We start from the raw sequence: 57,671 nt of genomic DNA, 5'->3' as shown, positions 1-57,671 counted from the left end.
TCCGCTGTACAGTACTTATTCTACTGAAATCAAGAAGATCAGTAACCTCGTCCAGGAAGAGTTTAAGCAGGATTGGCTCAAGCTTTCGAACCTGTTCTATGTGCAGAAGTTCTTGAAGGATGCCGACCAGCGTGAACAGGAATTCAAGATTGAAAGCGGGGAATGGCTGCGCGCGAAGTTTACGACCATTGAACGCAACGATGAAGGCGAAGTGGTTTCGTTTGTACTTTCGTTCATCTTCCTGAGCGACGATCAGGTTGAAAAGCTTGAACTGGATGCGAAAATTGCCGAACAGAACGACCTGCTTGAAAAGCAGCAGGTGATGCTTCAGAAAGCCCTTTCAATGGCGCAGTCTTCGGACCGTGCAAAGACGACGTTCCTTTCGAATATGAGCCACGATATCCGTACGCCGATGAATGCCATTGTCGGCTTTACTGGGCTTGCGATGGCGCATATCGATGAAAAGGAAGTTGTGCTGGATTACCTGCGCAAGCTTGGCCAGAGTTCAAACCATCTGCTTTCGCTCATCAATGATGTGCTGGATATGAGCCGCATCGAATCGGGCAAGATGGTGCTTTCGGAAAAGGACGAGGACCTTGTCGAGATCGTGAATGCGCTTAAGGATATTGTCCAGGCGGATGTCGATGCAAAGAAGCTCGTGTTTGATGTGAAAATGAATGTTTCCGATTCAGGGATCGTCTGCGATCGTCTGCGCCTGAATCAGGTACTCCTGAACGTGCTTTCCAATGCGGTCAAGTACACGCATGACGGCGGTTCTATTTTGCTACAGGTCGATCAGAAAAAGTCCAAAAAGCTGGGGGCTGCTCAGTTTGAATTTAGGATTCGCGACAATGGCATGGGTATGAACGCGGAATTCCTGAAAATGATTTATGAACCGTTTACGCGAGCGAATTCCTCGACGGTGTGCGGAATCCAGGGAACCGGTCTTGGCATGTCCATCACAAAGAACATTGTGGAAATGATGGGCGGAAATATTGAAATCTTTAGCGAAGAGAACAAGGGAACAGAAGTTGTTCTCAATCTGGATTTCAAGTTGCACAACCGGGATTGCGCAGGGCTTGAAATGCCGATAAAGGGTTTTAGTTTCAAGGGCAAAAAGGTCTTGCTTGTTGAAGACAACGAGATGAATCGCCAGATTGCAAGCGACATTTTGGTTGATAACGGGTTTGAAGTTTTCACGGCTGAAAACGGAAAACAGGCTGTCGATCTTATGAAGGAATCTAAGCCGGGTCAGTACGATCTTATATTGATGGATGTGCAGATGCCGATCATGGATGGCTTTGCGGCGACTCGTGCGATTCGTGTGCTTCCGGCGGGTTACCAGTCACGTATTCCTATTGTCGCCATGACGGCGAATGCCTTCGAAGAAGACCGCAAGGCGGCTCTTGATGCGGGAATGGACGAACACATTTCCAAACCGATTGACATTGACAAAATGAAGTATATTTTGTCAAAATTCCTTAAAAAGTGATGACTGAATGTTGAAGAATATTGATGGAATCCATAATGAAAAGGTGATGCGTCGAGATCACCTTGTTTTTGCCGTAGTTCTTGTCGCCGTTTCGACTTTGTTGTTTTTTATTGCCAGTCAAAAAATTCTGAAGATTGTGGAGGATGGCTGCTTTAATCGGTTGCGCGAATATGCCGAAGTCTCGTCGAATGAATTTATCATGAATAACCTGCATTATGGCGGAACATTGCAGTTCGTTGCCGATGCATTGGGTGACCGGGAAAACTATTCTATCGACAGCTTGCAGCCTAAGCTCAACGAAATGCAGCCGTTCTTGCGCGATCAGAAAATAAGTGTGCTTTTGCCGGGCGATGTTGTTGTTTTGCCGGATGGTGCTGTGACGGAATCTTTGAATATGGGGCTTTCGTATAAGGAAGAATCCTCGCAGGATGCTCATGTGGCGGTTCACCTTGAAAGTGACAAGCCCGAAGAAAAGCTCCTGTTCCATTTTGTACCGGTCAAGAGCCGTGGGCGTACTGTCGCTGTTGTGTTCTGGAAATTTAGCCTTGGGCTTATTCACCAGTATTTGCGCAATGACAATCGCTATAATCGCAAGATGTTTGTATATGTCGTCAACCGTGATGACGGTCGGTTTATTACAGATACCAAGCACGATTCATTGAAAAGCATATACGATTACATGAACGAAATGGATAATGAAAAGGGCTTGTTCTCGATGTATGTTGACAGCATGCTTGCCGGTGCTACGGGTGAAGCTTGTGTTGAAAATTACTGGGAGGAGTCCAACTGCTTTTATTATAGGCCGTTGGCTGTAAACCATTGGAGCATTGTGATATCGGCGCCTGAAAAAACGGCGATGGCCGCTATCCACAAGGTGCGCTCTATCTTGCTTTGCTTTGGAATTTTGGTGCTTGTTCTCTTTGTTGCGTATTTTGCGCTGCTCCGCCGAGTGGCGATACGCTGTATTTCTAGTGAATTTGACCGTTCGAAACAGGACGATGTCGGAAGGGTCCGTTACATGCAGATGAAGCTTTTGGGATTGCTTTCTAAAAACTTTATCCATATCTATTACGTGAATCCGGAATCGGGATCGTATGTGGTTTATCCGAGCGCCATGAATGACTTGTACAAAGAAATTCTAAGCCGTTTTGATTGCAATGTTTCGCTCTACGATATCATGAACAACGATGAACTCACGAAAATCCATAAGGACGATCTGGAACTTTGCCATAGCGTGTTCAATAGGGATGCCTTCCTGGAAATGATGGGGCCGAACGAATCCCGAAAAGTTGTGGATATGCGCTGGTTCATTAACGGGAACTGGGTCTGGTTGCGCCATACGCTGATTGGCTTTGCCGATGGCAAGGGCGAGGGTTATGTGCTCATCGGTGTTGAGGACGTGAATGACGAAAAGGTCGCTGTCGAGGCTGAACGCGAAAGGCTTTCTGTGATCAAGGGCCTTTCGGAAGACTTTTCGCTGGTGAGCTTTATCAACCCGTCAACCCGCGAAGACCATCTCTATTACGTCAAGAAGAATAACTGGGCCGATAACCCGAACTGGAAAAAGGTTGGGAATTTTGAAGACCGCTTAAAGCTGATCGCGAATACGCTTGTGCATCCGGATGACCGCAAGATGTTTATGGAAATGACATCTGGCGATGTTGTCCGCGAAAAGCTTTTGAAAAAGAATGCGTATTACGTCAACTATAGGATGATTATCAATGGCGTTATTGAATATTGGCAGCTCAAGTTTGTGATGGCGGGTAAGGCGCCTGATGCCCAGAATCAGATTGTGGCGGGCTTCATCAGCGTCGATGAATCAACCCGTTTGCAGCTGGAGCAGAAGGAACAGCTCGAAACGCAGGCCGAAGCCTTGAAGCAGGCGCTCTCGGCAGCGCAGGCGGCAAATAGCGCCAAGAAGGAATTCCTCAATAGCATAAGCCATGAAATCCGTACGCCGCTCAATGCAGTCATCGGCCTTACGTCAATTGCGTCAACGCATTTGGAAGATGCCGAGCGCGTCAAGGATTGCCTTGTGAAAATCGACCAGAGTTCTGATCGCCTGCTCTCGATTATCAATGACATTCTCGACATGAGCCGTATTGAATCGGGCAAGTTCGACCTCAACGAAGGTCCGATGCACTTGTTCGAAGTCATCCATGAGGTGGAACGCGACATCCGCAATGATTTGCAGGCGAAGGACCTCAAGTTCGAACTGGATTGCGTCGGCATCAATGATGACGAAGTCGTTTGCGACAAGGAACGCTTGCGCCAGGTGCTCCTCAAGGTGCTTTCGAACGCGATCAAGTTCACGAAGGAAGGCGGCTCTGTCTCGATGAGCGTCAAGGAAACGCCGCTTACGAAGTCTAGCTATGCGGCCTACGAGTTCCGCATCAAGGATAACGGTATCGGCATGAGCGAAGAGTTCCTCAAGACGGTCTATGAACCGTTTACGAGAGAATCTGCCGTGTCGAGGGATGTCCGCGGCATGGGCCTTGGACTTGCCATCACGAAGAACTCCGTCGAGATGATGGGTGGCCAGATTGAAATTGCAAGCCGCCTGAATGTCGGTACCGAAGTCACGATGACGTTTGAGTTCAAGCTGGTGCAGCTGAAGAAAAATGGAGAAGGCGATACCCTTGTCAACTCCGGATTTGCAGGAAAGAGGATTCTTTTGGTCGAAGACAACATCCTCAACCGCGAAATTACGATGGAAATCCTCCAGGACAATGGTTTTATCGTGACGGCGGTGGAAGATGGCGATATTGCCGTGAAGATGCTCTCGAAGGCCAAAACGAGACCGTTCGATGTCGTCTTGATGGATGTGCGCATGCCTGTGATGGATGGTTACGAGGCGACAAAGCGCATCCGCGCATTCGAAAACAAGGATGTTGCCGAAATCCCGATTATCGCCATGACCGCTAACGCATTTGACGAAGACCGCAAGGCTTCTTTCGAGGCTGGCATGAACGAGCATATCGCAAAGCCGGTCAGTATTGAAAAGCTTAAGGACGTGCTTGCGATGTTCTTGTAATTTTATTCCTATTTATCTGTTACAACGGCGGTACGGCTCCAAAAAAATGTAAAAACTTATCTATATTGAAAAGCATATGTCAGCACGAGTAACAAGCAGCGATAAAATTGAAGATATGTTCCCGGAAACCCCGGTACGTAAGATTATCACCCCGATCGAACGCCTGATGAAGGTGGAGACGACGGGCGGCATAGTGCTCATCATTATGACGCTTGCGGCTCTCATCTGGGCGAACCTGAGTCCGTCATCGTACGAGCACTTTTGGCACCTGCCGTTCGTGGTGACGATTGGCAGCTGGGTAGGCGCGGGCGACTTGCACTGGTTCATCAACGACGCGCTGATGACGATATTCTTCTTCAATATCGGGCTTGAGGTCAAGGGCGAAATGACCTATGGCGAACTTCGCGACCCGAAGGCGGCGAGCCTTCCGATTATTGCCGCTGCTGGCGGTATGCTTTTCCCGGCGCTGATTTATCTGGCACTTTGCCCTCCGGGTACGTCGCATGGCTGGGGAATCCCGACGGCGACGGATATCGCGTTCGTGGTGGGCTGCATGGCGATTCTCGGCAAGAAGGTGCCGCATGCGCTCCGCGTGATGATTTTGACTTTGGCCATTGCTGACGATATCGGTGCGATTCTCGTGATTGCGATTGGGTACCCGAGCGGCGACGGCATCAACTTTGCTGCTCTTGGAATCGCCTTTGCTCTCCTTGCCTTGATTAACGTGTTCTTCCGCATTGGTGTGCGTAACTTGCTCTTGTTCCACATTATCGGTATTGCCGTGTGGGCGTTCTTTGTCAAGTCCGGTGTGCACCCGACGATTGCTGGTGTGCTTCTCGGTCTCTCAGTGCCTGCGAAGGCCGTGGTGGCGAAGGGCATGGTGGCGAACTTCACGAACAGTGTCGGAAACGTGCTCTCTGGCGAAACGAAAGACCGCAATGAACAATATGAAGTGTTTACGATGCTCAAGCGCGGTGCAAGCGAAAGCGTTTCGCTTCAGGAACGCATGTACAAGATGCTTGTGCCGTGGGTGAACTTTGGCATTATGCCGCTCTTTGCGCTCTCGAATGCCGGTGTCGAAATCAAGCTCGGCGGTCTTGACGTGCCTGTGCTTGGTGCCGTGGCGCTTGCCCTCATTTTCGGTAAGCCGATTGGTATTTTCCTCTTCAGCCTACTCTCTGTGAAAATTGGCGTTTCCAAGAAGCCGAGTTACTCCTGGAAAGTCCTTTGGGGCGGCGGCATGCTAGCCGGTATCGGTTTTACGATGGCTCTCTTTGTCGCTGGCCTTGCGTTTGAAGACGGCGCGAACAAGGATTCCGCAAAGCTTGGCATCCTCCTCGGAAGCTTTAGCGCCGCTATCCTTGGTACCATCTACATGAGCATTGTGTCTAAGAAAGAATAGTTGACTGTTTTAGACTAGAGACCGCTTCGCTGGTAGACGAAAGACGAGAGAGTCAAATAGTCGCGGCTTTGCCGCTCGGATTGATAACGGAAGGCCTGATAAAAGTGCTTATTCAAATTTTAAAATTAACTAATAACTTTCGTCTCTCGTCTGTAAGACCGTAGGTCCGTTCTCTCGTCTAAAAATGCCGCACTTCGTCTACATGCTCCGTTGCAAGGGTAACCGCATTTACACGGGCTATGCCGTGGATGTCAACGCCCGTTATGAGGAACATTGTAGTGGGCACGGGGCTAGATTTACCAAGGCGTTCCCGCCGGAATGCATTTTACACACATTCGAACTCGAGACTCGTGAAGAAGCGCTCCGCCTGGAAGCCCGTATCAAGAAGCTCAAACGCGTACAAAAGGAACTCCTCGCCGCAGGCGGTTCTGCAATAGAAGGTGAACTGCGCGCAAGCCTTGGCGAGCGCCTTAAGCCAAAAAAGAAACGCCGAAAAAAACGAGTGTAGTTGTTCGTCCGTGTATTGTCTATTGTTTTCAAAATAGTGTATTTTATTAAAGTACTTTTTTGAAAGTAGACTATGTTATCTATCGAAGACGCCAAAAATCAGGAAGACCTCTTCCAAATAAAGTCCGCCATCATGAGCAAGAAGCTCGAAGAAATTGGCGGCCGAAAAGGCGTGATGGAAATTTTGAGCCTCTCCCTGGATGCGTACAAGAATAAGGATTACGAAAAGTCGCTAAAGATTCTCGAACCGCTCATGCAGGCGCTTAAAGAGCATCCGTTTGTGACTAGCGACGCCGTCAGCTATGTTGCCGTTTCTGATGAGATGGAATGGGTGCTTTATCAGCATTTTTACCAGAATCCGTCGCAGCAGATCAAGAATGTCAGCCTCGTCTGCCCGATGGACTGGATTTACCGCCAGTATGCGCTCGCTGCATTGGACTTGGGCGATTATTCTACAGCATTGAAAGGTGTGACTGAAGCGATCCAGTGGAATCCGTCCTCTGCGAAGTGCCGGATTTTGTATGCGATGCTCTGTAGTGCAGAAGGCCACTGGGAAAACTTGCGGAAAGAAATCGTCTCTGCCATGAAGTACACGTATCGCTCTAGCGATATGATTCATTGCTTCCGCTTTTTGAAGGATTATTTTATAAACAAAAAGATGTACAAGGAGGCTGTGTATTGCAGCTTCTTGCGGTCGCGCTTTTCATCGTCGAGCGATGTTCTGCTTGAAATTGTCGGCGATATGGCGATGCTTCTCAAGAAAATCGATTTTGACTACAAAAGTATAAACGATGATGATATGATTGAATCCTGTAAGAAATATGGAATTACGATAGGCTTCAATCCAGAAGTGATTGCTGTGGCGCAGAGCAGTTATGAAGATGCCTTCCTTGCAAAAGACTCGGGAAGGGCCGCCTATTTTGCGCAGATCATGGAAGACCTCAAGACAGAACAAGAAAAAAGAGATGCCGCGTATCTACGGCAACTCTTTGAAAATCACAGGAATCCGGTGAGCTGAGGCGTTAAGCGATTAAAGGAAACTGTGGAAACAGGCGGATTCGCGAATGCTGTCTAGCCAACGGTAAATATCGACTGTTGAATAAAGCGGGTTTCCGTCTCTGTCCTTTTCCTTTTCGAGGGCGAGCGCCATTAGCGTGAATTCCTTTTCAAGGGATGTCGCAAAGACGCCTTGGTCGTCAGTGTTGATGGACACGTCGATCATGGAATCCGGTTTCGCTTTTAGATAAGAATTGTTCAATACGGTTATGGGATGCTCTGCGTAGCGATCGACATCCGTAATTTGCATATTCGACGTTGGGTTTGTTTCAATGGATATATGCTTCTTCTGAATGCGCTCGCGGAGCTTTTTCTGGAGCTGTTCCACGACCTTGTCGTAACCTTCATGCAGATGGAATTCCTTGCATTCTGCGCCTTTTTTCTTGGCGCTGCCGGAATAGTGATAGGCTCGGAAAAGATTTCTGATTTTGGAAATCTTACGAATGATTTTTAATTCGTCGTGATCGCCGAGCATGTAAGGCTTGAAGGTTTCTTCTTTGCCGAGGATGGTTGCCGGATCGTCTCCTCTGAGTTGCCAGGAATCGTAGTAGTCTGAGATGGAAGTGCTTTCCAGTTCATTCTTGCTGTTAAATACATCGCTGTATATTTCGTAGAACAATTCTCGGAAAACTTTTCTCAGGTTTGCCTTTAAACCGTATTCGTCGGGAATGGAGTAGAACTCCATCATCTTGTGCATCCATACGGCATTGTCCAGCATATCTTGTTTTGGAAGGATGATCCTGAAATCGCGTTCCTCATAGTAAGTACTTGCGTTTACGCCGAGCGCGATTCCGTGCCCTATGCGGTCTCCTTCGCCAAAATTCATGAAGTTGATGCATTCGTCTATTGCGCGCAAACCGTCTACAATGTCGTAGAAATCTTCGCCGGCGTGGTAAGTACGCCCTAATTGCGCATCAATCCGACCGTACATATAGTCGAGGACTGTATTGCGCTGGACGTATTTTAAACGTCTGAAAGACGGTGCAAAAACTTCTGGGCGGCAGTAGAATTCTGAACTCGCGGCGTCGATTCCGACAACTGGATATTCCGCATGTTTGGGCTTGATCTTTTGCGGATAATCGATTCCACCCACAAAGTATGGCGAGTTTGCCCTTATCAAGGATTCTATTGCGGTCGCCTGTTTGTTTACGGTGTCTCTGACAGAATGGTTTCTACAGTAAAAATCGGAAAATTTGATTTTATCCTTTTTTTCATCTTTTTTGATGAAATGGAAAATATAGCCCAGCTTGACGTTGCTTGCGATTTGATTTTCTTTTCCTCTTCGGAAAGATTTATCAAGGATGCGTTTATTTCCTGTAATGATGTTGTGTGTGATTTTGTTTGCCGTCTTTGGGGGCGATAATCTCATTTCCATCTTTTTTATGGGCTGGTTGCATACGATATTTTGAACCGCCATAAAAAGGATTAATGTGCTATAAAAATTGTTGTTTTCAAATAAGTTTTTTCGATCTTGAACTTCTGAAAAATAACCAAATCCTTTAATCTGGTCGCACTGGACAATAATCTTTCGAAATTGATTCTTGGCAATGATGTATGCGTAGAGCAATCGAGAGTAATCGTCGCGTTTTTTCTCGGATGTGTATATTTCTCGCAGCGCCTTGTATAACAGGATTCGTTCGCCAATTAATGGAACATTGTGGTATCGGTCGCTATCTCTCTGTGTGATGTTTTTGGGGATAGCGTAGTCAATGACATTTTTTTCAAAATGCAAGGCGTTTTGCTTTTGCAGCCTGATGTCTTGGTAACAATTTTGCAGAAGAGATTCTAATTGTAGCGGATCCTTACTTTTTAGGATTTGATATAAATTTATTTGAGGATTTTTGCCTTGTAATTTCGCAAAAAGGCAATACCTTAGGGCGATTGCTTTTTTTGCGATAAGCAATTCAGACGGAAATTTTTTGGATAGCTTTTTTTTCCATTCTTTATCCATTTGTGTGGCATTCATTAGCGCCAGCCAATTGACGTCGATATTGAGCGATGCTCCAAATAGATGGGAATGAAGTTCGTATAAGCCTTTGTCCAATATGCTGTTTACGGCAGTTGAATCTGAACGGATGAAAGGTTTCCAGGCGAATGAATTGAGGTTTGAATATTTTTTGTTGTTGCTTGCTAAAAAAGCGAGTGTAAGGAGATCTTCGCCGATGATTCTGGAAATCTCATTCCAACGTAAAAAATGTTCCTGCTTGCATATGGGTTCGTCGTTTTTATAGTCGAGCATCTCTTCAACTGCGGAACTCAAAATATTGAAGACGGATTTTTTCCCGCTTTCGTTTTTGAGTCCGTAGGTTAAAGCAGAACGGTTGATTGCCTTGGCAACATCGAATCCGTAAACGAAATCGTCTTTTTGAATAATTTTAACAAAATCGTCATCGGACATCCCCTTTTCAGGGGATTTACTTGCTGTATCAGTTCTGAATTCTGCATTGACGATGCTGTCGAAATCGGCATCGACGAAATATGTTTTTAGAATGCGAGACAGGTTATTCATTAGTTAGCTTTTGATATTCGTCGAAAATCTTTTCCATTAATTCTCTTGCGAATTTTTCAGTGCTTATAGTCATACCGTTTGGTATGTTTGCTTTTACGATTTTTATAAAATTTTCATCATTAGCTTGTTCTGGGTATGCGTCGAATATGATTTTTCGAGATGTTTCACCTGATGTTTTTTTGAGCGTTTTGATTAATTCTTTATAGTCGGTTGTGTTGATTGATGGTTCATGTTTTTTAGATTCGTTTTCACAACTATTATAAATGCTGTCAAATATGTTGATTTTTCCATCATTACTGGGACTTTTCATTTTGTCAATTTGTGTTTTTAGGAAGTCGTGTAAAACGCTTGCAAATTCAACTTGTATGGTGTATCTGTCGTTAACGTTTTTGATATCGTATGTTTTTATGTTAAACGCTGCGGTTTTATTTAAAAAGTTTTGTAGATGTTCTGCACCTTCTTTGTGATATGCTTCGCCTAAAAGGTTTGCTTCTTGAACGAGTGCCTCAAGTACATCGATATTTCTAATTGATCCAGAAGACAACAAGCTCCATGTTGTATCCCACTCTGCATCAGGAGGGGTTGATTCGCGTTTTCTTTCTTTATAACATATTTCTTTGAGCTTGTTGTATAACGAATCTACGCCTTCTTTTGAGGCTAATTCATACAGATTTTTATTGAATCTGTTATATTGTCTTTCGATATTAATGACACTGCTGAATATTGAAAAGGCGTCGAATATTAAGTTTGGTGAATTTAGATCTGTTTTATATGTAACTTCGTTTTGTTTTCTCCATTTCTTTTCTGAAACGCCTCTCCTTTTTATGGAGTCGTAGTCCTTTCGAGAAATGAACATTACGAAAAATTCAACCCACTTTAATTTGTTGTAGTCTGTTTCAGGAGCATTTAGAACTTCATTGAACAGATTTTCTATGGAGTCTTTTTTTATGGATCGCAAGTCACGTCGATTACCGTTCTTTTGAGAAGAGAGAACTCTTGTCGCATTTGTGTTGACGAATGCGCCTCCGACAAGTATTTCATATGCGGTCAAGCCATCTAATGCGTCTTTTTTTGTTATGCTCTCGTCAATATTGTCGTCACTTTTTTTTACATTTCCGCTTTTATCATCTTTATTATCTTGGTACTCTTTTCTTTTCTTTTCTACCATTAAGTCGTAATATTCATATAGACGCATTGAGTAAAATGTTTCTATGGCGAATATGAACATTTTGTCATTGTTGTTATCTAGGCATTCTTTCAGGTAGGTTATTGTTAAAAGAACATCTCCTAAAGTGATGTTGTATGCTAAATTTGCAATATCTATTATTTTTTGTATTTCTTCAATTCTTTCGTCAGAGTCGTCTAGCTCGTTTTTTACAGAAAGTCTACTTAGTTTTGGTTGATTTAAATATTGACTATAAGAGCTTGATAGTTTTTGAATGACTGTCTTGTTAATTTCGGCGGGATTGGATATTTTGAAAAGGTCTAAAATAAAATTTTTGTAATCTACATTCAAATTGTTGGGTACCCATATTTTTAGGAAATACTCCTTAAATGCTTGTTTATTGTTATCCAAATATTCTCTTTTCTTGTGATCATGCATGGCGCATAACGTGCCTAACAAATGTCTTAGTTCTCGCAAGTTTCTAGGAACAATGGGGCAAACTCTTCCTTTTGTATGGTAAAAAAGGTATCTTGTTTTTTGGAATATTAATGAAACGACGTAATATTTCAATGTTTGATTTTTATGATCTTTGTCATAGATGTCCCATTTATAACCGTTATGTTCAATAGGGCCGTTATCCGATCGTTTAAAAATTTGAACTTCTGCATCGTACCAGACATCGATATTGGGCAAAAATACTCTATTCTTTTCTGGGAAAAGCTTGTTGATGTATTTTGATGTCATCTCAAAAAAGTTTGGCTTGTCATGTGCTAACAGTTTATATTGCGTCTCGAACTGTAATTGTACGGCCTTTTCAAGCTGTTCTAGCTTTAACGCGATTAATATGATGACTTTTTCTTGACGCAGATACTTGCGGATCTGCTCTGCCATTTCGTAGGCGTATTTGGTGTTCAGGTCAAGGTCATCCACAGAAATTACAAGAATGTCCTTTTCTGTGAATTCTAGATACTTGCTTACCAATTCTTTAATGGAGTCTCTCAGATCGACGGATGCCGTTAATTTCAGTAAGCCATCGACGCAGTCGTCTTCGTTGACTTGGCAACCGTTTTTATGGACAAGGCTTTCTTTTACGGTTTGGAACGCTTTGAAAAGGCGGTCCTTCTTTTCTTCAAAATCCTCATTTCTGTCTTTATCTGTGTTTTCGCATTTTTTCTTAAAATTCGAAAACATTCTTCCAAGAACGATTTCAAGGACGTTTGTTTTTTCTTCAAAGAAAGAAGGGTCTATTGTTTCGAGGATCTCAAAACCGCGATTGCAATTGGCGTAGATATCTTTTGAAACCTTGTCGTTTGCGTCAGAGATGTTTTTTAGCAAGTTGGCGACGGAGAGCATGCAGGAGCTTTTGCCGGTGCCGCGTTCTCCGATAAAGGCTATGATGTTGTTGTCGATGACATCCGCTGTCTGCCTGAAAAATACAGTAGCATCTTCAGAGTTGGTTGATTTCTTTCCTCCACTGATGTAATTCTTAACGATGCTTAAGGCTGCGTTGTACGAATCCTTGAACATGGATTCGTCTTTTGAGCTGAAATCATCGATGACCAGGCGGGATTCGTCGCCCAGGTAAAATTTAATCGTAGAGGAATTTTGTGCCATTTTATAGCCTTTTTGAAATAAATTTATATAGCGTAAGTATATACAACTTTGTTAAAATAGTTGTACAAAGTTGTAAAAAAATAAGTTTTTTGTTGGGAACGTGGAGTTATTTCGCGAACAGGTCCACCACGAGCGCGATGGCCATGCCAATGCTGCAAACGCTGATGAACCGCTGGATGAACTTGTTGCCTTTTTTGCGCTGCGTGAAACTGCCGAGATAGCCGCCGAGCCAGGCGCCTGCGGCCATGATAATCGCAATGGGCCAGTCGATTTTCCCGGAGAGTCCGAGTGCAACCGTGCTTACGATCAGGAACACGTTCGTGAGTGCGTTCTTGACGGCGTTTACATGAATCGGGTCGAGGCCGGTGTAACGCGTGAGGCTAAAAATTTGTACAAAGCCGACGCCCACCTGCACAATGCATCCGTAGACGGCGATGGCGAAAAATCCGATGGCGCCTTTGACGGTGAGTTTTTCGGGCGGGTTCTCGGGAGGCTTTCCGAGAATGTCCTTGCGCAAGTTGCTCATGACCACCACAAGGCAAATCACGACGGCGAGAATTGCCTGGAAGAGCTTGTCTCCAATGCGGACCAGGAAGCATGCGCCAAGCAGTGCGCCGAAGAATGTCGGCAACAAAAGCTGCATGAAAATTTTCTTGTTCAGATAGCCGTGACGCGCGAGGTTAAAGGCGCTGCTGAAATTTCCGATGATGAGTCCAATGCGGTTTGTTCCGTTTGCGACAGTGGCGGGAAGCCCGAGGAAAATCATGATGGGGAGGCTAAGCGTGGAGCCGCCGCCTGCGATGCTGTTGATGAGGCTTACGACTGCACCCAAAATAAAGAACGCCGGGTACTGGGCGTAATTCCACCAGTCTGTCACTTGGCGAGTTCCTTTTCAATAAACTTTCTATTGCTTTCGACTTTGTCGCGCTGCGTTGTTTCCGGGAATTCCGCGAGGCACTTGTCGAGCGGTGCGATGGCGTCGTTCAGCAATTTCTTTTTCTTTTCTTCGTCCGTTTGCTTCAGGGACTTTGCAAAAATCTGTGATGTTGTTTTGCGCTGCTTATTGCAGTAGGCATCGGCAAGGGCGATGTACTTCTCGTTTGCTTCTTTGCGGAGTTTGCTCGTCTTGAGCTTGTTCAGCAAGTCTTTTGCCTTGTCGAACTTTTCGTTGGCGATAAGCGTGTCAGCCTTGGCGAGCGCTGCGGCGGGGTCCTGCTTTTCCCACATCTTGGCGGTCTCGGAATCGGTTGATTTTTCGAGTTCGTCGATGTGGTTCAGGAATGCTTGCACATGGAGCGTGTCTTCAAAATCGCGGTAACGGATGCGGAACGTTTCGGTCTGCTTGCGGGCTTCAGCGAATTGCGCCTTTTCGTCGGCGAGAACCTTGATTTCGTTAAATTCCTTAGAAGCTTTCTTGAGCGTGTTCGAATAAGCGATTTTCTTTTGTTCCTTGGCCCAGTTGGAAAGCGAGTCGCCAGGGGCGAGCTGCGAAATCAGGCTGTCTGCTGTTTCGGCGACCATGCTGTACGAGGCTTGTACGCGGTTCATGTTTTGAATCTGGAGAGCCATGGATTCATATTCTTTAGCCTTTTCTTCACGGCGCTTGCCGAAGTCGTTACGCAATGTATCCGAGTAGGCTTGCCATTCTTGCCACATCGGTGCCATTGTCGAAAAACTGTTCAAGATGACGGACGCGGAATCGGTTTGGCCTGCGCGGCTAAGCGTATCGGCATAGCTGAAGACATAGTTGGCGAGTGCCGGGAATGCCTTGTACGGATCCATCGTCGTTTCGAGCGTACAGTGCGAAAAATGGGTCTGGTCGCAAGGAGGCAACATCATCAAGACTGTATCGACACGGGTTTGTACGAGAATGGTCGGCGTCTGGTCCGGAGTCATGATCTGCTCGGGCGTCGTAAGCTTGAACTGGTCGAGAATCTGTGTAGCGCTATCGCCTGTAACTACCTGCATCTCGGTATGCGTTCCGATTTGCGTTTCTGCAGACTGGACGGTATCTTGTCCAATGACTTTTGTGAACGGTGTGGACTGTGCTTTGTCTGAGGGGTTTGTGTCTGGAGAGGGGCATTGGCTGGTCCCGATACATGCGGTGAGCGAGAACGCTGTGGCGAATGTGGCTGCCTGAACGAAAACCGTTGATTTAGACATGAAACACTCCGTTTTTTAATCGTGAACAAAAATAGCAATTTAGAGCTTCGAAATTGGCTGTTGCGACGAAATGCGAAGCGGTCAATAGTCATGACTAATGACCAACAGCTAATAACTAATAACTGCGACGAAGTCGCGCCTATTCAGCATCAGCTTCGATAGGCACGAATGCGTTTTTGCTGCTGAAGTTTTCGGGCAAATCCCAGTCGTCGTCCTTCGGCATAGCGGCCTGCGGTTTTGGCGGTTGGACAGGCGTGATCGTCTGCTGTACCGGCTTTGTGCTTGCTGCTTGCGTAGCGCTTGGCTTTTCTGTAGTGCCTGGCTGTGCGTCAAGCGGGATTTGCTTTGCTTCTTCCGTTGCCTTCTTTATGGAATCGGCCTTCATGACTTCTGAAACAGGTCTTGCATCGGCTGGAATGGCTTGCTGCGGCTGCGGCATCGGCAAGCTCACGACAATTCCAGATTTTGCAATTGTCTCTGCGGCAATCTTCTGTACTTGCGGCGGCGTGAATCCCGGTACGTCGATCCACGGGAGCGGGCGACCTTTTTCGCCGTTCACCAAAGCTTCGCCGGTCATCGGGTCCACCGTGAGTTCGCCGCGTTCGTTTGTCAGCATCAACGGCACTTCGCCCGTGGCGATCATTGAAATGTCAAGGAAGTCGATCTGCTTTGGAATGCCGAGAATGCCGATTTCTTCCTTCGCAAACGAAGCCCATTGCGGAAGGCCACCCGAGGCGCCTGCGATACGAGTGCGTCCCGATTTCAAAGGCTTATTGTCATCAAAGCCCACATAGCTACCAATAGCAATTACGGAATCCAGTGCAATGCCGTTCTTTTCCTTCACGTACGTCGGGAGCGCTCCCAAGAACGCCACGTTGCGGTAATCGTTTGTTGTACCCGTCTTGCCCATTACAGGATAGCGGAGTTTCGATGCGCCTTCAGGATTTTTGACGCTAAGTGCGGTAAGCTGGCTGTGGGCTGTACCGTTCGTGAACACGGAGCGCAGCATCACGCCCATCTGCGTTGTCACGGTATCGTCGAGCACGGTCATCGATTCCATCTTGTTTCTGAAAATCGTACGGCCATCGCGGTTCTTGATTTCCTTGATAAAGCAGGCTTCGGTCCAGTTGGCGTCCTTGCATTTGAAAATCTTGCCTGTAAGGAGCGTCTGGTAGGCAGTCGTGATTTCGGCAAGCGTAATGTCATTCACACCGAGCGGCATACTGAACACTTTCTGCAATTTCTGGTGGATGCCGATTTCGTTTGCAAAGCGGGCGTAGTCGGCCATGGCGAGTGCACGGCGGTAATCCGGCCAGTAGCGCAGATGGGCCATGTCAAAGTAATCCGCGTCGCTATCGACCGGCTCGATCATCGCATTGAGTCGCTTGAAATCGGCGAGTGTGAAGTTGTCCGCAAGCTGCACGGAATCGAGCGGCAAGAGTTTTGTCGATTCATCCGGGTCAAGTTCCTGGATTTCGCGGGCGCGCCAGATTTCAGAATAGCGCTTGAAGTTGTGGTTTACGTACTTCGTGATTTTCGGGTCGCGCTTCGCTTGCTTCAAGCCGACATCGTTGAATGTCCCATAGCGCAAGTTTTGCACGGCACGAGCCTGCTGTACCTTGCCGTCGTTCATGTAACGCTCTACAAGGGCGTCGCGGGCCTTCGTGAATTCAATTTCGCGCTTGACATCTTCCTTCATCATGAGACCGAACTTGTCGCGCAGGCGTTCGATCAGCTTGATGCGTTCTTCGCCTGGCATGCGGGCGAATCCGTTTTCGCGGGCGACGTCCTCGAATTCCTTGTCCGAGAGCTTGTCCATGAGGTGTTCCAAAAGCCAAATACTTGCGATGTTTTCGGAACGCGTGGCGGCCCATGCAATGCTTACAACGTCACCCTTGTTCTTGTGGTCCGGGCGCGGGAAGTAGAACTGGTTCCCGTACTGGAATGCGTTGAATTCGTTCTCGAGATTGTCGAGGTAGTTCCAGTGGTACTTGAGGGCAAGCGCGTAAAGAATCGGCTTCCAGCTGGAACCGAGCTGGCGGAGCGCCTTGAAGCTGCGGTCGAATCCCGTGTTGTGGAATCCGCCCTGGCTCGCGAGCACCTTGCCATTTCGGATGGCGACGAGAGCGCCTTGCAGCACCGGTTCCGTTTCAATCTTGCACGGTGCGTAACCGTTGATCGGCATTTCGTCGATGATGCTCACGAGGAGGATGGCGCCCGGCTTGAGCTGGGTCGCGAGAATCTTGTTCACGTCGCCACCGGCGAGCTTTGCAAATTCGTTGACGGACTGTTCTGTGACAATGCCCTTGAGCTGGCCGAAGTTCAATTTGAGCGATTGGAGCCTGCCGGTCGTATCGTAGAAAACGCTATCCACGGCGCCGTAGAGGTAATCGCCCTTGCGTGCAGTGCGGGCGCGGTTTGCGAATTGCGCCTTCGGGAGTACAAAGCCGCCGAGCTGTAGCTGTAAGTTGCTGATGTTTGTCTGCAATGCGCGCTTGGCCGCGTCCTGCGATTTTGCGTTCAATGTCGTCGTGATTTCGAGCTGGGCCTTGCGCCAGTCTTCGATGCCTTCGCTCTGGAAAAGTTCGTGGAAAAAGTCGCTGTCGAGGCGTTCTTCCAGGCGTTCGAGCGTCGTGCTCATCGTGAAGCGGAAGTTGCCGTGGTTGAACTCTAGTGGCTTTGCGATGGCGGCGTCCATGTCGGCCTGCTCGATGTAGCCCTCTTCGACCATGCGCCCGAGCACGTAGCGGAGTCGCGTCTCGCCGCGTTCGAGCGCCCTTTGCCTGCGTTCTTCGGTGCGCTGGATGAACGGGTCGTAGTTGAACGGTCCCTTCACCGAGCCTGCGATGAATGCGCATTCGGCAAGCGTCAAGTCCTTGAGTTCCTTGTTAAAGAAGTACTGGGCTGCGATGGCGACACCCTTGCCTGTGCCCGAGACGTGGAACTGGTTCAGGTAAAATTCCAGGATGTCTTCCTTGGAAAAGTGCTTTTCCATGCGGAGCGCGTTCAGGAATTCCTTGAGCTTTTCCTTGACGGAGCGTTCTTCGCGGCCGAAAATGTTCTTGACCGCCTGCTGCGTGAGCGATGAACCGCCCTGGACGAATCTCCTGGCCTTGACGTTGTTGAACATGGCTCGCATGAACCCTTTGAAGTTGTAGCCGTTGTGGGTCCAGTAGCGGGAGTCTTCGGCAGCGACGAGGGCGTTGATCAGGTTGACGGGAATATCGCCGTAGGGAACGTAAACTCGGTGGTTCGCGTCAAAGAATGCGCCGAGCAATGTCTCTCCGTCCTCGTAGAAAACGCGGGTTTCTCCAGAAAGGACCTGCAAGATATTGGTCCGGTTGAACAGATTGTCCGGATCGCGTTCGGGGAGGATCTTGAACACGACGATGTAGAAGGGTATGCAGCAAATTAGGGCTACGAGAAAGAAAGCTACAGTGATTTTGACAAACTTATTCATTTTACCGTAAGATGTTGACTGTTAACGATTTACAAGATATAAAAGTTTCGCGGGCGCGTCCTGTAGAACGGTGGCTTTCGTGTAAAAAATAGGCTTATTTGCATGGAAAAACAATGATTTTGCCTGTTACCCCTTGAAAAATTGATGAAAATTTGTTAAAATTTGGACCCCAAGATGGGAAGATGGCCGAGTTGGCCGAAGGCGCGTCCCTGCTAAGGACGTATAGGACTAAATCCTATCGCGAGTTCGAATCTCGCTCTTCCCGCTGAAAAGCCCCGAGTCGAAAGACCCGGGGTTTTTTGTGTCTTCTCCCCGCAGAGGCGGAGAGTTCCCTGCACAAAACTTACCTCCACTAACTAATAACCATTGACTAATGACCAATGACTATTGACTAGCTCTTAAACTTCCCTTTATCTATATACATGAACGTATCTGCGCGTTTGAGTACGTCTTTTACGCTTTCGTCGATCTGTGCGCTATATTCGGCCATCCCCGCAGCGAATGAGATGCGTTCCCTCGAAGACCGTTTGAGGCTGATGGAAGATTTGAGCTTTTCGAAAAGTTCGGTGCGCTTGTCGTACTGCATTTCGACAAGGATGATCACGAATTCATCGCCGCCAATTCGAAATACGGGACTGTGGCTGAACACATTGCAGAATGTCTTGCTGCAGTTTTTCAGGTATTCGTCGCCCATGTCGTGGCCGAAGGAGTCGTTGATGATCTTCAGGTCGTTCACGTCGCATTCAACGATGGCGAACTTGATTCTCTGTCCGGCCTTTATCTGGCGGTCAATGAGATCGCATTTTGCCTTGAACGCGGCGGCGCTCCCGACACCTGTCAGCGGATCCTTATTCGCGATCAGCTTTGTATGCTGGAGGTCCTTTCTTAACCGATCTGCCGTTTCTTCGAGACGGTGCTCTTCTTCGACATTGATGATGCCCACGATGAACGCTTGCGCATTGCTCTTGTCGCTTGCGATTTTCAGACGGTAATGCTCCGTATGCCCGTCGATGCTGGCGAGGAACGGGATGGTGTAGTAGGGGGCCGTCTGCAAAATGTCGATGCACTTTTCAATGGTTGATTTCTCGATAAATGCGCTAAACTCGTTGGGAACGAAAATTCGCCGCATGAAGTCGTCGAAACTCTTGGGGTCCGATGAATTGCGGCCTTCCCAGAGGAGCGGTGCGAACTTTTCGCTGACCTGGTAGTACTTGGTCTGGTTCTTGGTAATGTCCATGTACAGGACAAGGTCGTAGTCCGAAGAAAGCCCCGCAATGATGACTGCCTTCTGGGAAAGGTCCCTGTTCCTGCTGATTTTCGAGATGAAAAATGCGTAAATCGTGCAGCATCCGAGCATGAACCCGATGGAATCGCAGGGGGCGAACGGGTATGCCTTTTGGAGCAGCCCGCAAAGAAGCGGCGCAAGAATGAATAGGAAACTTGCTGCGTAATGGCGCCGCGTGTTTACGTTTTTCGCGCTTGCGATTCTGTATGCGGTGAATAGCCCAATGACGAAGAATGTAAAGTACTGGCTGTAGTAAAGGAGATTTCGACCTGACCGTGCGATGTATGTCCCGTCGTCCGAAATGTCAAAAATGAATTTTGATTTGTAATTTAAGGCGAGCAGCGCAAACTGGAATAACACGAGCGCAAAAGAAAGCATTTTGGTGGGGACTGCTTTATCGCGCTCGATCCTGATGAAGTTCAGGATGTAGCTCAGCCAGATGTAGGCGGAAAGAGCTGCTGTAGCGTGAAAAACTGTTGATGACGTGAAAAATAGGGAGTTGTTATGGACAATCCCGCTTCCGAAGATGCCCCAAACGCCGTCCTGGATGCAGAAAAATATGACCCAGATGGAAAGGTGCAGGAAATCCTTGTCCGTTTTTTCGCTTTTGTCCAATACAATCTTAAACTGATTCATGAAAATCAGCAGAACAAGGGCGCAGGTAAAAGAAAGAACTGAATAGAGTGGATTTGCCATATACACCATGATTTATCCTGACTTAATATAAGTTTTTTGTACCATTTTTGCAAGTTTTCGGGAAAAGCGTGCTTTTTATCACGAAATGTGCCTCACGCTCACGTCATCCTGAAACCGGTTTCTTCTTCGTCATCCTGAACGAAGTGAAGGATCCAGTGACATTTCTCGTAAAAACGGCATTTTTCTAAAAATATATTGACTTTTACGATCTTAGAATGGATATTATTAGGTGGATTTAATCATAAGGAGTTTGATCATGAAGACGAATAGCTTTTTAGTCGGCGCCATTCTCGGTGCCGCAGCGACTGTTGCCATTACAAAGAAGTTTTTTAAGTGCTGTTCTTGCAACGAAAACGAAGCCTGTGATAATCCGGTTATCAAGGATGCCGACGACGCCGTCGAAAAGCTCCGCAATTCCGTGGACAGCCTCCGCAAGGAGTTGAACAGCCGCATCGAATCCGAGCAGACCTACGCCGCCAAGTGCGAAGACCTCAAGGATCAGGTAGCCAAGCAGAACGCAGAAATCAACAACCTCAAGAACATCTGCGAAATGCAGGACAGCCGCAACAAGAAACTCGAAGACGAACTCGCCAGCAAGAAGTAGTTGGCGACGTCCTCCTCGCGCTTGTCACCCCGGATCCTATTCCGGGGTCGCCATACACAATTCTTAAATGTAATTAACGAAAAAAGTCGGCTCCCGCCGACTTTTTTGCAATTTGTCATGCAATTCACGTTTTCATTGTCACCCCGCACCCCGTTGCGGGGGCACCTTCTCGTATTGAGAACTATGCTTTCCCCAAATCCTTCGCGAATTCTACGGCGAGCTCTTCGAGTTTTGCGGCAGAAGTTTCGTCGAGTGCGGACTTTAGCGTGACCGTCGTTTCGCAGAATGTCACGTTCTTGAGTGTATCGAGAATCTCGTGCATTTTCTTGGCGGCCATTGGCGCCCACGAACCGTTCTCGACAAAGCCGACTTTGCGGTTGCTGTAGTTTTTCGCCTTGATGTGCGTGAGGAACTTTTCGGCGGCGGGGAAGAGCCCGGCGTCAAGCGTTGTTGCGCATACGGCGAGATGACTGTATCGGAATGCCTGTGCGACCGTTTCCGAAGAATATGTGCGGGCCAAATCCATAATCGTTACGTCAACGCCTTTTTTGCGGAGCGATTCGGCGAGCTTCTGTGCGGCTTCTGCCGTGTGGCCATACACACCCGCGTAGGCGACAAACACGCCCTGCGTTTCTGGTGCGTAGCTGCTCCAGGTGTTGTACTTGTCGATGTAGAAACTTAAATTGTCTGTAAGAACTGGGCCGTGCAACGGGCAAATCGTCTTAACCTCGATTCCGGCGAGTTTCTTCAACACACTCTGCACTTGCATGCCGTATTTCCCGACGATGTTGATGTAGTAGCGTCTTGCTTCGCTCACCCAGTCTTCGCCGAGCTTGCCAGAAAGTCCGAATGTGCCGAATGCGTCTGCCGAAAATAGAATCTTTTCGGATTCTTCGTAGCTGAGCAAGACTTCGGGCCAGTGGACCATCGGGGCTGCGATAAACTTTAGCGTGTGCTTGCCGAGCGAAAGCGTGTCGCCGTCCTTGAGCGTGAGCGTCTTTGTGCTTTCGGGGAGCTTGACGAACTGCGGAATGAATGCAAGTGCTTTTGCAGATGCGGCAATAGTTGCGTTCGGATACTTCTTGATGAATTCGAGAAAGCCGCCGGCGTGGTCGGGTTCCAAATGGTGGACAATCAAGTAGTCGGGCGTCTTGCCTTGCAGCGCATTTTCAACATTTGTCAACCATTCACTTACTTTGTGTGCGTCAACGGAATCCGTGATGGCAATCTTCTCGTCAAAAATCACATAGGAGTTGTAAGAGACTCCGTCAGGAACCTTGTACTGCCCCTCAAACAAATCAATCTCGCGGTCATCCACCCCAACGAACTTAATGCTATCACTGAAATTTGGAACGTTCATTTTTCTACCTCTTATTTTGCGTCACCTTATATATAACAAAAAATTACTTCTTGTTTTCGCGTTTCTTGAAGTCCGTACCAAGGATGTGCAAAATAGTTTTTTTCTATATTGCAGTTCGTTTAAAAAACGATTAAAACAAAAAAGGAATATCATGCCAGCTTTTGATCCAAATGCGAAAAAGATGCTGATTTCGGGCAACGAAGCCATTTCCCTTTCCATGCGTCATTGCAATGTGCAGCTTGCCGCAGGTTATCCGGGTACTCCGTCCACCGAAATCTTGGAAGATTACTCTGAACTGGGTGGCTATGCCCAGTGGGCTCCGAATGAAAAGGTCGCTGCCGAAGTCGCTCTCGGTGCCGCTTTTGGTCACGCCCGCAGTGTTGTCACCATGAAGATGGTTGGCTTGAATGTGGCAAGTGATGTTCTCTATACCGCAACTTACACGGGTGTCGATGGTGGCATGGTGTGGATTGTTGCCGATGACCCGGGTCAGGGCAGCTCCCAGAACGAACAGGATACGCGTAACCACGCCAAGGCATCCGTTTGCCCGATGTTCGAACCGTCCAACTCCCAGGAAGCCTACGACTTCTTCCGCATCGCCATGCAGACGAGCGAAAAGTTCAAGATTCCTGTCATCCTCCGCATGACCACCCGCGTGGACCATTCCAAGTCCATCGTCGTGCCGAAGGAAGAACTCCCGGCAATGGTGCCGAACTTTGAACGCAACATTGCCCAGCATGTGATGGTGCCTGGCTTCTCTAAGCCGGCTGGCCGTCGCCTCCGCGCCAAGATGGACGAAATGGAAGCTTGGAACGTTGCCGAAGGCCCGAACAAGGTTGAAATGCGCAGCGCTGACTTCGGTATCATCGTGAGCGGCATCAGCTACCACCACGTCCGCGAAGCCGCCCCGGAAGCAAGCATCCTCAAGCTCGGTATGACCTACCCGCTGCCGATGCAGCTCATCAAGGATTTCGCCAAGAAGTTTGAAGGCAAGCGTCTCATGGTCATCGAAGAAAACGACCCGTGGCTTGCTGAAAACATCAAGGCCGCTGGTATCCAGTGCGAAAGCAAGTTTGACCCGATTTTCCGCTTTGGTGAACTCGACGTGAACCGCGTCCGCCGCATTATCGCTGGCGACAAGAACCCGGATCCGGTTCCGGTCAAGGGTAAGCCGCCTATGCTCTGCCCGGGCTGCCCGCACCGCAGTTCCTTCGCCGTTCTCAAGGAACTCGACTGCATCGTCTCCGGTGACATTGGCTGCTACACGCTCGCCGCTCTCCCGCCGATTAGCGCCATGGACTACATGATTGACATGGGTGCTGCAATCGGTATGGGCATCGGCCTCCGCAATGTGCTCCCGCGCGAACAGGCGAAGCGCGTTGTCTCCGTGATTGGCGACTCTACGTTTGTTCACAGCGGCATCACCGGCCTCGTCGAAGCTGGTTACAACCGCCCGGAAACTGGCCACGTTGTCATCATTCTCGACAACAGCATTACCGCTATGACCGGTCAGCAGGAACACCCGGGTACGGGCCGTCACCTCGACCACACTCCGGCCTACAAGCTCGACTACGGTGCTATCGCAAAGAACGCCGGTTTTGACAATGTCTATGAAGTGAACCAGGTCAAGGAACCGGAAGAATTCAAGCGCCTCGTGAAGGAATCCCTCGAAAAGGACGAACTCACGCTCATCATCGCCAAAAGCCCGTGCATTCTCGCTCTCAAGAGCATCCTCGCTTGGGACAAGGCTAACAAGGAAAAGGCAGCAAAGGCCCTCGCCGAAGCAGAAGCTGCTGCCAAGAAGAATGGTAACATTTAATAGAGAGGTTGAATAATTATGAGCGTAATTAACGTTAAGTTTGCAGGCCTCGGTGGCACAGGTGTTATCAAGGCTAGTGACGTGATGGCCGAACTTGTTTTCGAACAAGGTTATGATGTGAAGAAGGCTGAAGTCCATGGCATGAGCCAGCGCGGTGGTTCCATCGCTTCTGACGTTCGCTTTGCAAAGGGCGAAGAAGTTCAGTCCCCGATGATTCCGTGCGGCGAAGCCGACTACCTCGTCGTCTTTGACGAAACGCAGGTTGTCGTGAACGAAGCCTACATGAAGCAGGGCGGCGTACTCCTCACGCCGGCTGACATCGATGTTTCCAAGCTCGAAAACGTGAAGGCTTTGAACGTCGCCATGCTCGGCAAGCTTTCCAAGCACTTCGACTTCACCGTGGACCAGTGGCTCGTCGCTTTGAACAAGCTCTTTGCCGAAAAGTTCCACGAAGGCAACAAGAAGGCTTTCATGCTCGGCCGCGAAGGCTAATTGCTTACCGTCATCCCGGACTCCATGTCATCCCGGCCTTGTGCCGGGACGGGATCGCCTTATACGGAATCCCCTTTACAATGTCACCCCGGCCACTGTGCCGGGGTCGCCTTTTTTATACCGTCATTCAGACGTCTCTCGCATTTGTCATCCTGACGCTTCGCACACTTGTCATCCTCGGAGCGGAGCGCAGGGGATCCATGAAATTTCAAAAGGACTGCCCGTGCGCAGTCCTTTTGCTGTTAGAGGGGGGATGGGACTAAAGCCCCAACTGCTAGGCTCAATCATGCCAGCCCGTAAACGGTCTGTCGCGACACTCGTCTTGTGTTGTTGTCCCCTGGTTCGCTAAACTTCAAATGAATGCTAGTTGAAATAGACTTTTCTCGGATAAATGATTTTTTTTCATAAAAAAAGTATTTTTTAAGAGACGATTAAACGGATTGTCTTCTTTATAGTGCTTCTTTTAGCTACAGGCTCATCTTGTGCTCAAAAGATGCGATCAAATTCACTGCAATCACAGATTATAGACAAAAATGGTGTAACTCTTGGTAAAGCGTTTGAAAAGGTTTATCAGGATAAAATCACTTACAAAAATGGCCGCTGTTATTTTTATGAGCGGCAAATCAAAAGAGATTATATTGAATACGAATTAGATAAATGTCGATTGAAATATTCGTTAAAAAAAATCTATAAATCTGACAGAATACAAGGCGTCGAATCCAAAGGAAAAATTTGGATAGAGGGGAATTCGTTTAGAACACGAATAAATAATGGTGTATGGAGCAAATGGAAGAATAATAATTTTTATGGTAAATTCTGGCCGCAAAAAACCGGATACGATTTTAAGAAAATAAATGGTGAATTTAAATTCACGCCATCAATTGGCGCTCTAAAGATTAATTATAGATACACCTCTCCAAAAAAAGACTATCCTCAACAACAAAAAAAGGATGGCGGAATATGGTTCTTTGTAATGGCAATCATGCTTTTCGCTTTAATTGCCTTTTTTGTTTTTCTCATTAAGTTTTTATGGGGATTCCGATGGGATGCGCTCACAATAGGGGCTCATGGTGAAATGTACACAGCAGATAGAATCAGAGCTATAACCAATGGGATTGTTTTTAAGGATGTTTACGTTTATGGAAGATATGATGTTCAGCAAATAGACATCCTTGCTGTAACTGAGAAAGGCATTCTCGTAGTGGAAAAGAAAACTTATTCCGGTCTAGTTGTTGGTGGAATGTATGATAATCTGTGGAGGGTTTATTACTATGGACGACAGATGTTCACGATGAAAAATCCGCATCATCAGAATTATGGGCATATTCAAGCGTTAAAAGAAAAATTTCCAGCATATAAGGACTTTATTATTGATTTAGTAATTTTTGGAAATGATGCAGTGCTGGGAGATAACATTCCTTCAGCAACTATTCGTGATATGGATTTTGATTATTACTACATGTACCTGCCAACGATACTAAATACTCAGCAAATAGAACGTATTGCCAATGATATTGAAGCTTTGAATGATGAAAGAGACGGATTGAAATTAATGCATCAGGCAAAAATCGATCGGTTGAATGGTTATTGGTAACCATAAAGCTTTTTATCAGATTTAATAGTGTCTAGTTGAAATGTTCAATGGATGAATATAACATCATTAGACTGTTGTAAGGCTCTGTTTTGTGTCTTACTACAGATGTATTCCTAAGTTTTTATTTTAACATGTCCAAAAATCTTTTTTTTGCAGAAAAACTGATTAATCAGTGATTAATCACTGATTTAGTCGTTTAATCACTTTTTGTTTGGATAAAACTGTCGATTTTAAATCAAAATTGCTGTTTTAGTTTTGGCATGGAATTTGCAAATGCATAATGTCCCATTAACTTTAAACTATTGACATTATGTCAAATCTGATATATATTTTATGAGTACGAAACACAAACCTTTAGTTTGGTTGCATGAACAGCCGAAAACTCCACCATTGTCACAAAAAGCGAGGATAGAAACAGGATTCTTGCTACGATTGTTGCAATTGGGGGTGAATTTGTCTTTGCCGCAAAGTCGTCCGATGCCGTTTATTGGAGATCACTGTCACGAGTTGCGAATTCAAGACGAAAATAAAACTTGGAGGTTGTTTTATCGTGTAGATGCGGATGCAATTGTTGTGATTTTGTGGATAGAAAAGAAAACGAAAAAAACGCCCGATGAGGTGATAAACTTGTGTCAGAAACGTTTGAAATTTTATGATATGGAGAATTAGATTATGGATCAAGCGAAAAAAGAAAGATTGCAGAAGAAGGGCTGGGTAGTTGGGGATGTAGATGAATTCCTTGACTTGAATCCAGCTGAAATGGCTATTGTTGAAATGAAAGTTGCTTTGGCGAAAGCTCTCATTGCTAAAAGGAAAAAACTTGGTGAAACTCAAGTGTCTGCCGCGGTTATTGCAAAAACAAGTCAATCTCGTTATGCAAAAGTGGAACATGCGGATGCGAGCGTTTCGCTTGAGTTGATGATTAAAATGTTTTTTGCTTTGGGTGCTACTAAAAAAGAGCTGCTCAAGACTCTTTCGGCATGATCGTGTGCTTAATTGCTATGAAATACCTCCAAATTCCCTCAAATTTCGGCGAAAACCCCAAATAACGCCCCTTTTTATTTGTAATTTGTACTCGTGGCACAATTTTTGCAGAACATTCAGAATAGGCTTTCACCGACATCTCGCTTGTGGGGTGTTTTTGCGTGTGCCATTCTCGCCGCATTTTTGCTCGGCTGTGAAGAAATTGAGGAACCCAAGCCCTGGATTCGCGTCGAGCGCCCGCAGATGCTCTTTACCGATACGACGCTTCTCGACAGCTACGACAAGGGTGTGCTCAACTGGCGCCTGAAAACCGCTTATCTGGAACGCTGGGCCGACAAGGAAATTGTGACGGTGCGTCCGGTGTTCGTGGACATTTACGATTCCATCGGCGAACGCGTGGCTTTTTTGCGTGCGGACTCTGGCAGTCTCGACATGACGTTCACGTACGTTTACGCTTATGGCCACGTTTATGCGCTGACTCCCAAGGGCGCCTCGGTCCGTGCCGATTCGCTCCTCTGGAACAAGAAGGATAATTTGGTCAGAACCGCAAGCTATGTACGCGTCGTCTCCGAAGATGGCGACGTGTTGCAGGGTGTCGGTTTTGAAAGCGATGCGCAGTTCGACAACTGGAAAATCCTCTCGAACGTGACGGGCATTTTCCAGGATGCGGCAAAGCGCATGAAGGATGAAGACAAACGACAGGCTGAGGCGGAACGTCTCAATAATCCTCCTTCTTCGTCTTCTCGGGCGGCACCAGCGGCAAAGTCTGTATCGTCTTCTTCTTTGGCAAAGCCTCGTAAAGGTGGTTTGGCTGGGTTGCCTTTTATGCAGCATAATGCGGGGAAACCGTGATGAATTTCCGCGCACTTCTCTCCATCGCCTCGTTGATTTTTGCGTCTACTCTCGCGTTTGCGCAGTCTTCTCCGCTTATTATGTACCATGCCGATAACCTTGAAGTGTCTCGCAAGCGTGGTACGCTTTTGCTGTACGGAAATGTCCATTTCGTACATGATAGCGTCGCGTTCAAGACGCAGCGCGCTTCCTGGAACCGCAATACCGAAACAGTTGAGTGCAATGGCGGTTTTCTCTTCACGCATCCGTCTGGCTTTGTCCGGGCGAGGAACGGCTCTTATCAGAAGCGCAGTGAAATTGCAATTGCTTCTGGCGAAGTAAGTGCCGGTGATTCTGCGGGCAACTATTTAATGACGGGCCAGTATTTAAAGTATGACCGCAAAGAAGATATCGTTTCAATCCCGATGTCGCCACGCCTTTATCAGTACGACAAGCAGAAGAACGGAAAAATCGATACGGTAACGATTGAATCCCGTTCTCTTATTTACGATAAAAAGAACAGCTTTGCGCAGGCGTTTCAGGATGTAAAGCTCACGCAAAAAGATTTGGTTGTCACTTGCGATACGGGTTACTTTAATCGCAAAGATAACTGGCTTAGCATGAAGGGCCACCCGACTTGCGACATGAAAAATTATCACCTCACTGGCGATTCCATTTTTCTCGTGCTTGATGAAACGGGCAAAATGCTCAAGTCGGCCCTTGTCATTCGTAATGCTCATGGCATCCAGCATGAATCCCCGAAGCGCGGCAACCCAGGCAACGTGACTGAAGCTTTTGGCGATACGCTTTATTGCGAATTCAAGAAGGGAAAAATTGAGCGTCTTTACGTGAACTTGAATGCAAAGGGATTTTTCTACGAAACGGACTTGAAGGATTATCGCAACTTGATGGACGGCGACCGTCTAGATTTGTATTTTAAAAAGGGGCGTATGGATCGCGCTGTTGTTTCGGGCAAGGCGCAGAGCACCTACTTCTACGTGAAAAAGGATAGGACTGTTTCTGGCAAGAACGAGGCGACGGGCGACACGATTCACATTTTGTTCGATGCCCAGAAAAATGCGGTGAAGTCGCTCAAGCTCATGGGCCGTAAGACTAACGCTAGTGGGCGATTTATCGATCTGGAAAAGGAAAACCGCAATAAGGAAAAGGCAAGGCAGGATTCTCTTGCGAAGCTTGATTCTCTTTCGGAGAATGCTTCAAAAAAGGTTTATACTGCAGCCGATACGGCCAGGTTTGAAAAGGCTTTTGGCGGTAAGAATTTTAAGGGCCTTTTCGATCGACGGAGAAGAAGAGCGAAACAGGACGGCGAAACTGCGAAAACGGAGGACGCACAGTGAAAAATTTGGTTAGCACGATACGCACCGACAAGCTGCGCAAGATTTATGGTCACCGCCAGGTGGTGAGCGATGTCTCCATTCAAGTTTCGCAGGGCGAAATCGTTGGGCTGCTTGGCCCGAACGGTGCCGGCAAGACGACCACGTTCTACATGATTGTGGGCATGGTCCGCCCGGATGCAGGCCACATCTTCTTGGATGATATCGAGATGACGGACAAGCCGATGTACAAGCGCGCCCGCCTCGGAGTAGGCTACCTCCCGCAAGAAGCTTCCATCTTCCGCAAACTCTCCGTTGAAGACAACATCATGGCGATCCTCGAAACGCAGGACATGAAGCGCGCCGAGCGCAAAAAGAAGCTGGAACAGCTTCTCGAAGAATTCAAGATTACGCACATCCGTAAGACGAAATCCATGAGCTGCTCGGGTGGCGAACGCCGCCGCCTGGAAATTGCACGTGCGCTTGCAAGCGACCCTTCGTTCCTCTTGCTCGACGAACCGTTTGCGGGCATTGACCCGATCGCCGTTGCCGACATCCAGTCCATCATTTCGGAACTCAAGGACCGCGGCATGGGTGTGCTCATCACGGACCACAACGTGCGCGAAACGCTTTCGATTACCGACCGCGCCTACATCATGTACAAGAGCCAGGTGCTCACGGAAGGTTCTTCGGAACATCTGGCCAAAGACCCTGAAGCGCGCCGCATTTACCTCGGTGATTCTTTCCGTTTGGATTAGGAGTTTTTATGAATCTTGGGATGCAGGCAAATATCGGACAGACGCAGGAGCAGACGCTATCTCCTGCGCTTCTCCAGTCTGTGAAGATGCTCCAGAAAACATCACAGGAACTGGAAACCGCCATCAAGGAAGAAGTCGAAGTCAACCCGCTTTTGGAAGTGGACGATGGCGACTTTGATGATCAGGAAGTTCCCGTGGACAAGGATCCGGAAGAACTCGACCCGCGCGCAAATGATTCCGATGATTTCCCCGATGATATCGAGGATATGGCTCGCGGCTCCCTGGACGATACCGCTGATGTCGATAGCAGTTATCTCGACGGCGATTCTACGGATGTGAACTGGGATAGCTATTTGGGCGATGGCACATCGTACGATGATGCTCCGTTTAACGATTTGAATTCTGGCGCGAAGGACCCGGACGAAGATTGGGACCGCCCGATCAAGGATGTGGGCAAGAGTTTGCAGGAACAGCTCGAAGATCAGCTCCGCCTCTGGAACGGCACTCGCGAATTGCAGGAACAGCTCCAGGAAAATGGCGTTACCGAAGAGCATTTCCGCAAGCTGGTCCAGTACCTCATCAACTCCATTAACGATGACGGGTTCCTTTGCGATTCCAGTCGTGAAGGTGAATCCGAGGCGATGGTCGTCCAGTCGGACGATAAGTACATTGACGAGATTGAGCGCGTACTCCGTGGGGAACTCAAGCTCGAAGACGCAAGCCTCCCGGTGCGCGAGGCGGTTCACGTTTTGCAGTCCTTCAAGCCGAGCGGCATTGGCGCCCGCGACCAGCGCGAATGCTTCCTGATCCAGGCGTACGCGATTCCGAATTTCCCGAGCCTCGCTATCCGCATTCTCGAGAAGGAATACGAGAACCTCTTGCAGCTCCGCTATGCAAAGATAGCGAAGGCCCTGAGCGTCTCCGCCGATGAAGTCAAGACCGCTGTCGCAAGCCTTTCCCGTTTGCGCCCGCATCCGGGCTTCCAGCTTTCGCATTCGTATTCGCACATCATCAATGCGGACTTGAAAGTCGTCGAGAAGAAGGGCAATTACGAAGTCATCTGCTTCAAGACCAAGATGCAGAAGTCGCTCCGCATCAACCAGACGTACAAGGCGATTCTCACGGATCCGTCTGCATCCAAGCAGGACAAGGAATACGTGAAGGCGCAGCTCGCGAAGGCGACGGACCTCATCAAGGCGGTCGATAACCGCTTCTCGACGATTGAGCTTGTGATGCGTGCGATTGTCAAGCGCCAGCGCGGATTTTTTGAAAATGGCCCCGCATTCCTCAAGCCGATGATCCTCCAGGATGTCGCCGACGATGTCCATTTGGCAGTGAGCACGGTGCAGCGCGCAACCGACCAGAAGTACGTGGAAACGCCCTACGGCATGTACGAACTTAAACAATTCTTTACATCTGGCGTCAAGCAGGGATCCTCCCCGGATGCCGAAGAAGTGGGTTCCGCGCAGATTATCGATGCCATCAAGACGCTCATTGACGAAGAGGACAAGTCTTCTCCGCTCTCCGACCAGGACATCAGTGACGAGCTTTTGAAGCAGGGAATCAAGGTGGCGCGCCGTACTGTAGCCAAATATCGCGAAAAAGAACTCAAGATTTTGCCTAAAAATCAAAGAAAACGGTAAAAAAGGCTTTTTTTGGGCGATTCGCCATAGCAAATATTCCAAGATGGAACGATTTTTTTTGCAAAATCCAATTTAGTTGTGGATTTTTGAAAAAAAAAGATGTATATACTTTAATTGCGGAACGGAAGTTCCAAACTGTTTTATTTCGTTAAAATATCTTAACATTAACATACGGAGGTTCATTATGGATATTCAGTTTTCTGCTCGTCATTTTAACGCATCTGCAGGTCTTCAGGACCGTATTCAGGAAGAAATGGATAAGTTGGCCAAATTTTACCCGAATATCACTAGCGCCTCTGTAATTCTTGACCATGAAGTCGAACACCAGCGTCATTGCGAAATTTCTGTCAACATTACAGGTTCTGTCATTGTCGCTTCTGCCGACGAAGAGAACATGGGCAAGGCTGTGGATGTAACGCTTGAACGTATCAAGGTCCAGCTCAAGAAGGCCAACGACAAGCAGAACGATCATAGGGCTCAGCCGGTTTCCGAACTCACGTAATGGCTGATAGATTGAAAGATATCAAGATCCTGCACCGGGAACGCTTCCCGGTGCGGGACTTTTTTATCCGCTATGGCAAGGACTTGCAGTTGGTACAACACTGTCCCGACGAAGACATGGAATCTTGCATTGAAGAAAGCGGAATCCACCGCCCTGGCCTTGCCATGGCTGGTTATACGAAAGTTTATAGTTCGCAGCAGATTCAGGTGATTGGCCACACGGAGTGGAATTACCTGGAATCGGTCGGTCCTGAAGCGCGAGCGAAGATTTTTGAAAATTTGTCTGTGTTCCGTGCCCCCATGTGGGTCGTGACGCATGCGCAGACTCCGCACGATGAACTTAAGAATATGTGCAACCGATTGCACATCCCGCTGTTCTCAACAACGCTCCACACGTTTGAATTTTTCAAGATGAGCCAGAGAATCCTCGACGAGTTCTTTGCGCCTCATGCCATTATTCACGGAAGCCTTGTGGATGTCTATGGCGTGGGCATGCTCTACGTGGGTGACAGTAACGTCGGTAAGTCCGAATGTGTCCTGGATCTTGTCGAAAGCGGACACCGCATGGTGGCCGATGACGTTGTCCACATCAGTCACGTGGGCAAGTCGATTATTGGCCGTCCGGATCCCTTGATTCGCCATCACATGGAAATTCGCGGCGTCGGTATTCTGGATATCCGCTCGATGTTCGGTATCCACGCGATTCGAAAAGTCAAGAAGATCGAAATGATTGTTGAACTCCAGCCGTGGCGCCAGGATGTTTCTTATGAACGTACTGGACTCAACGAAATGGAAGAAAACATCATGGGCGTGAACATCCCGAAAGTCGTGTTGCCTGTGGCTCCCGGCAAGAACATGACCGTGATTTCGGAAGTCATTGCGATGAACGCTCTCATGAAAATGAGCGGCCAGAACGTGGCTCAGGATTTTAACGAGTCTTTATTGCAAAAGATCAAAGCTAAGGCAAAGGGCGAGTTTACCGATGATTTGCTAGATTTTAATCCGCAGAACTGGTCTTTCTATGAATAGTTTGCTGTTTAAAATCAAGAAAAACTTTGTCGCAAGTCTCATCTTTGTCGTTATCGTGGTCTCGTGTGGGCTTTTGGCCTATTTTTTCCATCCGGCAAGCCCGTATCGCGAACGCTATACGTTTGTGGTGAAATACGAGACCATCGGTACGCTCTCTCCGGGCAACCTTGTACGCGTCCGTGGCATTGCTATGGGCGAAATCGTCGATGTCAAGCTCACTGAAGAAGCGGTCTATGTTTCTGCTCGAGTGCTTGCTGAAGCTCGAATCCCTGTGAACTCTGAATTCCGTCTCGTGACGGCGGGACTCATGGGCGAACGCGAAATGAGCATTATTACCGGGAACTCAAGCAAGCTCGTTGCCGAAGGCGATACCGTGAAAGGCCTTTATGACGAAGGCACTGCGGGCATCACGAAGAACCTTGCAGAGGTTTTCAAAGATATTGGCGATGTCAAGCAGACGCTTACGGATTTCTATGATTCAATGACTGTCGGTGAGACGGGCAAGCGGATGGATCGCGTGGCGAAAAAAGCGACAAGGCTTGTTCGCGTGACGAAGGCCGATATCCGCAAGTGGAAATCCCTCGTAGACGAATTGCTCGACGGTTATCATGAAGCGGGTGAAAAGATTGAATCTTCCTTGCGGGAGCTTTCGGACCGTGGTGGCGAGACTGCTGCAAAGGCGAGCGAAGCCTTGGACCGTGTCCGTAACTTGATGGACCGAATTGATGTTTCAAAGAACGCAGCTCTTGCCGTTGTTTCAAAATTTGATGAAAGCGAAGGTACTGTCAGTCAGTTCCGCGATGAGACTTCTAAGCTGAATAAAGATCTTGATAACCTAAAAAAGGATTTTGAAGAGATGCTCAGTGGCGTCAAAAAAGACGGTCTCAAGCTGAATGTGGACATTTTTTAGTAGACGGTAAATCGATTTATCAACATTTTTTTTTGAAAAATAATATTTTAATTGTTCTTTTTTGTAAAAAAAAGATAATTTAAAGCGGTGCTTATCACAGTGTAACTCACAAAGAAGGAGTTTAAAATGGCTGAGAAGAAACCCGTAAAGATGAGCGATGCTGATCTTAAGTTTTTTGAAGAAATGCTTTTGGAGAAAAGGCGTGAGCTTGTGACTGCCCAAAGCGAGTCCGAAAAAGCTAACGTATTCCAGGGCCAAAAATCCCAGTCCGGTGACGGTGGCGATTCTGATGGCGCTGATTCCGCGACGGACTACAATTCACTTGAGACTAATTTCTCGTTGGCAGCCCGCGAAGGCAAGTACCTCGTTTATCTTGAAGAAGCTCTCAAGCGCATCAAGAACGGGACGTTTGGCGTTTGCAAAATTTGTGGACAGCTGATCCCGAAGGCAAGGCTTATGGCTGTGCCGACCGCTACCAAGTGCGTGAACTGCAAGGAAGAAACCAAGAAAAAGGAAATCCTTGACAACCGCATGGAAATGGCGAAGATGTTCGCTGAAGCCCAGCGCAAGGAAATGCTCCGCAAGGCCTCCGGCCGCTAACGGATTTGTCATGCCGGACTTTGTTCCGGTATATGTCATCCTCGAACAGTCATCCTGGAGCGTAGCGACGGGAACCATTATTTCTCGTATCTACATTTGTGAGGGGATCCATAAAGTTTAAAAACGACCCGTACGCGGGCCGTTTTTGCTTTATCCAATCGCGCCGAAGAATGCGTCGGCAAGCGTTGCGCGGAATGCGTGAATCCTGTCGGCGTTCGGTTCGCGGTGCGGATAAGTGAAGTTGCTGAGGAGAATGATGGCGCCTCCCTTGTCCGGGTCGGCGACGATGCTTGCGCCCGTGAATCCTGTTTTGCCGAATGCTTGCGGCGAGACCTTTGTGCCCATGAACTTGCTTGCGTTCAGCTCCCAGCCAAGGGCGGTTTCTGCTCCGACGCTATCGGCGAGGGCGTTGTGGCTCACGATGTCCAGGATCCCGGCAGGAGCGATTTGCTTGTCTTCGTACTTGCCGTCCATCAAAATCATTTTCACGAACTTCAAGAGGTCGGGCACACAGCTGAACATGCCGGCGCTCCCGACAGGGAACAGCTTTTGCAATACCCAGGCGCTCTCGTCGTGGACTTCGCCCTGGATTTCGCGGTGTCGGAATTCGCAAAGCTCGGTGGCCGCAATTTCTGATTTCGGGACGCGCGTGAGCGGGTTGTAGCCCGAGCGTGTCATGCCGAGCGGCGTAAAGAATCTTTCGTTACCTTGTTCCTGCAAGTTCTTGCCTGTGAGTCTCTGCAACAGAATGCCGAGCAGTACGCTTGCAGGGTTCCCGTAATTGAAGATGGTTCCCGGAGCTGCATCGAACTGGTACGTATAAAGTGCGTTGAGAATCCCTTCGGGAGAGAGCGTCCGCAGCGTCTTCATCGGGACTCGGTAATCGAGACTGTGCGTGAGCAGGTGCGAAACGTAAATCTCGTCGCGGTAGTTTGTCTTGAGTTCCGGGATGAAGTCGATGACTTTGGCGTCGATGGAGAGCTTGCCTTCGAGAATGTACGAGAGCGCAAGCGTCGATGTGGGGCAGACCTTCGTGAGCGACGCAATGTCGAAAACCGTGTCTTCGGGAGTGTTGAGCGTGACGGTGTGGCTTGTGCCGTCCGGGAGCAAATAGCCTACGACGGCCTTGTCAAAAATATCTTCGGATTCTGCGTTCTCTAAAAGTTCAAGTAGTTTTTCGGAGATCTCCATTTTTGCCCCGGCAAATTTTGCCACAAATAAAAAAAGGGCATCTCCTACGGTGCGAACACTCGAAACTACTATTTTACAATGATAGCAGCGCCTCGGGGATTTGTTTTTCGCGTCGATGCGCGCCTAAACTGAACCACAAGAGCAACGAGCTGATTTATTCCTGTTAGATCGGGTGTAAAATCCGTGGGATGCCCACGTATAATATATGTTTCTTAAATAGCAAAAACAAGGGAGAAAATGAAAAAAAATCTCGGCATAAAATACCGAGATTTTGAATGTGTATTAAATGTATCTGCTGAGCCTAAACTTGGTTGTCGGCTTTAGGGAGCGCTTCGTCCAGCTGGAGTGAAAGTTCCCTAATATCTTTATCCATCAGGTCATGATACGATTTGGCTTTGCGTAATTGCTTACGCAGCTCGACAATTTCGGAAGTGAGTTCCACAGCCAGTAAGCACAGCTGCTTTTTCATTTCCAGTTTAAATTTCGAGGAATTATCGAGACGACTTTCGATGAAATCGACGATTTCCTTCAAGTCCGTATCGGGCAAGTCTGTGCGGATGTGGATGCGTTCTTGAGCGACGTTAATGCTGACTGATCTAAGTGTCTCGTTTGCCATATTATTTCATTCCTACGCCGAATGGATCGTTATCCAACAACCACCTTAGCCGAAAAAACCGGGTTGCGAGCCTCCATTGCTCGCGAACAGGTCTGGGGTTTCTTCCTGAGGTTTGTTTTCTGCCTGTTGAGCAGGGGCTTCTGCCTGTTCTGCTGCCGGCTCGTTGATGTTGATTTCGGTGCCGAGTTCGTTTTCGATCGTAGAAAGGAGCTGCTGGAACTTGCTCTGGGCTTCGGCGATTTCGTTGCCCTGGTTCTGGACCTGTCCGTTGAGGTTGTCGATGATGTCGTTCTTTTCGGCGACCTGTCCGTTGAGGCAATCGATGATGTTGTTCTTTTCGTCCATCTGGCCGTTCAGAGAATCAATGATGCCATTCTTTTCGGCGATCTGACCGTTAAGGCTGTCGATGATACCGTTCTTTTCGGCGACCTGTCCATTGAGGCTGTCGATGATGCCGTTCTTTTCAGCAACTTGACCGTTGAGGGCGTCAATGATACCGTTCTTCTCGCTGATCTGGCCGTTCAGGGAATCGATAATGCCATTCTTTTCGTTAATTTGTCCGTTCAAAGAATTGATGGCGTTGTCCTTTTCGGCGACCTGACTGTTAAGGCTGTCGATGATGCCGTTCTTCTCGGCAACTTGGCCGTTGAGGGCGTCAATGATACCGTTCTTCTCGTTGACTTGGGCATTCAAGTTGTCGATAATGCCGTTCTTCTCGTTGATAGCTTCGTCCTGGGCGGCGGCCTGGTTGGCTCTTGCATTGAGGGCGGCTTCGTAGTCGGCGATCTTTGCGTTGGCGGAATCCAGCAGGTTTTTCTGGTCTTCTGCCTGGGCGTTTTTGCTTTCGAGAAGCTGCTTGAGTTTGGCGTTTTCTTCACGCAGGGCGCGTACTGTTCCAAGGACGCTTTCAACCTTCTGCGACAACAAGTTCATGTTTTCGAAATTCATTATTTCTCCATATTTGGCGGGGTGCGAAACTTACTATGTAAGATATATAAAATTTTCTTGTAACTAGAGTGTGATAAAATGTAAAATGACCTTTGTATTATAGATTTTTTGAATCCTAATTGAGAAAAGGGAATTGCTTATTTTTATTGGGGCGCGACAATATAAAAAATTAAATAGATTTGAAAATGCATGATTCCAGTAAGTGAACACATTGAGCGGCGACTGGCGGAACTCCCTCTGCTGCCTGGGGTGTACATCATGAAGAACGCCCAGGGGAAGATTATTTATATAGGGAAGGCAAAGGTCCTGAAGAACCGCGTGTCGAGCTACTTTGACGGCAGCGACCATGCCGGGCACCGCGCGGCGACGCTCATGCTCCCGTATATCCGCGACATCGAGTGGATTATCACGGAGAGCGAAACCGAAGCGCTCATCCTGGAAGCAAATCTCATCCGAAAGCATACGCCTAAGTACAACGTATTGCTCAAGGACGACAAGCATTTTCCGTATCTCGCGTTCTCTGTGAACGAGCCGTTCCCGAGGCTGTTTCTGAGCCGCTCGGTCAAGAAGGATGGCTGCCTGTATTACGGGCCTTATATGAGTTCGCGCGTGATCCGCCAGCTGCAAGACATTGCGGCTCGCCTTTTTCAGATTCGCGAATGCAAACTGAAGTTGCCTCTCAATCGGCCGGTGCGTCCTTGCCTCAATTATCACATTGGGCGTTGTGGCGCTCCGTGTGCGGGGCTTGTGACGCGTGAAGAGTACCAAAAGAAAGTTGCGCAGACGCAGATGCTTCTGGGCGGCAAGCGCGATGACCTGATTCAACTTTGGGAACGCGAAATGCTCGAGGCGAGCGAACGCATGGATTTTGAGACGGCGGCGAAAAAGCGCGATGCGATTCAGGCGCTCAAGGCGACGAGTGCGCACCAGAAAACGGACGTGTCCGATGCGAGCCTCTGTGTGGATGTACTTTCGCTCAAGCGGAACGGCACAATGGCTGCCGCCGTGATTTTCGAGTACCGTAATGGAGTGCTTTGCGGGCGCCGCCACTACCGTTTGGAATGCAAGCTCGAAGATGACGAGACTGAAATTTTCCGCCAGATGGTCGTGCAATGGTACATGGATGTGGAATTTATTCCGGGCGAAATTGCGACGGATGTGCCACTCCCGACGGACATGGCGGAGCGCGAGTCTATTGAGCAGGCGCTTGCATCCAAGACGACGCACAAGGTCGTGCTCACGAATCCGCAGCGCGGTGAAAAGCTCGGGTTCTTGAAACTGGCTTCGGCGAATGCCGACATGATTCTCGTGGAAATGCGCGCCGAAGTGCAAAAGTACAGCGAAATCGACAGTAGCGTTTTTGAACTGCAAAAAGTTCTCGGACTCAAAAAGACTCCGTTCCGCATCGAGTGTGTGGATATTTCTCATTTGTCTGGTACGAACACGGTCGCAAGCCTTGTGGCATTCAAGAACGGTCGCCCCGACAAGAGCAATTACCGTAAGTTTATCATCAAGACTGTAACAGGTGTCGATGACTTTGCGAGCATGCGCGAAGTGATGACGCGCCGTATCCGCCGTCTGGAAGAAGAAGGAATCCCGATGCCCGACTTGTGGGTGTGCGATGGCGGTAAAGGTCAGGTCGATGCCACGATGCAGATTTTAAAGGAGCTTGGTCACGATAAGGACTTGCCGCTGATTGGGCTTGCGAAGCGTTTGGAAGAAATCGTGTTCCCTGATGACCGCAAAAGTATTGTGCTGCACCGTACAAGTCCCGCGCTAAAGCTCTTGCAAAACGCGCGCGACGAGGCGCACCGATTTGCCATTACGTACCAGCGCAGCAAACGCAAGAAGGATCTTGAAGTCGAATGGCTCAAGATGCCAGGCGTTGGACATGAAACCCGCATCAAGATTCTGAGCAAGTACAAAAGCGCCGAAGCGTTTATGGACGCTCCGCTCGAAGACATCATCGATTTGCTCGGCAAAGTCCGAGGCACAAAGCTCCGCGAACAGGTCGCCGAATACTGCGCTTCCGGTGATTCCGTTGAAGATGCTGACGCTGCTGAATAATCGTAATTGAAAATTTTGTATAAATTGCTTCTCCGTCTTCCTGACGCCGTAGGCGGAAGGATCCAGAGATTATTTGTCTTTATTAATTGATGAAGCGCAAAGAGTAGATAAATAAAGATCAGTTAAATTCGTCGTGAGAATAAAAGCGTCGGCCAAGGATGGGGAGGGTGCAGGGAGGGGCCCGTGCGGCCTTCGCAACTCTGAGCTGGGGCACCGCCCGCATAATGTTTTTTATTAAGGTTTAAAGGGCTTTAGCCCTTGTGTGTAAACATTTCTAAATGTAAAAATTTCTTAATCCGATTTAAGAAATCATCAAGACTTTTTTTACTAAGTCGCAAAATTATTTTTAAAAGGAATAATCTATATTAGGTTTTGAATTTTCAATTAAAGGGGGCCCCGCGAAGGCCCTATTCTAAGAGGACTCAAATGATTGGATTGAAATCGATTGCTAGAACGGCCTTGGTGCTTTCGGCAACTGGCGCACTTTTTGGGTGCGGTAGCTCATCGCAAGACGAGCTTGCCAGCGGTTCCTTGCCGCGTCAGGAAACGCTCTACTTGTCTGGGCAGCAGAATGATGCTCCTGGTACGTTCAACCCCCTTGCAGAAAGCTGGATGACAACCTGGCCTGTGAGTGGTCGTTTCAACTTGATGTATGAACCGCTTCTCACCTACAACTCCTTGACCGGTGAGATCGAATCCCTCCTTGGCTCGCTCGTGAGCAAGAACAACGACTCTATCGTCGTTGACTTGAACCCGGCCGCAAAGTGGAGCGATGGTGAAAAGGTCTCTTCTCGTGACGTGAAGTTCATCTACACGATGGGTTCCATCAACACTAGCGAACAGATTTCCGCAATCCACGTCGATACCGTTAAATCCGAACCGGCAGGTGCGGTGGAACGCATTGCTTTCCTTATCAACAAGAAGCAGCGCAACAACCCGCTTTCTGTGATGGACTTGTTGCAGGCCATCCGTATCGTTCCGGCTCACGTGTTTGAACCGCTTATCGAAAAGCTTGGCTCCAAGGACGAAGTCAAGAAGCTTCCGATGGACCAGAACCCGGTCGTTTCCGGCCCGTACGCTCTCCGCAGCGCCGACCCGAACAAGATTATTCTTGAACGCCGTGACGACTACTGGGGCAATGCCGCTCTCCACAATGGTCAGCTCCCTGCTCCGAAGTATATCGTTCACCCGATTTACAAGAACAACGAACATAACACCATCGCCATGCGTAGCGGCAACCTCGACGCTTCCCAGAGCTACATCCCGCGTATCAACCGCAAGGCTGGCGCTGGCGTACATACCTGGCTCAACGAACCGCCTTACTTCTTGCCGGGCGCAATGCCGATGCTCATCATCAACACGATGAAGGAACCGCTTAACGACAAGCGCTTCCGCCGTGCTCTTGCAACCGCTATTGACTACATGGCTCTCCGCAAGTTCGCTGTGTCCGACTACACGGACCAGATCAAGCCGGGCCTCATCATGCCGACCAATCTTGAAGGCAAGTACATCAGCGATGAAGACCTCGCTAAGTATGGTGTCAAGCTCACCATCACGGACGAAAAGGAACGCGTCGAAACGGTGAAGCAGATGCTTTCTGAAGCTGGCTACAAGTCTGTCTGGAATAGCGACGGTACGCTTGACCATATGGAAAATGCCAAGGGCGAAAAGATCCCGACGATGTACATCACAAGCCCGAACGGCTGGACCGACTGGGAAGCTATGGTGACCATCGCTGTCGAAGGTATGCGCAAGGCTGGTATCGATATTCGTGAAGGCTTCGTGGATGGCGGTTCTTACTGGCCGGCCATGGGTCTCGGTAACTTCGACCTCATCATGCACAAGCCTGTTGCTGACGTGACTCCGTCTCTTCCGTGGAGCCGCTTCAACGAAATCATGGCAAGCCGCGACTGGCAGCCGCTTGGCGCCTGGGCTGGCGTGAACATCGGCCGTTACAACCAGCCGGGTACCGAAGGTTTCCGTCCGGAAGTCGACAAGCTCCTCAATGCTATTCCGCTCATGAAGAATGCTGATTCTATCGCAACTGCTTACCGCGAACTCAACAAGATCTTCATGGAAGACCAGCCGTCCATTCCGCTGGTTTACTTGCCGGAACAGTTCTATGAATTCAGCGACCGCGTCTGGACGAACTGGCCGACCGCTGCAAACCCGTATGCTCCTGCTCAGCTTCCGTGGGTGGCCTCGGGTACCAAGACCCTTTGGAATTTGAAGCTTGCTAAATAAAGGATAAAGGACTACCAATGCTTAAACAATATCCTATGCTACGTTATGTCCTGCAGAAGGCGTTCTGGTACTTGCTGACCTTCGTCTGCGCAGTGGCACTCAACTTTGCGTTGCCGCGTCTCGGCGACAACAACCCGGTTGACATCATCATGGGTCAAGCCGGTAAGGGCCTTTCTCCGACTGAAGCTCAGAAGAAGAAGGCTGAACTTCTCGTCTCCTTCGGTATGGCCGAAGTGGACGAAAATGGTAATGTTATCTATGAACCGGAAACTGATGCAAACGGCAATGTCGTGATGCAGAAGGTCCCGCAGCTCGACGAAAACGGCAATCCGGTCGTGAACGTTGTCAAGGTCGTTGACGAAGCCGGCAATCCGGTGATGGTCGAACGCCAGAAGCTCGATGAAGCTGGCAACCCGGTCTTTGTTGAAAAGTCTTCTGTCGCACAAAAGGGCAAGAAGGCTAAAAAGGCCAAGAAGGTGAAGAAGGCCAAGAAGGGTGCAAAGGTCGCCAAGGCCGCTGCTGATAAAGTTCCTGTCATGGAAAAGGTTCAGGCCGAACGCATCGATACCGTCATGGTCGATCAGCCGGTCATGAAGACCGATCCGAAGCTTGCTTCCGCTGTTTCCCAGTTCTTCCGCTATGTGGGCAACGTGTTCCACGGCGATCTCGGCCTCTCTTACCAGAACAACGAACCGGTGACGAACGTTATCAAGAAGTCTCTCCCGTGGACGCTCGCTATCCAGGCCCCGACGATTCTTCTCGGCTGGATCGTGGGTAACCTTCTCGGTGCCTTCGCTGCATACAAGCGCGGCATTTTCGACAAGGTATTCTTCCCGTGCGCCATGTTCTTAAACGGTGTGCCGTTCTTCGTGTTCGGTATGCTCCTCGTGGCATTCTTCTCCATCACGCTTGGCTGGTTCCCGGCTATGGGCGCTTACAGCCCGGATATTCCGGAACTTACGTTCAGCTGGTCCTGCTTCAAGAGCGTCAGCTGGTACTATGTACTCCCGTTCTTCTCTGTGTTCCCGATTCTTCTCTCTGGTCAGGCAACGGGTATGCGTTCCATGTCCATTTACGAACTCGGTACAGACTACATGAAGTATGCTAAGTGGCTCGGCCTCCGCGAAGGTAAGATTATTAGCTATGTGTTCCGCAACGCTATGCTCCCGCAGCTCACTGGCCTTGCCCAGAGCCTCGGTGCCATGGTGGGTGGCGCTCTCATTACCGAAATGATCTTCTCTTATCCGGGTCTCGGTATGGCAATGCTCAATGCCATTCAGAAGAACGACTACGCAACGATCCAGGGTTGCACCTTGATGATTTCTACTTGCGTTCTCGTTGCAAACTTTGCAGTTGACGTTTTGATCGCTGTCTTTGACCCGCGTGTCAAGGCCGGTCTCCAGATGGGAGGTAAGTAATCATGGGTAAGCTTTTAAGAAACCTTCTCAAGTCCCCGATGTTCGTGATTGGCGTGTCCATCTTCGTGCTCACGCTCCTCATCGCCATCTTTGGACCTCTTTTCTACAACGTAGACACTCACGCTCGTGACATCGTCGCTGGCCCGTATGCAGGTTCTAGCTCTGCCCACTGGCTCGGCACCGACCACCTTGGCCGTGACTATGTGTCTCTCTTGATTGCCGGTCTCCGTAGCTCCCTCTACGTGGGCTTTGTTGCTGGTATCATTGCTACGACGATTGGTGTGCTTATCGGTTTGTTCGGCGGTTTCCGCGGTGGCTGGGTTGATGAAGTGCTCAACATGCTCACCAACATCTTCATCGTGATTCCGCAGTTCGTGATTCTCGTTCTTATCAGCTCTGCTGTTAAGGATGGCCGTTCCCTCACCTTGATCGGTCTCATCATCGGTCTTACTGCTTGGAGCTGGTCTGCCCGTGCCGTTCGTGCCCAGGCTTCTTCTCTCCGTAGCCGTGACCACATCGCCCTTGCCCGTATCAACGGTGCATCGACTCTCACGATTGTGATCAAGCATGTGCTTCCGTACTTGCTCTCGTACGTGTTCATGGTGTTCATCATGCAGGTGTCTTCCGGTATCCTTTCCGAAGCCTCCATCTCCATGATCGGTCTTGGCCCTGTCGATTCCACCAGCCTCGGCATCATCTTGAACCAGGCTAAGGACAACGGTGCTCTCTCCGACTCCATCTGGATTGCATTCATCCCGGCAACGATCGTCGTTACCCTCACGGTGTTTGCTCTGTACCTGATTAACACTTCTATGGAAGGCGTCTTCAACCCGCGTCTGCGCAAGTAAGAGGTAAAAAATGTCTGATAATGTTTTTGAAGTTGACCACTTGGGTCTTTATTACCTCGGCCGTTTTGGAGACAAGACTCACGCTGTTACAGACGTGTCCTTCTCCATGAAGCAGGGGGAAATTCTCGGTATCGCCGGTGAATCGGGTTGCGGTAAGTCCACGCTCGTTTCTGGCCTTATGGGTATGTGCATTCCGCCGCTTTATCCGGAAACGGGTGACGTTCGCGTCAAGAGCGGTGACCACATGGAATCCCTCATGAACCGTTCTATCGAAGACGTCCGTGCAAACGTCCTCGCTCAGAAGGTCTCCATGATTCCGCAGGGCGCATTCAACGCTCTGAACCCGGTCCGCAAGATCAAGGATATCGCAGCCGACGTGATCGCTGCTCACCAGCAGCCCGGCAAGGCCATCGACATGAAGGAAGTCTACGACCGCCTTTGTGAACGTTTTGACTTGTTCGGCATGGACACGAAGCGCGTGTTGAACTCCTATCCGATCCAGCTTACCGCAGGTGAACGCCAGCGTTCCGTGATCGGTATCTCCACGCTTTTGAACCCGCAGATGGTGATTGCTGACGAACCGACTTCTGCTTTGGACGTTTCCACGCAGAAGGAAGTGATCAAGATGATTTTCGATCTCTTGGACAAGGGCATCTTCTCCACGATGATCTTCATTACCCACGAACTTCCGCTCCTCTACCACGTGGCAGACAACATCGCCATTATGTATGCAGGCGAAATCGTGGAAAAGGGTACTGCAGAACAGGTCGTCAAGGATCCGCGTCATCCGTATACGCAGGCCTTGATGGGCGCTATGCTCAGTACCGAGGCAAGCCAGCGTGGCCGCCATCCGGTGGCTATCGAAGGTGCTCCTCCTAGCCTCAAGAACAAGATTGTGGGCTGCCGCTTCGCTCCGCGTTGCAGCAAGGCATGCCCGGACTGCAAGAAGAATACCCAGAATCTCCGCATTGTCGGCGATCGTGACGTGAGGTGCGATTATGCAAAGTGATAAGCCCATTGTTTTTTCTGCCAAGCGCATCAGCAAGGACTTTGGTGCCGGCAAGAACCTGAAGACTGCTGTTAAGGACGTTTCTTTCGACATCTATGACGAAGAATTCATCTCCATCGTGGGTGGTTCTGGATGCGGCAAGTCCGTGCTTGCAAAGATCATGCTCGGCCTTTACCAGCCGACTCGCGGTCAGTTCCTCTATCGCGACAAGCCGATCAAGAACCTGAAGGACCACTGGAACGAAGTTCAGTCCGTTTTCCAGGACCCGTTCGGCTGCTTTAACCAGTTCTTCACCATCAGAAGCCAGCTCGAAGACGCTCTCAACATCTTGAAGGACAAGCCCTCCAAGGAAGAAGTCCGTCGCCGCGTTGACGAAGGTCTCATGGCTGTGAACGTGACTCCGGCAGATATCGAAGGCAAGTATCCGTTCGAACTTTCCGGCGGTCAGATGCAGCGTATGCTTCTCGCCCGTATCTTCGCGCTCCGTCCGAAGGTCCTTATTGCTGACGAAGCTACCTCCATGGTGGACGCCTGCGTCCGTGCAAACATCCTCGATTACCTCCGCAAGTTGAAAGACGAGCTGAAGATGACCGTGGTGTTCGTGACTCACGATATCGGCCTTGCTAACTACGTTTCTGACCGTATCTTCATCATGCACGACGGTAAGATCGTGAACCAGGGTACTCCTGCTGAAGTGCTCGACAACACGAACGAACCGCACACGCTCCGCTTGCTCGATGATATCCCGGAAGTCCACAAGACTGAATGGATCAAGAACAGCCATCGTTCTAAGAAGTAATCGCTATTGTCACCCCGGATTTATTCCGGGGTCACCTTTTGTGCAATTCGAAAAGCCGCAGCTTAAATGCTGCGGCTTTTCTGTATTAAAAATGAATGAAAAATGCTGAAAATAAAGCTTGCGCTGGACTTGATCTTTTTGAGATGAAATTTGAATTTCTTTTGTTGATGATACGTTTGTAAATGTTGTATGTTTTTTATGAAGCAAACTAATTCTTCTTTATTAGTATTAATTTGAACTAAAATAATAATAATGTAATAATAAAATAAGTAAAAATAGCTAGAAATCATAACAAAGTATCATGTTATTTTATTAACATTTATTTTGTGATACGTTTGTATCATAAAATAGGAGTAAAACATGAATAAAAAAATGCTGACAATAACAGCAGTGGCGGCTCTTGTTGGAGGAACCGCTTCTTATGCAGCAACTTCTGATGACGTTCAGTCTACAGATAAAGAATGGGTCGATGAATCCGCACCGGCTACTTCTCGAATGAGCAATAGCGTTAAGAAGTTCGTTGAAAACCAGAAGAGCAATGCTCAGAAGCGTAAGGTCTCCGTGAAGTCTGACGTTTTGGGCCGTCGTGGCGGTGCTCAGAAGGGTTCTCTGGACTACGCAATCAAGGATTCTGACGTTCAGAAGATGAAGGTCGTCATTAACGATGTCAAGACGAATGATATTCCGTTGCCGACTGTTAGTGGACGTTATGAATTCAACCCGAATACGAATCAGAAGGCTTACTGGCTGAATGGTACCAAGGTTAGCGAATCAGAGTATCTTTCGAAGGCTGAAAAGCGCGAGAAGAAGTACAATGATTCCAAGAAGACTTTTGTTTCGCCGCGTACAGCGTACTTGACGGCTAGCGAAATTGAAAAGGAACTTGCAAGCAGCGAAACCAAGTACATCACTGAATATAAGGAAGTTGAACCAAACCTTTCTTATGGTTCTCAGGATTACAGAGATTATTCGTATATCCTTCAGAAGTCTGGTGTCACCAGTTATGCACATAACAATGGCGTCAAGGGCCAGGGCGTCGGTGTCTATTATAACGAAGGTGGCTGCCCTCCGCTTAGCTACGTGAATACAAGCTATTATACGCGCTTGGGTACTTGCCCGGGTTATGCTACGCATGTTATTGGCGTTACGAGGGTCTTGCAGACTACCGCTCCTGAGGCTATGATCTATGGTATCGATGGCGTGAATTATCCGACGAATGTGAGCAGCTACGCCCAGCCGATCATGATTGGCTCTCAGTCCTGGAGCTTTGTCTTGGATGATAATGGCTATACTTCACATGATGCCGTTATGGACAACTACATTTATACGAACCGAGTTGTAGAATTTGTCGCTGCTGGCAATGGCGGCAGACAAAGCTATATTGGTTCTCCGAGTAGAGCGCTGAACGCCATTTCTGTTGGTGCAGTCTCTCCGGTTGACAATATGTATGTCTCGTATTCGTCTTCCAAGAACTCGATTGCTCTGAATGACAAGCCTGAAGTGGCCAACTACACGAGCTTCCGCTTCCCGGGCGATGCTTCTTATACCGTTTCTGGTAAGACGTATAACGGCACCTTCAATGGTACAAGTGCTGCAACGCCGTTTATGGCGGGCATGACTGCCAACATGCTTTCTCAGCACCACTTCCTGTGGTGGCATCCGGAAGTTGTCAAGGCTCTCTTGATCGCTGGCAGCAAGTCCGTTGAAAATCCGGATTATGATGTTGATGGCTCAAGCCGCTTCTTGGCTGGCATTCCGCATTATTCCAGCTTCACCTGGTCTGATGCATATCGCTGGCGCTTCTGGCAGGGCGAAAACAACAGCAATTTCGATTCGAATAAAGAAATTGTCTTCACGGAATACAGCATCCAGAAGGGCAAGCGTTACCGCCTCGCTATTTCTTGGCTGACTTCTGGTGAATATGCCTTGGCAAACAAGAATGTGGCCCAGGACATCGACTTGAGCGTCTGGCAGAATGGTACTCGTATCAAGAATTCTGCATCGGCCAAGAACCCGTACGAACTTGTTGACTTCGTGGCTCCGGAAGCAGGTTCTATTGAAGTCCGCATCAAGCGTTTTGCTAACCGTTCTACAAGCGAAAAGGTCATTCTCGGCTACGCTTTCGTGAAGGTTGACTAAGCTTGTTCTCTTTTCGTTTCGAACAGCGATAAAACCCAAAAGGCCCGGCGATTTTTTCGTCGGGTTTTTTGTGCTTAATTATATATATTCATTCTATGATCTTTCGTTCTTTTCGTTTAGGCTTTTGGGGGAACACTGCGCTGGTGCTCCTGTTGCTTGCGCTGTTGCAGTCGCCTGTTTTTGCAGCCGGACTTGTGAAGCAAAGTATTGACACGACCGATGCCATGCTGACGCTGTCAAATTTCGATCGCGGTTTTTATGTGCCGCAGGTGTTGCATATAAAGCCTTCAGGTGGTAAGCCGATTGAAAAACCTTATGGCAAATTGTTGCATTTGAGAGCCGAGATTTCGGAATTCAGCAGTCGCGCGTGGCTTGGGATTGATACGGCTGGCGGCAAGAAGGATACGACTTGGGGCAAGAGCCAGGATCTCACGGAAGATGCCTTGAACGTGTTGCAACAGACGTTTGACAACATCCGCAAGAATGGTGGCCACGTCATTGTGCGAATTTGCTATGACCCGTGGTACAATGGCCGCAGCAATGTTGCGCCGGAACACAAGTGGGTGTTGCGTCATGTGGAACAACTTGCGCCTGTGTTATCGAAGAATACGGACGTGATTGTGGCTCTCGAAATGGGTATGCACGGCGCTTATGGCGAAATGCATTCCGACACAAGCATTACCTACGATCGCGTTGCCGAAGCGGCGAACTTGATGCTACGCAGCACACCTCCCGAACTCAAGATCCTCACGCGAACGGGGAATTATTCGGCGAAAGTGCTCGGCTTTGATAACTGGGGCGTGGATTTCCACATCGACGGCGAAAAGTTTGCAGAGGTTGCGAAAGCTAAGGGCGACACGATGTACCGTGTTGGAATGTTCAATGACGGCTACTTGGGAACGCAATACGATTACGGCACCTGGGGTGCAGACTGTAAGACTTCCATCTGCCGCGAAGAAGGTGTCGCCTGGCTTGAAAAGTACGGCATCAACACGCCTTATGGCGGCGAGGCTTTGACGACGGCGAGCGGCTATCAGGTCATCAATACGCCGGAGTTCCTCGCGTATGAGGGTTTCCGTACGCATACGAGCTATTTGAATATTCAGTGGAACAACAACCTGATTGACAGCTGGAAAAAGACTCCGTTCAAGCAGAATGACTTTGATTACGACCCGTCGCGTGTCGATTCGCTTTCAGGCTTCAAGTTCATTGACGATCACCTGGGCTACCGCTTTGTGCTGCGTGAATCGTGGCTCTCAGATTCGGTTATGAGCGATGGGATGCTCCGTGCGAAAATTCGCGTCCAGAATGTTGGCTTTGGCAACTTGACGCGAAAGATGAAGGCTTCGCTTCATGTTTCTGGCATGGCGAATTTCGGCTTGCTGGATACGTTGGGGATTCTTTCGTACGATATACCTCTTTCGGATTCTATCGATTTCATGAAGGTCCATAGTCGAAAAATTGAAATCAAGGGAGCCGATACGGTGATGACATTTGATGGGAACAACGAGATTTCTGTAGAGGCGAAAGTCGGCTGCCATTCGGACTGGTCTGGAGTCCACATGAATGTTGGATTAAAAGTTTGTAGTGAAACGAATCCCAAAGATTGCATCCGGTTTGCAAATAAAGATTGCTATGATGATAATGGCTTTATTTTTGTGGACGGCGAGTCTTGTTTAGATAAGGACAAACTGCATGTCGGAAGTTTTGTCATGGGTGACTGCGAACGGACTTCTATTCGGCAAGCTCGTTTTTCAGGCGGCAGTGTTTCCCGAACGCGTAATGCCCCCATTGTCCAGCGGCTTCGCAATAGCGCTGTTGTTCGTGACGGCGAACTCTTTTACAACCTGAATGGTTCTCGTCGTTCTTCAAAAAAGTAAGGCTCAACTTCATAAGGCGAGTGTGTTCCAAGGCGACGCCGCAGTTGTGCTTGCGCAAATATGGCTGAGCCGTTTAGCAAGACGCGTCAATGTCATGGCAACGGTCATCCTCCGCTAGGAGGATCCATACAGTTCTAACTTGTTTCTATGATGTATGGATTGGCTTAAGCTTATTGACTGATTAATAAAAAAAACTCCAGCCAACGGCTGGAGTTTTTCACATTCTTGTTAGCGGGCGAAACCCGCCTGGTTGCTTACTTGTTGGTCCAGCGCACGGAAGCCTTCTGGCTGCCCTGGCGGACGATCAGCGTGTAGGAACCGTTCGGGAGACCTTTGAGGTCGATGGCGTGGTTGCCCTTGCCATAGACATCGGACATCTGCTTTACGCTTGCGCCGAGAGCGTCATAAATATCCACCTTTACGATGCCAGTGTTCTTGGTCGTAAAGTGGAGCATCGAACCGTTCATGCTGGCCTGGAGGCTGTTTGCGACCTTGCGGACTGGCTTGACAGCGATCGAAGGATTGATGAACTCTTGGTATTCCTGCATGTTGACTGCCGAAGCGCTATCGCCGATGATGATGGTGATTCTTCTGTTGAGTTCTGCGTAAGTGTCGGTTTCCGGAGCCTTGGCGGTGACGACGATGATTGCGTTGGATGCGCCGGCGACGAATCCTGTGCCCTGCTTGGTGATGTATTCCGAAGTCGGCTTGCCATTGTAAGTGTAGGTAATCGGAGCCTTGCCGGTGAGGGTTGCATCTGGGAGGCCTTCGGTAGCGACAGCGCCGATTGCGACTTTCTGGTTCTTGAACGAATTCGAGATGCGGGCGTCACCCTTCTTGTATTCGATTTCGAAGGTGTCCTGCATTGCGCGGAATCCAGGAATTGCGGCTGCTGTAGCGACGACTTTTGCTTTTCCGAAATTCTTGAAGTGGAGCATCCAGACCTTCTCGTTCTTCTGGGAATTGGAGCAGTTCTTGTTGGTGCATGTGGTCTTGCTGACATCAACAATTGTCGGATCGAGAGACGTGATTGTGAACTTGGAACCTTCGCTTGTCTTGTCATCCATTGTGAGGATATAGTCGTTGGTTCCGTCGCCGTCGAAGTCGAGCGTTCTGCCGGTCGTTGTTCCAGACACGCAGGGGCCTGAGAATGTACAGGTGACGTCCTCAAGGTTCGGAATGGTTTGACCTGCAACCTGGGAGATCGTTACGACGGACTGGGAGCCGTCATTGCCAGTCAAAATGGAAAAACCGTAATCGCTGATGACGAGGTCGCTTCCAGAAACGGATACGACTTTTTCGTTGCTGGATGTATATGTACAGCCAGACTTGAGAACTCCAGAAATCTTGCCGTCGGTCTGCTTGGCTGTTGTTGCTTTGAAGGAGCAGCTGCCGCTCTTGCCCTTGACGAGAGAGTCAGCCCAAGCGCGGGCGTTCTTGGTGAGGTAGCTTTTAACAATGTTGCCAGAAGTGGTGAGTGTTGCTGCGTCAAGATCTGCTGCCTTCACGAGAGCCTTGTTGCCTGCGAAAATTGCGGACTTTTCGCTCTTTTCGTCAACGTGGCTGGTCTGCTGGCGAAGGCTCCAGTTGCAGTTCGGAATGTTGTTCTGGTCCATGAAGCTTGTCCAGGCGCTTGTTGCGCTGGAGTTCGGATCGCCGTTACCATCGGCGTTGGTCGTGCCCCATTCACTGATGAATACTGGATAGCCGGCGTTGAGAGCACTAGTTACGTTTCCGCCGTAGCTGCCCTGAGAGTGGGTTGCCGCGTAGAAGTGCAAGACGTATGCGATATTTGTAGAAGATATCGGATCTCTTGCACCCTGTTCCGGATGCTGAGACCAGTTCGGTGTACCGACAATGATCAGGTTCTGCGTATTGGCACGGATTGCGGGGCAGATTGTACTTGCATAGCTCTTGACTGCGCCCCAGTCACCACCACTGCCATTGACCGGTTCGTTGTAGATTTCGTAAATGACGTTCGGAACGTCTTTATACTTTTCAGAGACAGTCTTGAAGAACTCTTTGGCTAAGGAGGTTTCCTGGTGGGCTCTGTGGCTGTGCCAGTCGATGATGATGTAGACGTCGTTTTCGATAGCTGCCTGAACCATGCGGTCGATCATAGACAACTGTCCAGAAGGATTTTCCTTGTAGGATGATCCTGCATCGACCTTGTTCTTTGTGCCGCCATCGCTATCGTAGTATTCGATACCCATAGCATAACGGAATACGTCGATCTTAAAATTGTCAACGACCCACGAAATGACGGTAGGGTTATAGTAGGAGTCGCCAGTTGCATCGGACCAGAAAAGGCTGACGCCGCGGAGCATCGCCTGTTGGTTGTTCTTTGCGCCGACGATCTTGTTTCCGCTTGTGTGGAGGGCGCCATAATAAGAAACTGGGCCGACTTTCTTTGGTGTTGCTGTTGCGGCTCCGGCAGCGAATGCAGATACTGCTGCGCATGCCAAGAAGCCTGTCAGGAGCTTTGTCAATTTCATGAGTGTTTTCCTTTTGTTTTGACAAAAATTATCTAATTAAACTGAAGATAGTAAACATTTTAGCCTAATTTTTTGTTTACCATTGTAACACAAGGCTTTTTACGTCCTCTTCAGTTTTTACACCGTCACCCTGTTTATTCTGCCATTCCCGCTTGTGAGATGGAACGACAACTTATTAAATGTAATGTAGCTTTCTGCGCGCCAGAATGAAATAGCTGAATCGTAATAAAAAAGTTGCGTTTGTTTTTATGTGATGAAATATACAGAAGTTTTTTGTAATAAAAGTTGTATGTACTTTGACAGCGTCTAATGTGTTATATTAGAAAAGAAATGGTGGTTTGTTGACGACTATGTAAATTTTTTTTTCAAAGGGCTGTAGGTATGGCATTTTGAAAGAAAATAAAATATATTGTTGTCCAAATCACCCATTTTGGGTAAAACAGTTAAAAAAAGAGAGAGAATTATGAATAAGAAACTCACAATTGCATCGGCTCTTGTTGTTGCATCTGCTTCTTTTGCAGCACTTGATGACGGTATTTTCCAGCTTTGGCTTGGTGAAGAAGGCAATCCCCAGGTTCACACGGGTCTTGACAATGGCTCCGAAACTTCTGGTTACTGGTGGGCCTATAATGATAAGGCTGACGGCGGTAAGTCTGAAGTTCAGTGGCCGGTAAACCCGGGTAACGATTACGACAAGACTGCTCTTGACCCGATTATCGAACACTGCTCGGGCGTTTGCGGTACTGCAGTCCTCGACAAGGGTGACTTGAGCTATCAGCCGTTCGTTGGTATCGGCTTCAACATTGCTGGCCAGGAAGGTGGTGATGGTGATCCAACATCGGCTGACGCAACTTCTTGGGGCGGTCTTTGCATTTCTTATACTTCTGAAGCAAATCCGAATCTCGAACTCGGCCTCGGTTCCTTCGATGCTGACATCGGTTACGCAAACCCGTTTGCAGGTCTCTCCAAGGCTTCTTCTATCCAGGTGAAGTCTCTCGCTTGGTCTGACTTTAAGATGCCGTCCTGGTACAAGGAAGCTACAAAGATCACCGGTCCGGAAGCTGCAAAGCGTCTCGTCGCTGTGAAGTTCAAGATCCAGACTTCTGATGGTAGCTACAAGTTCAACATCGCTGCAGTTGGCCCGTACACTGCAACTTGCCCGAGCACCAGCATCAAGGCTGTTCGTAGCGCATCCTCTGCAAAGGCAATCCTTTCTGGCCGTTCTCTCTCCATCGCTGGCATCAAGTCTGCTGCCACTGCTGAAGTCTTGAACCTCCAGGGTCAGGTTGTTGCTAAGGGTTCTGTCGACGCTTCCTCTTCTCTCAACCTCGCTTCTCTCGATGCAGGTGTCTACATGGTTCGCGTTGCTGGCAAGTCCGTCAACTTCACCAACAAGATCGTGTTGAAGTAATTTAGGATTCGCAAGAATTTCAGAAAAGGGTCGCGCAAGCGGCCCTTTTCGTTTTGCCTAAAATTGTTTTTGCTCACAGGTAAAATTCATTTTTACTTTCATTTTTTCGCTAATAGCTATATTTATATATATTACATTAGCATTTACCAATCCTGCTTTAAGAGGCTTTTATGATTTGCAAGAAATTCCTGTTGTCCGCCTTGGTCGGCTCGGCTTTTTTTCTGGGCGCCTGTGGCGACGATAATCCGAATTCACCTGACAATCCGACGCCAAGTTCCGCGTTGATTCCGCTTCCAACAAGTTCTTCTGCTATTGATCCGGGGCCGACATCTTCGCCCACTCCGACTAGCTCGACTCCTGCTCCCGCTAGCTCCGCTGTTGCACCGGTCGTGTATCCGCAGCTCGCTCCTGCAGCGAACCCGACTGTTGCTATGACCCATTATCAGAATTGGAGAAGTTTCCATTACACGACTGAAGAACAGGAAATGGCTATCTATCCGTCTCTTGCTGTAGAATTCAGTAATGTGTTCCCTGCGGCTTATGTTTATGATCCAGTCAATAACCCGCTGGGTGGTGTTGGCCGAGTTATCTGGCAAAATCAGGCTAACGGTTATTATAAGGATTACTGCTACGTAGAAGATGCGACAGCAGCCAATTGGAGAGCCCGAGCCTGTACGGTGTCTGAAGGCATTGGATACGGCATGCTTTTGGCTTACTTCAATCAGGATGATGAAACTTTCCGCCGTTTGTGGAATTATACGAGGGGCTTTAGAGCATGGGTCAACAGAAGGCTTATGCCGTGGATTACTGAGTCCTTCTACTGGAGGGATGTCGATAATTCCAGCGCCACGGACGCCGATGAAGATATTGCGACGGCCTTGATCCTTATGTATTACAGGACTGGTCAGGATATGTACTTACAAGATGCTTTGAATTTTATAAGCGCTATTTGGGATCTGGAAGTCAATCCGGCGACCTTGCTCCTTTACTCTGGAGATGAAGGCATATGGAAGAAAGCGAATCCGACTTACAACCTGAGTTACTTCTCTCCTGTGGCCCTTAGGCTTTTTGCGATGGTGGACCCGTCTCATGATTGGATGGGCGTTCTGAATGCGATGTATACGTACATGCAGAATGTTCAGGCTATGGGTACAGGCGTGTTCCCGGACTGGAGTGATGCTACGGGCACTGCTGTGAATCCGCCTAATGGTGCAGCCGGCAAAAACGAAAAGACTTACACCTGGTATACGTTCAATAAGGAATCTGTGCGTATCCCGTGGAGAATTGCCTGGGATTACTATTGGTTCCAGGATCCGCGTGCGGCGACAATCCTGACTCAGCTGAACCAGTTTATCTCGACCAGGGCGAAAAACAATCCGGATGATGCTGCCCTTTCTGTCTATTACTCATGGAATCTGGCGATTGGCCCTGACAACACTAATAGTACTACTGTACCGAGCCATTGGTATGGTGCTTGGTGTGCTACTGGTATTGTTGACAATCCGACTTGGCTTAGCCTTTGCACGAATGGTGTGAATGCAAAGACGCTTTCGAATACCGGTGGCAGCTATTTCCCGGATATCTTGCTCTCGATGTATTCTGCCTTGCTGAACGGTTTGTTCGTTCGTCCGTTCTAATGAGTGGAAGTTTCGAATTGCTTTAAGTTATCATGCCCGCACGTTGTGCGGGCTTTTCTTTTTTATAGGTATCTTTTTTGTATATTCTTTGCGTATGAAAGAAAAGAATGTGAAATCCAAGACTGCAAAGGTTAAGTCTAAGTCAAAGAATGCGGCGAGTGCTGAAAATGCCGCTTTGGTGAAAGAAAATGCGCCGGATACGGCGCTTGTGGTGCCTACAGATAGCTTGAATGCGTCTGGTGTTTTGGATGCCGCAGACAGTTCGAACGCAGTCGGTGATGCTGGTTCTGTTGACGGAGATTCCGCGGGAATGCCTGTGCTCCCGACGGCGGAACAGCTCGGGATTACAATTGCTACAGGAAATGCGGAAAGTGCCGGGAGTGCTGCTGGAAATGTGCCGCTCACGGCGACTGTGGGCGATACAATCAATTTCCCAGTGACGGTCTCGTGGAGCGTGAATGGGAGCGCGATTCTCGTGGTGCCGACAAGTTCTGCGAATGCGAAGGGCATTTTGCAGTTGGGCGTGTCGCAGGAATCTAGCCGCTCGGTAAAGGACGGCAAGGAAATGGCGCAGATCACGTTCAACTACAAGCTCGTGATGCAGGATACGGGAAACTTGAACATTCCTGCTATGCGTTTTGAAATCCCGACGCCGATGGGCCAGTCACTCGATTTGCGTAGCGAGAGCGTACCTATACGTGTCGATGCGCCGTTTAATGTGATGCCATTTATTGCAGGCGGTGCCGTTGGCGTTTGTGTGTTGCTTGCAGCGCTGTGGCGCATGCGCAAGCGTTCTCGGGAATGCGCAAAGGCTGCAGCGAAGAGTGCGTTTGAAAATGCGATGCGCGAGAAGATGGTGGTCTTAAAGCAACGCGTGATGGTTGCTGACAGCCGCGAATGGCTCTTGGAACTTGAAGGAATCTGCAAGGAATATGCCTTTGAAAAGTTCGGAGCTGCCGAAGGAACTGCCGCCGCTTCTGCCGTGAACTTGGATGCTCTCGTGGCTGATGGTAAACTTGACGGCTGGAAGCCCTTGCTCGAGGAATTTGCACACGCCCGCTATGGCGGCGGCAAGCGCGACAGCTTCGAGAATAAGGAAACCTGGAAACTTGCTATGACGCTCATGGGCATCAAGGAAGACGATTAGTGATTATCGACAAGTCCAAAATGCAAAACCGTGCGGCGGGGCTTGACCTCTTTCGCGTTGTTGCGGCCGTGATGGTGTTGCTGTTCCATTGCAATATTCATCACGAAAGCAGTTTTGGACCGTTGACGGGATTTGTCTCGATGGGCGCCGTGTTCATGACGGCGTTCTTTATGCTTTCGGGCTATGTGCTGTTCTTGACGTACAAGGACAAGTCGCTTGTACAGGCTCCTGCACTCAAGAACTTTTATCTGAAACGCATTTTTGGAATATTTCCTTTGTACTTGGTTGTGGCTGCGTTGTATGTCGTGACCTTGGGAGAGGAATCGGCGTTCCAAAATCTGGTGCTATTGCCGATTGAAGTCTTGGGATTGCAAAGCGTGTTTTCGACGCTGTTTCCGGTGAGCCATAATGACGGAACCTGGTTTATTTCCTGTTTGCTGCTTGCGTACTTGGCGTTCCCGCTGATGCAGGAAGCTGTAAAGCAGATGACGACACGCACGAAGTGGATTGTGCTTGCGATTTGCACAGCTGTTCTGCTTTGGTCGCCGCTTGTCGTGCATACGTTCAAGACGGATTCGATTTATGCAAACCCGTTTTTCCGTGGCCTGGAATTTTTTATCGGCGTTCTGTTGTGCTCGTTGCCAATCCGGGCGGGAATTGCGAAAATTCTTGCGACTTGGAAAGCTTTGATTGTTGAGATTTTTCTGTTGGTTGCGGGCGTTTCGATTGCGGTGCGGCTGAATATTTTCGTAGGCAATTACATGCTTTACGACTGGATTGTGCTGCCGTTGTTTGCCTTTATGATTTTAACGCTGGCGGGATTGAAATCGCCACGGCTGCAGGGGTCTGCGGTTTTGCGTTATGCGAGTGCGGCGAGCTATGCGTTTTTCTTGGCGCAGACCTTTAATACTGAAATTGAAAACAGGCTGTTTGCTACTTGTGGTATTCAAAATAACGTTTTGCAAATTGCGGTGTCGGTT

43 protein-coding genes and 1 tRNA gene (2 of these 44 cut by a window edge) are annotated in these 57,671 nt (G+C 48.6%); 33 read left to right on the top strand and 11 right to left on the bottom strand.

Features of this window, described 5'->3' with window-relative positions; genetic code table 11:
• The 5 genes from ACJMM9_RS03835 to ACJMM9_RS03815 all read left to right on the top strand — a co-directional run.
• On the top strand, window positions 1–1,492 hold the end of the coding sequence (locus ACJMM9_RS03835; RefSeq protein ID WP_405324000.1) for a response regulator. 2,291 nt of this gene lie to the left of the window's left edge; the window shows 1,492 of its 3,783 coding nt (coding positions 2,292–3,783); its start codon lies beyond the left edge, outside the window; the stop codon is at window positions 1,490–1,492.
• A 7-nt stretch (window positions 1,493–1,499) separates the two neighbouring features.
• Entirely contained in the window at window positions 1,500–4,526 is a 3,027-nt protein-coding gene (locus ACJMM9_RS03830; protein WP_405323999.1) for a response regulator, read from the top strand.
• 76 nt (window positions 4,527–4,602) lie between these two features.
• Window positions 4,603–5,928 carry a Na+/H+ antiporter NhaA gene (gene nhaA, locus ACJMM9_RS03825; RefSeq protein ID WP_405323997.1) on the top strand — a complete coding sequence of 442 codons (1,326 nt, stop codon included), beginning with the start codon at window positions 4,603–4,605 and terminating at the stop codon, window positions 5,926–5,928.
• A gap of 184 nt (window positions 5,929–6,112) precedes the next feature.
• Window positions 6,113–6,436 (top strand): GIY-YIG nuclease family protein, encoded by a 324-nt coding sequence (locus tag ACJMM9_RS03820; protein ID WP_405323996.1) that lies wholly within the window; start codon window positions 6,113–6,115, stop codon window positions 6,434–6,436.
• A 72-nt stretch (window positions 6,437–6,508) separates the two neighbouring features.
• Window positions 6,509–7,453 (top strand): hypothetical protein, encoded by a 945-nt coding sequence (locus ACJMM9_RS03815; protein ID WP_405323994.1) that lies wholly within the window; start codon window positions 6,509–6,511, stop codon window positions 7,451–7,453.
• A gap of 12 nt (window positions 7,454–7,465) precedes the next feature.
• Here the strand turns inward: ACJMM9_RS03815 and ACJMM9_RS03810 are convergent, their stop codons facing one another.
• Window positions 7,466–8,584, bottom strand: a complete 1,119-nt coding sequence (locus ACJMM9_RS03810; protein WP_405323992.1) for a hypothetical protein — start codon at window positions 8,582–8,584, stop codon at window positions 7,466–7,468.
• A 72-nt stretch (window positions 8,585–8,656) separates the two neighbouring features.
• Between ACJMM9_RS03810 and ACJMM9_RS03805 the strand changes: the two genes are divergently transcribed.
• Complete coding sequence (locus ACJMM9_RS03805) at window positions 8,657–8,854, top strand: hypothetical protein (protein ID WP_405323990.1); 198 nt, start codon at window positions 8,657–8,659, stop codon at window positions 8,852–8,854.
• A gap of 1,138 nt (window positions 8,855–9,992) precedes the next feature.
• Here the strand turns inward: ACJMM9_RS03805 and ACJMM9_RS03800 are convergent.
• The 4 genes from ACJMM9_RS03800 to ACJMM9_RS03785 form a co-directional block, all read right to left on the bottom strand.
• Window positions 9,993–12,779: a hypothetical protein gene (locus ACJMM9_RS03800; RefSeq protein WP_405323988.1), complete on the bottom strand. Its 2,787-nt coding sequence runs from the start codon at window positions 12,777–12,779 to the stop codon at window positions 9,993–9,995.
• 106 nt (window positions 12,780–12,885) lie between these two features.
• Window positions 12,886–13,656, bottom strand: coding sequence for a sulfite exporter TauE/SafE family protein (locus tag ACJMM9_RS03795; protein ID WP_405323986.1), 771 nt, complete (start codon window positions 13,654–13,656; stop codon window positions 12,886–12,888).
• Entirely contained in the window at window positions 13,653–14,942 is a 1,290-nt protein-coding gene (locus ACJMM9_RS03790; RefSeq protein WP_405323985.1) for a hypothetical protein, read from the bottom strand. The genes ACJMM9_RS03795 and ACJMM9_RS03790 overlap by 4 nt, the downstream gene beginning before the upstream one ends.
• Before the next feature lie 139 nt (window positions 14,943–15,081).
• On the bottom strand, window positions 15,082–18,402 hold the full coding sequence (locus ACJMM9_RS03785) for a transglycosylase domain-containing protein (RefSeq protein WP_405323983.1): 3,321 nt from the start codon (window positions 18,400–18,402) through the stop codon (window positions 15,082–15,084).
• A 176-nt stretch (window positions 18,403–18,578) separates the two neighbouring features.
• Here ACJMM9_RS03785 and ACJMM9_RS03780 point away from each other — a divergent pair.
• Window positions 18,579–18,667, top strand: a tRNA-Ser gene (locus ACJMM9_RS03780).
• 126 nt (window positions 18,668–18,793) lie between these two features.
• On the opposite strand, the gene ACJMM9_RS03775 is transcribed toward ACJMM9_RS03780, so the two are convergent.
• Complete coding sequence (locus ACJMM9_RS03775) at window positions 18,794–20,383, bottom strand: GGDEF domain-containing protein (protein ID WP_405323981.1); 1,590 nt, start codon at window positions 20,381–20,383, stop codon at window positions 18,794–18,796.
• A 256-nt stretch (window positions 20,384–20,639) separates the two neighbouring features.
• Here ACJMM9_RS03775 and ACJMM9_RS03770 point away from each other — a divergent pair, with 256 nt between their 5' ends.
• A complete protein-coding gene (locus ACJMM9_RS03770; protein WP_173465287.1) occupies window positions 20,640–20,987 on the top strand; it encodes a hypothetical protein in 348 nt (115 codons plus the stop codon).
• Window positions 20,988–21,168: 181 nt separating this feature from the next.
• On the opposite strand, the gene ACJMM9_RS03765 is transcribed toward ACJMM9_RS03770, so the two are convergent.
• Window positions 21,169–22,347 carry an FprA family A-type flavoprotein gene (locus ACJMM9_RS03765; protein WP_405323979.1) on the bottom strand — a complete coding sequence of 393 codons (1,179 nt, stop codon included), beginning with the start codon at window positions 22,345–22,347 and terminating at the stop codon, window positions 21,169–21,171.
• A 151-nt stretch (window positions 22,348–22,498) separates the two neighbouring features.
• On the opposite strand from ACJMM9_RS03765, the gene ACJMM9_RS03760 reads away from it, so the two are divergent.
• From ACJMM9_RS03760 to ACJMM9_RS03700, 13 genes are all read left to right on the top strand, one after another.
• Complete coding sequence (locus tag ACJMM9_RS03760; protein WP_405323977.1) at window positions 22,499–24,166, top strand: thiamine pyrophosphate-dependent enzyme; 1,668 nt, start codon at window positions 22,499–22,501, stop codon at window positions 24,164–24,166.
• An 18-nt stretch (window positions 24,167–24,184) separates the two neighbouring features.
• Window positions 24,185–24,658 carry a 2-oxoacid:acceptor oxidoreductase family protein gene (locus tag ACJMM9_RS03755; RefSeq protein ID WP_405323976.1) on the top strand — a complete coding sequence of 158 codons (474 nt, stop codon included), beginning with the start codon at window positions 24,185–24,187 and terminating at the stop codon, window positions 24,656–24,658.
• A 454-nt stretch (window positions 24,659–25,112) separates the two neighbouring features.
• Complete coding sequence (locus tag ACJMM9_RS03750; protein ID WP_405323974.1) at window positions 25,113–26,252, top strand: nuclease-related domain-containing protein; 1,140 nt, start codon at window positions 25,113–25,115, stop codon at window positions 26,250–26,252.
• Window positions 26,253–26,585: 333 nt separating this feature from the next.
• Window positions 26,586–26,921, top strand: a complete 336-nt coding sequence (locus tag ACJMM9_RS03745; RefSeq protein ID WP_405323972.1) for a type II toxin-antitoxin system RelE/ParE family toxin — start codon at window positions 26,586–26,588, stop codon at window positions 26,919–26,921.
• Between the two features lie 3 nt (window positions 26,922–26,924).
• Window positions 26,925–27,236, top strand: a complete 312-nt coding sequence (locus tag ACJMM9_RS03740) for a transcriptional regulator (protein ID WP_405323970.1) — start codon at window positions 26,925–26,927, stop codon at window positions 27,234–27,236.
• Between the two features lie 105 nt (window positions 27,237–27,341).
• A complete protein-coding gene (gene lptC, locus ACJMM9_RS03735; RefSeq protein WP_405323968.1) occupies window positions 27,342–28,088 on the top strand; it encodes an LPS export ABC transporter periplasmic protein LptC in 747 nt (248 codons plus the stop codon).
• Window positions 28,088–29,425 carry a hypothetical protein gene (locus ACJMM9_RS03730; RefSeq protein WP_405324024.1) on the top strand — a complete coding sequence of 446 codons (1,338 nt, stop codon included), beginning with the start codon at window positions 28,088–28,090 and terminating at the stop codon, window positions 29,423–29,425. Before lptC ends, ACJMM9_RS03730 begins: the two co-directional genes overlap by 1 nt.
• Window positions 29,426–29,430: 5 nt before the next feature.
• Window positions 29,431–30,159, top strand: coding sequence for an LPS export ABC transporter ATP-binding protein (lptB, locus tag ACJMM9_RS03725; protein WP_088641077.1), 729 nt, complete (start codon window positions 29,431–29,433; stop codon window positions 30,157–30,159).
• 8 nt (window positions 30,160–30,167) lie between these two features.
• Window positions 30,168–31,802 (top strand): RNA polymerase factor sigma-54, encoded by a 1,635-nt coding sequence (gene rpoN, locus ACJMM9_RS03720; RefSeq protein ID WP_405323966.1) that lies wholly within the window; start codon window positions 30,168–30,170, stop codon window positions 31,800–31,802.
• Window positions 31,803–31,986: 184 nt separating this feature from the next.
• A complete protein-coding gene (gene hpf, locus ACJMM9_RS03715; RefSeq protein ID WP_088640978.1) occupies window positions 31,987–32,304 on the top strand; it encodes a ribosome hibernation-promoting factor, HPF/YfiA family in 318 nt (105 codons plus the stop codon).
• Complete coding sequence (gene hprK / locus ACJMM9_RS03710) at window positions 32,304–33,332, top strand: HPr(Ser) kinase/phosphatase (RefSeq protein ID WP_088640979.1); 1,029 nt, start codon at window positions 32,304–32,306, stop codon at window positions 33,330–33,332. Before hpf ends, hprK begins: the two co-directional genes overlap by 1 nt.
• Window positions 33,325–34,242: an MlaD family protein gene (locus ACJMM9_RS03705; protein WP_405323964.1), complete on the top strand. Its 918-nt coding sequence runs from the start codon at window positions 33,325–33,327 to the stop codon at window positions 34,240–34,242. Before hprK ends, ACJMM9_RS03705 begins: the two co-directional genes overlap by 8 nt.
• Window positions 34,243–34,368: 126 nt before the next feature.
• A complete protein-coding gene (locus tag ACJMM9_RS03700) occupies window positions 34,369–34,842 on the top strand; it encodes a TraR/DksA C4-type zinc finger protein (protein ID WP_088640981.1) in 474 nt (157 codons plus the stop codon).
• 150 nt (window positions 34,843–34,992) lie between these two features.
• On the opposite strand, the gene ACJMM9_RS03695 is transcribed toward ACJMM9_RS03700, so the two are convergent.
• From ACJMM9_RS03695 to ACJMM9_RS03685, 3 genes are all read right to left on the bottom strand, one after another.
• A complete protein-coding gene (locus ACJMM9_RS03695) occupies window positions 34,993–36,033 on the bottom strand; it encodes a serine hydrolase domain-containing protein (RefSeq protein ID WP_405323961.1) in 1,041 nt (346 codons plus the stop codon).
• Window positions 36,034–36,334: 301 nt separating this feature from the next.
• Window positions 36,335–36,649 (bottom strand): hypothetical protein, encoded by a 315-nt coding sequence (locus ACJMM9_RS03690; RefSeq protein ID WP_088640982.1) that lies wholly within the window; start codon window positions 36,647–36,649, stop codon window positions 36,335–36,337.
• A gap of 45 nt (window positions 36,650–36,694) precedes the next feature.
• Window positions 36,695–37,597 (bottom strand): glycosyl transferase family 2, encoded by a 903-nt coding sequence (locus tag ACJMM9_RS03685; protein ID WP_405323959.1) that lies wholly within the window; start codon window positions 37,595–37,597, stop codon window positions 36,695–36,697.
• A gap of 189 nt (window positions 37,598–37,786) precedes the next feature.
• Here ACJMM9_RS03685 and uvrC point away from each other — a divergent pair, with 189 nt between their 5' ends.
• The 8 genes from uvrC (at window position 37,787) to ACJMM9_RS03645 (ending at window position 50,001) form a co-directional block, all read left to right on the top strand.
• The gene (gene uvrC / locus ACJMM9_RS03680; RefSeq protein ID WP_405323957.1) at window positions 37,787–39,664 is read left to right on the top strand and encodes an excinuclease ABC subunit UvrC; all 1,878 of its coding nucleotides are present in this window, start codon (window positions 37,787–37,789) and stop codon (window positions 39,662–39,664) included.
• A gap of 426 nt (window positions 39,665–40,090) precedes the next feature.
• A complete protein-coding gene (locus tag ACJMM9_RS03675; protein WP_405323955.1) occupies window positions 40,091–41,908 on the top strand; it encodes an ABC transporter substrate-binding protein in 1,818 nt (605 codons plus the stop codon).
• A 17-nt stretch (window positions 41,909–41,925) separates the two neighbouring features.
• Window positions 41,926–43,326, top strand: a complete 1,401-nt coding sequence (locus tag ACJMM9_RS03670; protein WP_405323953.1) for an ABC transporter permease — start codon at window positions 41,926–41,928, stop codon at window positions 43,324–43,326.
• Window positions 43,327–43,328: 2 nt separating this feature from the next.
• Window positions 43,329–44,174, top strand: coding sequence for an ABC transporter permease (locus ACJMM9_RS03665; RefSeq protein WP_072829891.1), 846 nt, complete (start codon window positions 43,329–43,331; stop codon window positions 44,172–44,174).
• A 10-nt stretch (window positions 44,175–44,184) separates the two neighbouring features.
• Entirely contained in the window at window positions 44,185–45,183 is a 999-nt protein-coding gene (locus tag ACJMM9_RS03660; protein ID WP_088640987.1) for an ABC transporter ATP-binding protein, read from the top strand.
• On the top strand, window positions 45,173–45,982 hold the full coding sequence (locus ACJMM9_RS03655) for an ABC transporter ATP-binding protein (protein WP_072829887.1): 810 nt from the start codon (window positions 45,173–45,175) through the stop codon (window positions 45,980–45,982). Before ACJMM9_RS03660 ends, ACJMM9_RS03655 begins: the two co-directional genes overlap by 11 nt.
• Window positions 45,983–46,342: 360 nt before the next feature.
• On the top strand, window positions 46,343–48,121 hold the full coding sequence (locus tag ACJMM9_RS03650) for a S8 family serine peptidase (protein ID WP_405323951.1): 1,779 nt from the start codon (window positions 46,343–46,345) through the stop codon (window positions 48,119–48,121).
• A gap of 143 nt (window positions 48,122–48,264) precedes the next feature.
• Window positions 48,265–50,001, top strand: coding sequence for a DUF4832 domain-containing protein (locus ACJMM9_RS03645; RefSeq protein WP_405323949.1), 1,737 nt, complete (start codon window positions 48,265–48,267; stop codon window positions 49,999–50,001).
• A gap of 254 nt (window positions 50,002–50,255) precedes the next feature.
• Here ACJMM9_RS03645 and ACJMM9_RS03640 read toward each other — a convergent pair whose 3' ends face one another.
• The gene (locus ACJMM9_RS03640) at window positions 50,256–52,496 is read right to left on the bottom strand and encodes a cellulase family glycosylhydrolase (protein WP_405323947.1); all 2,241 of its coding nucleotides are present in this window, start codon (window positions 52,494–52,496) and stop codon (window positions 50,256–50,258) included.
• 463 nt (window positions 52,497–52,959) lie between these two features.
• Between ACJMM9_RS03640 and ACJMM9_RS03635 the strand changes: the two genes are divergently transcribed.
• The 4 genes from ACJMM9_RS03635 to ACJMM9_RS03620 form a co-directional block, all read left to right on the top strand.
• On the top strand, window positions 52,960–53,907 hold the full coding sequence (locus ACJMM9_RS03635; RefSeq protein ID WP_405323945.1) for a T9SS type A sorting domain-containing protein: 948 nt from the start codon (window positions 52,960–52,962) through the stop codon (window positions 53,905–53,907).
• A 170-nt stretch (window positions 53,908–54,077) separates the two neighbouring features.
• Window positions 54,078–55,544: a glycosyl hydrolase family 8 gene (locus ACJMM9_RS03630; RefSeq protein ID WP_405323943.1), complete on the top strand. Its 1,467-nt coding sequence runs from the start codon at window positions 54,078–54,080 to the stop codon at window positions 55,542–55,544.
• A 94-nt stretch (window positions 55,545–55,638) separates the two neighbouring features.
• Window positions 55,639–56,691 carry a BatD family protein gene (locus tag ACJMM9_RS03625; protein ID WP_405323941.1) on the top strand — a complete coding sequence of 351 codons (1,053 nt, stop codon included), beginning with the start codon at window positions 55,639–55,641 and terminating at the stop codon, window positions 56,689–56,691.
• A protein-coding gene (locus ACJMM9_RS03620; protein WP_405323939.1) for an acyltransferase family protein crosses the window boundary here: on the top strand, window positions 56,691–57,671 show its 5' portion. 81 nt of this gene lie beyond the right edge of the window; only the first 981 of its 1,062 coding nucleotides appear in the window; the start codon lies at window positions 56,691–56,693; the stop codon falls past the right edge of the window. The genes ACJMM9_RS03625 and ACJMM9_RS03620 overlap by 1 nt, the downstream gene beginning before the upstream one ends.

Source organism: Fibrobacter sp., from assembly GCF_045112255.1.
Taxonomy (GTDB): Bacteria; Fibrobacterota; Fibrobacteria; order Fibrobacterales; family Fibrobacteraceae; genus Fibrobacter.
This window is presented reverse-complemented; position numbering and strand designations above follow the sequence as displayed.

Bases quoted from the DNA above. Each gene is read 5' to 3' on its own strand.
- ACJMM9_RS03800 (WP_405323988.1), bottom strand. From the start codon at position 12,779: ATGGCACAAAATTCCTCTACGATTAAATTTTACCTGGGCGACGAATCC.
- ACJMM9_RS03695 (WP_405323961.1), bottom strand. From the start codon at position 36,033: ATGGAGATCTCCGAAAAACTACTTGAACTTTTAGAGAACGCAGAATCC.
- ACJMM9_RS03675 (WP_405323955.1), top strand. From the start codon at position 40,091: ATGATTGGATTGAAATCGATTGCTAGAACGGCCTTGGTGCTTTCGGCA.
- ACJMM9_RS03755 (WP_405323976.1), top strand. From the start codon at position 24,185: ATGAGCGTAATTAACGTTAAGTTTGCAGGCCTCGGTGGCACAGGTGTT.
- uvrC (WP_405323957.1), top strand. From the start codon at position 37,787: ATGATTCCAGTAAGTGAACACATTGAGCGGCGACTGGCGGAACTCCCT.
- ACJMM9_RS03700 (WP_088640981.1), top strand. From the start codon at position 34,369: ATGGCTGAGAAGAAACCCGTAAAGATGAGCGATGCTGATCTTAAGTTT.
- ACJMM9_RS03630 (WP_405323943.1), top strand. From the start codon at position 54,078: ATGATTTGCAAGAAATTCCTGTTGTCCGCCTTGGTCGGCTCGGCTTTT.
- ACJMM9_RS03665 (WP_072829891.1), top strand. From the start codon at position 43,329: ATGGGTAAGCTTTTAAGAAACCTTCTCAAGTCCCCGATGTTCGTGATT.
- ACJMM9_RS03775 (WP_405323981.1), bottom strand. From the start codon at position 20,383: ATGGCAAATCCACTCTATTCAGTTCTTTCTTTTACCTGCGCCCTTGTT.
- ACJMM9_RS03705 (WP_405323964.1), top strand. From the start codon at position 33,325: ATGAATAGTTTGCTGTTTAAAATCAAGAAAAACTTTGTCGCAAGTCTC.
- ACJMM9_RS03745 (WP_405323972.1), top strand. From the start codon at position 26,586: ATGAGTACGAAACACAAACCTTTAGTTTGGTTGCATGAACAGCCGAAA.
- ACJMM9_RS03730 (WP_405324024.1), top strand. From the start codon at position 28,088: ATGAATTTCCGCGCACTTCTCTCCATCGCCTCGTTGATTTTTGCGTCT.
- ACJMM9_RS03685 (WP_405323959.1), bottom strand. From the start codon at position 37,597: ATGAATTTCGAAAACATGAACTTGTTGTCGCAGAAGGTTGAAAGCGTC.
- rpoN (WP_405323966.1), top strand. From the start codon at position 30,168: ATGAATCTTGGGATGCAGGCAAATATCGGACAGACGCAGGAGCAGACG.
- ACJMM9_RS03765 (WP_405323979.1), bottom strand. From the start codon at position 22,347: ATGAACGTTCCAAATTTCAGTGATAGCATTAAGTTCGTTGGGGTGGAT.
- ACJMM9_RS03625 (WP_405323941.1), top strand. From the start codon at position 55,639: ATGAAAGAAAAGAATGTGAAATCCAAGACTGCAAAGGTTAAGTCTAAG.
- nhaA (WP_405323997.1), top strand. From the start codon at position 4,603: ATGTCAGCACGAGTAACAAGCAGCGATAAAATTGAAGATATGTTCCCG.
- ACJMM9_RS03805 (WP_405323990.1), top strand. From the start codon at position 8,657: ATGGTTTCTACAGTAAAAATCGGAAAATTTGATTTTATCCTTTTTTTC.
- ACJMM9_RS03690 (WP_088640982.1), bottom strand. From the start codon at position 36,649: ATGGCAAACGAGACACTTAGATCAGTCAGCATTAACGTCGCTCAAGAA.
- ACJMM9_RS03740 (WP_405323970.1), top strand. From the start codon at position 26,925: ATGGATCAAGCGAAAAAAGAAAGATTGCAGAAGAAGGGCTGGGTAGTT.
- ACJMM9_RS03830 (WP_405323999.1), top strand. From the start codon at position 1,500: ATGTTGAAGAATATTGATGGAATCCATAATGAAAAGGTGATGCGTCGA.
- ACJMM9_RS03660 (WP_088640987.1), top strand. From the start codon at position 44,185: ATGTCTGATAATGTTTTTGAAGTTGACCACTTGGGTCTTTATTACCTC.
- ACJMM9_RS03790 (WP_405323985.1), bottom strand. From the start codon at position 14,942: ATGTCTAAATCAACGGTTTTCGTTCAGGCAGCCACATTCGCCACAGCG.
- ACJMM9_RS03670 (WP_405323953.1), top strand. From the start codon at position 41,926: ATGCTTAAACAATATCCTATGCTACGTTATGTCCTGCAGAAGGCGTTC.
- ACJMM9_RS03820 (WP_405323996.1), top strand. From the start codon at position 6,113: ATGCCGCACTTCGTCTACATGCTCCGTTGCAAGGGTAACCGCATTTAC.
- hprK (WP_088640979.1), top strand. From the start codon at position 32,304: ATGGCTGATAGATTGAAAGATATCAAGATCCTGCACCGGGAACGCTTC.
- ACJMM9_RS03655 (WP_072829887.1), top strand. From the start codon at position 45,173: ATGCAAAGTGATAAGCCCATTGTTTTTTCTGCCAAGCGCATCAGCAAG.
- ACJMM9_RS03635 (WP_405323945.1), top strand. From the start codon at position 52,960: ATGAATAAGAAACTCACAATTGCATCGGCTCTTGTTGTTGCATCTGCT.
- ACJMM9_RS03650 (WP_405323951.1), top strand. From the start codon at position 46,343: ATGAATAAAAAAATGCTGACAATAACAGCAGTGGCGGCTCTTGTTGGA.
- ACJMM9_RS03785 (WP_405323983.1), bottom strand. From the start codon at position 18,402: ATGAATAAGTTTGTCAAAATCACTGTAGCTTTCTTTCTCGTAGCCCTA.
- hpf (WP_088640978.1), top strand. From the start codon at position 31,987: ATGGATATTCAGTTTTCTGCTCGTCATTTTAACGCATCTGCAGGTCTT.
- ACJMM9_RS03770 (WP_173465287.1), top strand. From the start codon at position 20,640: ATGAAGACGAATAGCTTTTTAGTCGGCGCCATTCTCGGTGCCGCAGCG.
- ACJMM9_RS03640 (WP_405323947.1), bottom strand. From the start codon at position 52,496: ATGAAATTGACAAAGCTCCTGACAGGCTTCTTGGCATGCGCAGCAGTA.
- ACJMM9_RS03760 (WP_405323977.1), top strand. From the start codon at position 22,499: ATGCCAGCTTTTGATCCAAATGCGAAAAAGATGCTGATTTCGGGCAAC.
- ACJMM9_RS03815 (WP_405323994.1), top strand. From the start codon at position 6,509: ATGTTATCTATCGAAGACGCCAAAAATCAGGAAGACCTCTTCCAAATA.